At 60.0% G+C, this 41,103-nt stretch carries 34 protein-coding genes and 2 pseudogenes; 22 read left to right on the top strand and 14 right to left on the bottom strand.

The window, feature by feature from the left end:
• The coding region (locus ACGYK2_RS16695) for a hypothetical protein (RefSeq protein WP_394374380.1) at positions 1-216 on the top strand (216 nt) is incomplete at its 5' end.
• A 153-nt stretch (positions 217-369) separates the two neighbouring features.
• On the opposite strand, the gene ACGYK2_RS16690 is transcribed toward ACGYK2_RS16695, so the two are convergent.
• Complete coding sequence (locus tag ACGYK2_RS16690) at positions 370-1,356, bottom strand: nucleoside recognition domain-containing protein (protein ID WP_394374379.1); 987 nt, start codon at positions 1,354-1,356, stop codon at positions 370-372.
• A gap of 118 nt (positions 1,357-1,474) precedes the next feature.
• Between ACGYK2_RS16690 and ACGYK2_RS16685 the strand changes: the two genes are divergently transcribed.
• The 4 genes and pseudogenes from ACGYK2_RS16685 to ACGYK2_RS16670 all read left to right on the top strand — a co-directional run.
• On the top strand, positions 1,475-1,927 hold the full coding sequence (locus tag ACGYK2_RS16685) for an Lrp/AsnC family transcriptional regulator (protein ID WP_394374378.1): 453 nt from the start codon (positions 1,475-1,477) through the stop codon (positions 1,925-1,927).
• 133 nt (positions 1,928-2,060) lie between these two features.
• Positions 2,061-3,107, top strand: a complete 1,047-nt coding sequence (locus ACGYK2_RS16680; protein WP_394374377.1) for a YeiH family protein — start codon at positions 2,061-2,063, stop codon at positions 3,105-3,107.
• Positions 3,104-3,976: a LysR substrate-binding domain-containing protein gene (locus ACGYK2_RS16675; RefSeq protein ID WP_394374376.1), complete on the top strand. Its 873-nt coding sequence runs from the start codon at positions 3,104-3,106 to the stop codon at positions 3,974-3,976. The genes ACGYK2_RS16680 and ACGYK2_RS16675 overlap by 4 nt, the downstream gene beginning before the upstream one ends.
• A gap of 445 nt (positions 3,977-4,421) precedes the next feature.
• Positions 4,422-5,447 (top strand): annotated as a pseudogene (locus ACGYK2_RS16670) (flavin monoamine oxidase family protein); the annotation flags it as partial.
• Positions 5,448-5,531: 84 nt separating this feature from the next.
• Here ACGYK2_RS16670 and ACGYK2_RS16665 read toward each other — a convergent pair.
• Both ACGYK2_RS16665 and ACGYK2_RS16660 read right to left on the bottom strand, forming a co-directional pair.
• Positions 5,532-6,494 (bottom strand): annotated as a pseudogene (locus tag ACGYK2_RS16665) (IS21 family transposase); the annotation flags it as partial.
• 282 nt (positions 6,495-6,776) lie between these two features.
• On the bottom strand, positions 6,777-7,697 hold the full coding sequence (locus ACGYK2_RS16660; RefSeq protein ID WP_394374375.1) for a LysR family transcriptional regulator: 921 nt from the start codon (positions 7,695-7,697) through the stop codon (positions 6,777-6,779).
• A gap of 121 nt (positions 7,698-7,818) precedes the next feature.
• Between ACGYK2_RS16660 and ACGYK2_RS16655 the strand changes: the two genes are divergently transcribed.
• From ACGYK2_RS16655 to argE, 4 genes are all read left to right on the top strand, one after another.
• Positions 7,819-8,790, top strand: coding sequence for a Bug family tripartite tricarboxylate transporter substrate binding protein (locus ACGYK2_RS16655; RefSeq protein WP_394374374.1), 972 nt, complete (start codon positions 7,819-7,821; stop codon positions 8,788-8,790).
• Positions 8,791-8,892: 102 nt separating this feature from the next.
• Complete coding sequence (locus ACGYK2_RS16650; protein WP_394374373.1) at positions 8,893-9,387, top strand: tripartite tricarboxylate transporter TctB family protein; 495 nt, start codon at positions 8,893-8,895, stop codon at positions 9,385-9,387.
• A gap of 12 nt (positions 9,388-9,399) precedes the next feature.
• Positions 9,400-10,887 carry a tripartite tricarboxylate transporter permease gene (locus tag ACGYK2_RS16645; protein WP_394374372.1) on the top strand — a complete coding sequence of 496 codons (1,488 nt, stop codon included), beginning with the start codon at positions 9,400-9,402 and terminating at the stop codon, positions 10,885-10,887.
• Positions 10,884-12,080: an acetylornithine deacetylase gene (argE, locus tag ACGYK2_RS16640; protein ID WP_394374371.1), complete on the top strand. Its 1,197-nt coding sequence runs from the start codon at positions 10,884-10,886 to the stop codon at positions 12,078-12,080. Before ACGYK2_RS16645 ends, argE begins: the two co-directional genes overlap by 4 nt.
• Positions 12,081-12,155: 75 nt before the next feature.
• On the opposite strand, the gene ACGYK2_RS16635 is transcribed toward argE, so the two are convergent.
• From ACGYK2_RS16635 to ACGYK2_RS16620, 4 genes are read right to left on the bottom strand one after another with little or no spacing between them, the layout of a single operon-like run.
• Complete coding sequence (locus tag ACGYK2_RS16635; protein WP_394374370.1) at positions 12,156-12,971, bottom strand: hypothetical protein; 816 nt, start codon at positions 12,969-12,971, stop codon at positions 12,156-12,158.
• A complete protein-coding gene (locus ACGYK2_RS16630) occupies positions 12,964-14,529 on the bottom strand; it encodes an acyl-CoA synthetase (RefSeq protein WP_394374369.1) in 1,566 nt (521 codons plus the stop codon). The genes ACGYK2_RS16635 and ACGYK2_RS16630 overlap by 8 nt, the downstream gene beginning before the upstream one ends.
• Positions 14,529-15,698, bottom strand: a complete 1,170-nt coding sequence (locus ACGYK2_RS16625; protein WP_394374381.1) for an acetyl-CoA acetyltransferase — start codon at positions 15,696-15,698, stop codon at positions 14,529-14,531. The genes ACGYK2_RS16630 and ACGYK2_RS16625 overlap by 1 nt, the downstream gene beginning before the upstream one ends.
• Positions 15,698-16,516, bottom strand: a complete 819-nt coding sequence (locus ACGYK2_RS16620; protein ID WP_271694067.1) for an IclR family transcriptional regulator — start codon at positions 16,514-16,516, stop codon at positions 15,698-15,700. The genes ACGYK2_RS16625 and ACGYK2_RS16620 overlap by 1 nt, the downstream gene beginning before the upstream one ends.
• Positions 16,517-16,651: 135 nt before the next feature.
• Between ACGYK2_RS16620 and ACGYK2_RS16615 the strand changes: the two genes are divergently transcribed.
• From ACGYK2_RS16615 to ACGYK2_RS16600, 4 genes are read left to right on the top strand one after another with little or no spacing between them, the layout of a single operon-like run.
• A complete protein-coding gene (locus ACGYK2_RS16615) occupies positions 16,652-17,656 on the top strand; it encodes a DctP family TRAP transporter solute-binding subunit (protein ID WP_394374368.1) in 1,005 nt (334 codons plus the stop codon).
• Positions 17,657-17,709: 53 nt separating this feature from the next.
• Entirely contained in the window at positions 17,710-18,189 is a 480-nt protein-coding gene (locus ACGYK2_RS16610) for a TRAP transporter small permease (RefSeq protein WP_394374367.1), read from the top strand.
• A gap of 4 nt (positions 18,190-18,193) precedes the next feature.
• Positions 18,194-19,510: a TRAP transporter large permease gene (locus ACGYK2_RS16605; protein WP_394374366.1), complete on the top strand. Its 1,317-nt coding sequence runs from the start codon at positions 18,194-18,196 to the stop codon at positions 19,508-19,510.
• The gene (locus tag ACGYK2_RS16600) at positions 19,507-20,259 is read left to right on the top strand and encodes an SDR family NAD(P)-dependent oxidoreductase (protein WP_394374365.1); all 753 of its coding nucleotides are present in this window, start codon (positions 19,507-19,509) and stop codon (positions 20,257-20,259) included. The genes ACGYK2_RS16605 and ACGYK2_RS16600 overlap by 4 nt, the downstream gene beginning before the upstream one ends.
• Positions 20,260-20,297: 38 nt before the next feature.
• Here ACGYK2_RS16600 and ACGYK2_RS16595 read toward each other — a convergent pair whose 3' ends face one another.
• Both ACGYK2_RS16595 and ACGYK2_RS16590 read right to left on the bottom strand, forming a co-directional pair.
• Positions 20,298-21,470: a glycosyltransferase family 4 protein gene (locus tag ACGYK2_RS16595; protein WP_394374364.1), complete on the bottom strand. Its 1,173-nt coding sequence runs from the start codon at positions 21,468-21,470 to the stop codon at positions 20,298-20,300.
• On the bottom strand, positions 21,467-22,648 hold the full coding sequence (locus ACGYK2_RS16590; protein ID WP_394374363.1) for a glycosyltransferase: 1,182 nt from the start codon (positions 22,646-22,648) through the stop codon (positions 21,467-21,469). The genes ACGYK2_RS16595 and ACGYK2_RS16590 overlap by 4 nt, the downstream gene beginning before the upstream one ends.
• A gap of 237 nt (positions 22,649-22,885) precedes the next feature.
• Here ACGYK2_RS16590 and ACGYK2_RS16585 point away from each other — a divergent pair, with 237 nt between their 5' ends.
• The 5 genes from ACGYK2_RS16585 (at position 22,886) to ACGYK2_RS16565 (ending at position 28,415) form a co-directional block, all read left to right on the top strand.
• The gene (locus ACGYK2_RS16585; protein ID WP_394374362.1) at positions 22,886-23,584 is read left to right on the top strand and encodes a sulfotransferase family 2 domain-containing protein; all 699 of its coding nucleotides are present in this window, start codon (positions 22,886-22,888) and stop codon (positions 23,582-23,584) included.
• 110 nt (positions 23,585-23,694) lie between these two features.
• Complete coding sequence (locus ACGYK2_RS16580) at positions 23,695-24,927, top strand: O-antigen polymerase (protein WP_394374361.1); 1,233 nt, start codon at positions 23,695-23,697, stop codon at positions 24,925-24,927.
• Positions 24,914-25,927: an acyltransferase family protein gene (locus ACGYK2_RS16575; RefSeq protein WP_394374360.1), complete on the top strand. Its 1,014-nt coding sequence runs from the start codon at positions 24,914-24,916 to the stop codon at positions 25,925-25,927. The genes ACGYK2_RS16580 and ACGYK2_RS16575 overlap by 14 nt, the downstream gene beginning before the upstream one ends.
• Positions 25,924-27,246, top strand: a complete 1,323-nt coding sequence (locus ACGYK2_RS16570) for an oligosaccharide flippase family protein (protein ID WP_394374359.1) — start codon at positions 25,924-25,926, stop codon at positions 27,244-27,246. The genes ACGYK2_RS16575 and ACGYK2_RS16570 overlap by 4 nt, the downstream gene beginning before the upstream one ends.
• Complete coding sequence (locus ACGYK2_RS16565; RefSeq protein ID WP_394374358.1) at positions 27,243-28,415, top strand: hypothetical protein; 1,173 nt, start codon at positions 27,243-27,245, stop codon at positions 28,413-28,415. The genes ACGYK2_RS16570 and ACGYK2_RS16565 overlap by 4 nt, the downstream gene beginning before the upstream one ends.
• Here ACGYK2_RS16565 and ACGYK2_RS16560 read toward each other — a convergent pair.
• From ACGYK2_RS16560 to ACGYK2_RS16545, 4 genes are all read right to left on the bottom strand, one after another.
• Positions 28,313-29,653, bottom strand: coding sequence for a hypothetical protein (locus ACGYK2_RS16560; RefSeq protein ID WP_394374357.1), 1,341 nt, complete (start codon positions 29,651-29,653; stop codon positions 28,313-28,315). The two genes, ACGYK2_RS16565 and ACGYK2_RS16560, sit on opposite strands and share 103 nt — an antisense overlap.
• Positions 29,653-29,922, bottom strand: a complete 270-nt coding sequence (locus ACGYK2_RS16555; RefSeq protein ID WP_394374356.1) for a hypothetical protein — start codon at positions 29,920-29,922, stop codon at positions 29,653-29,655. The genes ACGYK2_RS16560 and ACGYK2_RS16555 overlap by 1 nt, the downstream gene beginning before the upstream one ends.
• 166 nt (positions 29,923-30,088) lie before the next feature.
• The gene (locus ACGYK2_RS16550) at positions 30,089-31,171 is read right to left on the bottom strand and encodes a ParB/RepB/Spo0J family partition protein (RefSeq protein WP_394374355.1); all 1,083 of its coding nucleotides are present in this window, start codon (positions 31,169-31,171) and stop codon (positions 30,089-30,091) included.
• Positions 31,149-32,552 (bottom strand): AAA family ATPase, encoded by a 1,404-nt coding sequence (locus ACGYK2_RS16545; protein WP_394374354.1) that lies wholly within the window; start codon positions 32,550-32,552, stop codon positions 31,149-31,151. Before ACGYK2_RS16545 ends, ACGYK2_RS16550 begins: the two co-directional genes overlap by 23 nt.
• A 577-nt stretch (positions 32,553-33,129) precedes the next feature.
• Here ACGYK2_RS16545 and ACGYK2_RS16540 point away from each other — a divergent pair.
• The 3 genes from ACGYK2_RS16540 (at position 33,130) to ACGYK2_RS16530 (ending at position 37,363) form a co-directional block, all read left to right on the top strand.
• Complete coding sequence (locus ACGYK2_RS16540) at positions 33,130-34,407, top strand: replication initiation protein (RefSeq protein ID WP_394374353.1); 1,278 nt, start codon at positions 33,130-33,132, stop codon at positions 34,405-34,407.
• A 140-nt stretch (positions 34,408-34,547) separates the two neighbouring features.
• Complete coding sequence (locus ACGYK2_RS16535) at positions 34,548-35,228, top strand: sugar transferase (protein ID WP_394374352.1); 681 nt, start codon at positions 34,548-34,550, stop codon at positions 35,226-35,228.
• A gap of 44 nt (positions 35,229-35,272) precedes the next feature.
• On the top strand, positions 35,273-37,363 hold the full coding sequence (locus tag ACGYK2_RS16530; protein WP_394374351.1) for a GNVR domain-containing protein: 2,091 nt from the start codon (positions 35,273-35,275) through the stop codon (positions 37,361-37,363).
• 592 nt (positions 37,364-37,955) lie between these two features.
• On the opposite strand, the gene ACGYK2_RS16525 is transcribed toward ACGYK2_RS16530, so the two are convergent.
• Positions 37,956-38,084, bottom strand: coding sequence for a transposase (locus ACGYK2_RS16525; RefSeq protein ID WP_394374350.1), 129 nt, complete (start codon positions 38,082-38,084; stop codon positions 37,956-37,958).
• 335 nt (positions 38,085-38,419) lie between these two features.
• On the opposite strand from ACGYK2_RS16525, the gene ACGYK2_RS16520 reads away from it, so the two are divergent.
• Positions 38,420-41,103: hypothetical protein (locus ACGYK2_RS16520; protein WP_394374349.1), on the top strand; the 2,684-nt coding region annotated here is incomplete at its 3' end.

Here is a 41,103-nt window from a genome sequence, read left to right as displayed (position 1 = left end):
CATAAACCACGACGCATAACTGAGGGTGGGTCAAATCTCGGTGAAAATACCGGGTCAGTTCTCAGTGACAATCAACAGCTATTTGGCTTGGGCACCGTTCTTGTCGCATATGGTGTCACGAATGACCGCCCCTTTACTCGGCTTTGGATTCCCAAAGAAACCGAGCAGGACCGCCTATGCGATCGGGGGGCTGGCGTGCTGCTGCCAACACAATAATCGGTTGGGCTGAAGCAAAGGAGACGTTCGCGATTGGCGCGGGAAGCCATTGCACCTCCCAATCCAACAACACCTACAAAAAGCCCACGCGTACATTTGAGGGAGAGCCAGGGGCCCAGTTGCCGGCTCGCCCCTCAGACAGGGCGGCCATCACTACGCTCGTTGCTGGACAGCTGAATGCCGGCCTGACGTTTTGAATGCCCACTTCGAAAACGCCTCGTCTGAGATGACACGAAGGAGCACGGCAATTGCAGCTGTCGCCACAACCGCAAAAATGACCCGCCCCCCGAGTACGGCACTAAGGTCCGCACCAATGGCAACCATAATCAGGGTATCCTCGATGACACTATGTGCAAACCCCATGAACACACATGAGATGAAAATCTGGCGGGGCGAGACCGAGCCCGACCGTGCTTCCCGAATGAGGAGGCCTCCGCCATAAGAAATTCCCAAGAAGAGGCCGACCGCCGTCAAATGCCCTGCCTCACCGCGTATTCCGGCCAACTGCATCAAAGGCGCGAGTCCTTTCATAACGAGCTCAAGGATGCCTGTGACCTTCAGTATCTCAAGACCCCAAGTTAACGCGAGGAGGATGAAGAGCATGGTAACCATCGCCTCAAGAAGACCTATGAAAAAACCGACCCAATCCGGAGCCACGTTCATCGGAATCCAGGCAGGGTTCACCGGCTCAGAAAGCCAGCCGGTGGCAACCAGAAAATTGTGCAACAAGAAGGCATAAAGCAGCCCGCCGAAGATGCGCAGAGCCGTGGTTGTTAGCATTCGAGGCCCGGCCTGCTGAATGATCTTCTGCTCAATCGGCAGAGCGTGCGCAAAAAGAAGCAAAGCCGAGAATACTGTCACATCCGCCACACTCAAGCTGTCCATCGGGACAAGAACAAAGAGCAGAGGGACCGCCCCCCAGATGCCGACCAGCATCCCGCTCAGCCATGCCAAACCAAGCTCGGGGGGCAGCCCGACAAGGCTCATCAAAGGCGCGAATGTAGGGGCGATCGCCTCAATCACCCCCATGCGTGACAGCAGTTCCGTGATGATTGTGATCGGAACCATAACTCTGAGGAGCACCCAGTATATTTCCAGTGCTTCTAAAGTCTTAAGGTAAGCGGCGCGGAAGATCGGCATCAAAAAAATTCCTATAACATGATCCTGGCCCTTCTACTGCATCCCATATCGCATGTGTGGTCAAATATTGCATTCTTGTGCAATATTATTGCAAAATGAACCGACGAAAAGCTGACACATGGATCAACTCGACAGAAAGATTTTGAACCTTTTGCAGCGTGATGCGTCACGGTCAAACGTCAGCGTGGCAGAAGAGGTCGGATTGTCTCCCTCTAGCTGCCTTCGACGGGTTCGACGGCAGCACAAGACCGGAATCATCGACCGCATTGTCGCGATCCTGAACCCTGCGAAAACGGGACGACCACTAAAGGCGCTGGTCACTGTCGAACTCAAACTTCATGGCGAACAGCACATGCGCCGCTTTCTAGACCTCGCGGTGGCAGAGGACGCCGTATCCCAAGCTTATGCCGTTACGGGCGAGACCGACGTCGTTCTGATACTAAACCTGCGCGACATGGAAGAATTCGACGCGCTTTGCGATAGGTTGTTCCGGGATCAGAGCAATGTTGCTAGGTTTTTCAGGATGATGGTGATCCGCACTGCGAAAGAAGAAACCGCTGTTCGGATTTGACTGCGCCCACCTATTGTTGTCACCGCGGCCTGACCATTCGACAAAATCGATTGTTTCTACTCAGACAAACAATTTTTATTATATTTGCGGCCCACCTAACGATACCCCTGCAACGATCACGAGGGGACTTTACATGGCATATTTCAGCATCCACGAAGGTGGCGTTGGGCTGAGGCGGCAACAAACGACGAAAGCGCACAGTGTGTTCCCTGGCCTTTTCCTTGCCGGGTTGATTGCGGCGCTTGCATTCGGCCTGCGCCACTTACCCGGGGTCCATCAGATTAGCCCACTCATCTTGGCCATTCTAATCGGCATGGCGTTTCACAACCTGTTCGGGACGCCCGCGATTGCGAAGGCTGGTGTCGCCTTCAGTCTCAAACGTATCTTACGCACCGGTATCGTATTGCTTGGGCTACAACTGACGGTTCAACAGGTCATCGCCGTGGGCGGCCTCGGCATGGCGGTTATCGTTGCCACGCTGTTGGCCACATTCGCCTTTACTACTTGGTTAGGACGGGTGTTGAAGGTGGATGCAAGGCTAACGCAGTTGATCGCTTATGGCAGCTCAATCTGCGGTGCTTCTGCCGTGATTGCAACAAATACCGTGACCCGTGCCCGTGATGAGGATGTGGCCTATGCCGTAGCCTGTGTGACGATCTTCGGCTCGCTCTCCATGATACTGATGCCTGTGATTGCCGGCCTGTTTAACATGGGGCCGCAGCCCTACGGCTTGTGGACCGGCGCGTCGATTCATGAAGTGGCGCAGGTCGTCGCCGCCGCCTATGCGCGCGGACAGGAAGCTGGCGAATTCGGCACCATTGCTAAGCTAACACGTGTCATGATGCTGGCGCCCGTTGTGCTGGGCCTTGGTTTTCTTGCTGCCCGCAAACGGCTCAGCGCTGGTGGCGCGGCGAACCGCGTAGCGACACCGCTGCCATGGTTCGTATTCGGTTTCGTTGCCATGGTCGGGCTGGCCAGCACCGGCTGGGTGCCCGAGGCCACAGCGCCCTACACAACTGGAATCACGCAATTTCTGCTCGCCATGGCTCTCGCGGCAATGGGGCTAGAGACGGACATGCGCAAACTGGCAGCCGCAGGTATCAGGCCCGCGCTACTAGGGGCTGGCGCTTGGGTTTTCATTTCCGTTTTCAGCCTCGGTCTGGTTCTTCTCTTGGCATGACGCTTGAACAACTTCGAATCTTTATCGCTGTCGCTGAACGTGAGCATGTCACCCAGGCGGCGGCCTATCTTAACCTGACCCAAAGCGCGACCAGTGCTGCAGTGGCAGCGCTGGAGGAGCGCCACGCTGTTCGTCTGTTTGACCGGGTTGGGAGGCGAGTTATTCTGACGGACGCAGGCAAGCTGTTTCTGAGCGAAGCCCGCGCCGTTGTGGCGCGCGCTGAACAGGCAAACCGTTTGCTGGATGATCTCGCCGGAATGAAGCGTGGCACGCTGCGCTTGGGCGCCAGCCAGACAATCGCAAACTACTGGTTGCCACCTTTGATGCAGCGCTTTCGAGAGCAACACCCGGGCATTGCACTTGAGCTCGCCGTTGGTAACTCCACACTTGTGGCCCAGATGGTCCATGACGCCACCATTGACCTCGGCTTCGTCGAGGGTGAGATCACAGATGCGGCACTTATCAGCCAAATTTTGCAGGGGGATCAACTGGCGCTCGTCGTGGCCCCGGGGCATGCTTGGCAGCATTGCCCGCCTTCTGATGCCGAAGACCTGAAGACAAGTCCGTGGGTGATGCGAGAGGTAGGCTCCGGTACCCGCTCGGCTTGCGAGAAGGTCCTCATGGATCAAGGCCTAAGCACTGACGATTTAGAAGTCGCGTTTGAGCTGCCATCGAACGAAGCGCTTTGCGTGGCAGCAGAAGTTGGAGCTGGAGCTGCGATCTTGTCGACCCTCGTGGTCGCCCCGGCGGTCAAGGCAAACCGGCTGGTTTCGGTGAATTTCAAGTTACCGCAGCGCCCGTTCTATGTCTTGCGCCATAAGGAACGACATCTTTCCCTGGCCGAGCAGAGATTTCTTGACCTTCTCTGAAATCGCACCGTTCCAGAAGTGGTCTCGCGCTTTTAGTTACCCACGACGCTGCACGCTCGAAATACTCTCGGAGAATCAGATAGAAGGATTTTTTACGGCATTCAGAAAAAGAAAACCTGATTTCTTGGAACCCTGCACCTTTGCGAACGGTTGGCTCTGTAGAATTACTTAATTCGTGAACTAGCGCGCTTGTGTCGCGGTGATCGGAGGTGCGCTTATCGTTTTTACGACGAGGGGGGCTCCATGAGTTAGATCACACGCCGCAATCTTCTAACGATGATCTGAACTGCCGCAGGCAGTGCGGCTATGTAACATGCTATGACTTCGATGGGTTTTTGCAGCACCCTCTGATTGTAGCGGACCAATCCAATTAGACGGAGATCCCCAAGGAGCGAAGGTGCTGATTCTCGGCGCCGGCCTGGCCGGGCTCACCGCCGCCTATGAAATGCGGGCAGCCGGCTATGAGGTCGAAGTGCTAGAGTTCCGTGAGAAGGCGGGCGGGCGGTGTTGGACCCTGCGCTCGGGTGACAGCTATACGGAACTTGGCGGCGCAACCCAGAACGTCGACTTCGCTGAAGGCAATTACATCAACCCTGACCCATGGCGCCTACCGCATAACCACCATGCCGTTTTAGACTACTGTAAGCGGCTCAAAGTCCCTCTCGAGCCATTTATCCAACTAAACTATAGTTCTTATCTTCATCGTTCGGATGCCTATGGCGGCAAGCCGCAGCGTCTGAAAGACATCAATACCGACTATCGTAGCCATATCTCGGAGTTGTTGGCCAAGGCCGTCGATCAGGGAAGACTTGATGAACTGGTCACCGCACAAGACCGAGAAGTCCTTCTGGAAAGCCTGCGAGCTTTCGGCGTGTTGAACGAAAAGAACGAATACGTGAGGAGCTTGGACACCAGCCATTATCGCGGCTTCGCAAAGCAGTCGGGCGGCGGTGTCGGGGCAGCGCCTGAAGCTTCGGACCTGCTTAACCCGCTGGAGGTGCTGCAGTCGCGGCTTTGGGAGCATCTCCCCACGCATGAGACAGTGGATCACCAAGCACCCATGTTTCAGCCGGTCGGCGGGATGGATGGTATCGCCAGAGGGTTCGAGCGCGAGGTTGAAGATCTTATTACCTATAGCGCCAAAGTCGTCTCGCTACAGCAGGACGAGAACGGGGTAACGGTGACATGGGAAGGCACGGCCGGTGGAGGCCAGCAGACCAGCAAAGCGGACTATTGTGTCTGTGCCATTCCTTTCTCCATCCTTGGGCAGATCGACCATAATCTCTCTGGTGATTTATCCAATGCGATCAGTTCGATGTACTACAATGGATCGACGAAGTGGGGCCTTGAGTTCAAACGCCGCTTCTGGGAAGAGGATGAAGATATCTACGGGGGTATCAGCTATACCGATCTCGCCATTGGTCAGATCAGTTACCCTTCGACTGGCTATTTCTCCGATGGACCGGCCGTGTTGCTGGGCGGTTATACATGGCGCGGAGAGAATTCCTACAAGTTCAATGCAATGCAGCCGGGTCAGTTCTCAGTGACAATCAACATTCAGGGCTTCGGCACAAGCGGCATCTATGGCATCCAGCCCGTCAATTGGGATCATGCTCAGGATCTGAACCATCTGGCGGTCGCCGTTCGGCACCTTGCCAAGCTTGCGCTGCTCGCTTGAACACCAAGTTGTCCGATCCCGGAGCTCCGGATGCGGGTTGGACTTAGCCCTGGCAACGCACCGGTCTTCAAGCCAGGCGTTGAGTTCGGCATAGCTCTTGAACTTCGGTCGCGGCACGAAGAACCGCCGCCGGACAACGCCGACCTGGTTTTCGACCTGCCCCTTCTCCCAGCCCGAGGCGGGGGTGCAAGCGACGGGATCGACCAAGTAATGCCCGCACATCTGCTGGAACCGGCGATTGTAGGCGCGGTCGCGACCGACAAAGATCGTATCTACCGCCGTCTTCGCGTCCATTGTCCTCGGACCAATGGCGTTCCAACGGCTCACCTCGCACGGGTAGGCTCGCACGAACAGCATTCGGCTATGGCAAAGGCGGACGTGCGCCACCTTCACTGTTGTCGTCGCGCCATCAATCACGACGACCTCATGGCTCCAGTCAAACTGATAGGCCTCACCAGGATCGAAAGTCAGCGGCACATAGGCAGCGGCCGATGCCTCCTGTTCCTCTTTGGACCATGAGGCAGCGTAGCGCCGGACAGCATCGTAGCCGCCGTCATATCTGAGGGCTCTGAGTTCTTCGAAGATCCTGATCCGGGTCAGCCTCTCACGTTTGGGCTTGCGCACGTTCACAGCCAGCATCTCGTCGAGCTTGTCTTTCCAAGGGCCGATCTTCGGCTGCGGCTGCACCCTCCGCTCATAGGTGAGTTCCGTCACGCCAGATCGGATCACCTTACGCACCGTGTTCCGCGATACCCGCAACTCCCGGCAAATCTGTTTAATCGGCTTCTTGTCCTGAAAATACGCCCGCCGGATCTTCGCAATCGTTTCCACAACCAACATCCAACACTCTGCTCCCCGATAACCACGGGAGCATTATCCACATCAGTGTAAGGGGGTCATTTTTGGACGCCGATCACCCCTCTACGGGGTCAAAATTGCATGCTTGTTCACAGCTACACAGTACTGGATCGGAAAAGTCTAGTCCTCTTCGAACGGAAAGTGGTTTTAACGACCACTTGGGGGCGGCACTAACGCGTGGCAGGTCCAGTGTAATCTATATGACGCTTCTGCGCCGCCCAAGGCATCGCGAGGCCGATAGTATCCGGGCCATCAATGCCAAATCTACAGCGTTTCGCTTACCACCCCGGACCGTTTCAGGCTCTCGATCTCATCCGCGACCACCGCCGCAAAGGCCTGCCCCACCGTACTTAGGGGCCGCCCGTGGGGCACGAATTGGGCGATGTCCCATGTGATCGAAGGGATTAGCCGGTGGACCGAGACCCGTTCCAAATCAAGCAGTTGATGCGCTACAGGGTCGATGATCGCGATCCCTTCCCCGCGCTCTACAAGGCGGACAATGCCGTGGATGGTCCGAAGCTCGGCGGCGATTGTGCGGTTGACCTGAATGGACTCCATCAGCAGATCGATCCGCCGCCGCAGCGGGCTGCCTTGGGACAGGTCAATGAACATCTCCTTGCGTAACCTCGGCAGGGGGATTTCCTCAATCTCCTCAAGCGGATGCCCTTTCGGCAGGATGCATGTCGCCTCGCAATGGGCCAAGGACAGGGCTTCCCCGCCGAAAGCCTCGGCATTGAGCGTGATGCCGAAGGCCAAATCGCAGCGGTTCTCGCTGATCATTTGAAGCATTTCGGCCATGCCGACATCGGCGATTTGCACCGTCGCTTGGGGATGCTCTTTGCGAAACTGGGCAAGCGCGTCCAACAGGAAGGTGTCGCAAAAGACGGGCTGCGCTGCGATGACAAGATGCCCGACCTGACCGCTGGCAATCGCCTTGGCTTCCTGCTCAAGATTTCGCAGCCCCGAGAGATAGTGCACCACGTTCTGGTGAAAGCTGAATGCTTCGGCTGTCGGCGCAAGGCGATTTCGCTTGCGTTGGAAGAGTTCAAAACCGGCTTTCTCTTCGAGAGACGACAGCAATCGGCTCACCATCGGCTGGCTCAATTCCAAATGTTCCGCCGCAAGCTTCATGCCGCCCAACCGCATATAGGCGTCAAAGGCCTGTAGTTCTCGTGTCTTGAACATGCTGCCTCCCCTCAGTATGCAATTTATGCAACTATGGCGCGTCTCTTGTCAAATTCAGCATACTGTGGATGGTGGCCGCCATCCAACAGCTCCGGCTTGCCGGACAACATCTGAGGTACTCATGAAAAACATAATCGGAACGATTGCACTTTCGCTCATGGCAGTCGGTGGACCGGCGCTTGCCCAATCTTATCCAGAAAAATCTGTCACGCTGGTGGTGCCCTATGGCCCGGGCGGCGCTTCGGATCTGGCGGGCCGGGCCCTGGCGGAAACGGCACAGCCCTTTCTGGAACAGCCGGTCACGGTTATGAACAAACCCGGCGCAGGCGGCATGAACGGCGCGCGTTTCGTATCCGAAGCCGATGCGGACGGCTATACGCTGCTGCTCGCGCGGGTCGGCATGGCCCTGTCGCCCGCCGTGACACCGGGCGCCGCGGTGCCGTGGGATGCCTATACATTCGTCAGCGCGCTCGAAGCGACCCCGATGATCTTGGCCGTGCGCGGCGACGCGCCCTATGACAACGTCGACGAGTTGATCGCAGCGGTCAAAGACAGCAATGGCGCGATGACCTATGCGGCCTCGGGCGCGACGGCGATCGATGGCTTCACCACCCAAGCCCTGCTGGCCGACAATGACCTCGACCCGCTGACCGCAGCGACCCTCGTGCCTTACAAAGGCGGCGGTGCGCTTGCGACAGCCCTGCTGGGCGGCCATGTCGATTTCGTCGCGATGGCGGCGGCATCCCTGATGCCCCATATTGAAAGCGGCGACATGAAGGCCCTGATGGTCTTTGCACCCAAGCGGATGGACAGCCTGCCCGAGGTCGCGACAGCGAGCGAATTGGGCTATGAAAAGGCGGGCCAGATCACCGGTTGGAGCGCGCTTTACGCTCCCAAAGACCTGCCTGAAGACGTGATCGCCAAATGGCAGGACGTGCTGGGCCAAGTCGCCACGGACGAGAAATGGCTCGAACTGGCCGACCGTCGCGGCTCGATCTCCACCATCGGCACGGTGGAGATGCCCGACTACGCGAAAAGCCAGTACGAGCTGTTCAACGGTCTTGCCAAAGACTTCGGCTATCTGCCCCAGTAAGCTATAGCAAGCGGGCGCAGCCGCGCCCGCCTGCCCCTCCCCCAGCCGGCCCCTGCGGCCTGCCCGATCTCACTAGAGGTCCCTGTTTTCATGAGGATTGCCATGACGAAGCCCGTTTTGCGGGGGGTGCTGGTCGTCGCGTTTTTCGCACTCTGCGCCTTCTATCTTATCCCTGTCTATGTGCCTCGCCCGGCCTTCATCCCCGGTTTCGCCCCGCCGCCTGACATGTGGCCGCGCACTGTGTCGCTGATCGGCATCCTGCTCGGCCTCCTTGTGCTGGCCCTTGCGTTCCGCGGCGGTGCACCGGCTGAGGAAACTGTCCAGACCGATGGAAGCTCTCCCAAGCGGATGGCGCTGCGTTTCGCGGGTGTGGTGATCGCGTTCGGCCTGTTTCTGCTGGCACTTCCTTACGTCGGCTTCCTGATCGCGATCATCCTGCTGACCTTCACCATGGTCCTGATGACCGGCGAACGGAGCTACCGGGTCTGGATCGCGCTGATCTCGGTCGGCGCGCCGGTGCTGCTTCTTTTGTTCTTCAATTCCGCCTTGGGCACGCAATTCCCTAAAGGCGCATTGCTCAAGACACTCGGCTTCTGATCGGAGATACTGATGCTAAACGACGTTCTCTCTGCACTCTCGGCAGTTGCCACCTTGCAGAACTTTCTGATCATGACCGCCGGTATCTGGGGCGGCGTGATCGTCGGGGCCATTCCCGGCATGACGGGCACCATGGCGGTGACTTTGGCCCTGCCTTTTACGTTTTACATGGCCCCGGTGCCGTCGATCCTGCTCCTCGTCGCGCTCTACAAAGGCTCGACCTACGGCGGCTCGGTTTCCGCGATCCTGATCAAGACCCCCGGCACCGCTTCGGCGGCCTGCACGGCGCTGGATGGCTACCCCCTGGCCCAACAAGGCAAAGGCGGCAAAGCGCTGAACATGGCGCTCTATTCTTCGGTGATCGGCGACTTTTTGTCGAATATCTCTCTGATCTTCTTTGCCGCCCCCCTCGCCCTGCTGGCACTTCACATCGGCCCGCCTGAATTCTTCATGCTGATGGTCTTTGCGCTGACCACCGTCGCGGGAGTCTCCGGCAACTCCCTCCTGCTGGGTATGGTTTCAGCCGCGCTTGGCTTGCTGCTGGCGACCGTGGGCGAAGACCTCTATGGCTCCTTCCGCTTTGCCTTCGTGCCGGATATGCAGGCTGGCCTTTCGATTGCGCCGGTCCTGATCGGCCTCTTTGCACTGCCCGAACTGATCAAGCTGGTGGTCCTCCGCGCCGCGAACAAAGATGAGGCCGCCCCCTTGGGTGCCCAGCATGTGACCCGCGATGAGTTCATGGGATCGCTGCGCAGCATTTTCAAAGGCTCCGTCATCGGATCCATCCTCGGCGCGATCCCCGGCATCGGCCCCTCCTCCGCAGCCTTCTTCTCTTATGGCGAAGCGCAGCGCAGTTCCAAAAACGGCGCGAACTTCGGCAAGGGCGAGCTCGAGGGCATCGCTGCCTCGGAATCCGCCAATAACGGGGCCTGCGGTGCCACCATGATCCCGCTGCTTGCCTTGGGCGTGCCCGGCGATGTGATCACGGGCGTCATGCTGGGGGCCTTCATGATCCAAGGTCTGACCCCCGGCCCGCTGCTGTTCCAGACGAACATGCATGAGATCTACATGCTCTTCATCGGTATGCTGGTCTCTTCGGTGCTGTTGTTCTTTGCGGGTAAGGTAACCATGCGGATGTTCACCAAAGTGGCGCTGATCCCGCAGACCCTGCTGACCCCCTTGGTGCTGCTGCTCTGCATCTTCGGGATCTACTCCATCGCCTCCAGCACCTTTGACGTGGCCGTGTTGCTTGTGATGGGGCTGGTGGGCTTTGGGATGTTCTTGCTGAACATCCCCGCGGCCCCCTTCCTGATCGCCTTCATCCTCGGCCCGATGATCGAAGAAAACCTGCGCCGCGCACTGGCAATCTCGCGGGGCGATCCTGCGGTGCTGCTGTCCTCGCCCATCACATGGGCCTTCGCGGTGCTGATCATTCTCGTGCTTGGCCTGACGGTCCGCCGCGAGTTCCTAAAATCCAAAGAAAGACGCGTTCAGCAATGATTGACCTCAGCGAAACACCATTTTCGTTTGACGACCTGACCGGTGACGCCGCCAAACATCTGGCGCGGCTGATCTCCTTCGATACGGTCTCCTGCAACTCCAACCGCGCGCTTATCGACCATATGGCCGCGTACTTCGGCGATCTGGGCGCGCGGATCATCATCCTACCGGACGAGACCGGCGCCAAGGCCAATCTGATCGCGGCCTTCGGCCCCGAGGATAAGGCGGGCATCGTCTGGTCCGGGCATACGGATGTCGTCCCCGCGGATGAGCCGGAATGGGAAACCGACCCGTTTCAGGCCGAGATCAAGGGCGGCAAACTCTTCGGGCGCGGCGCTTGCGACATGAAGGGTTTCGCGGCCTGCGTCATGGCCGTCACCCCGAAATTGGCGCAGGCGGCACTGACGCGCCCGGTCTACCTGTGCTTTTCCTATGACGAGGAGGTCGGCTGTCTGGGCGCCCCCTCGATCGCGGAGCATCTCGCGCAGCTACCCGTGCCGCCTGAGTTTGCGATCATCGGCGAGCCGTCGATGATGAAGCTGATCACCGGGCAAAAAGGCAAGATCGCCATGCGCGCCCATGCCACGGGCACCGCGGGCCATTCGTCTTTCGCGCCCGAGCATGTCAATGCGATCGAGTTTGCCTCTAAAGCCGTGGCGCGGATCTCCGAACGCGGCAAACGCTATGAGCAAGACGGCCCCTTTGATCACGACTTCACCGTGCCACATGCCACGATGTTGGTGACAATGATGCAGGGCGGTGTCGCAACGAATGTCACCCCGGACAATTGCACACTGACTTTCGAGCTCCGCTCGATCAGCGGCATGGAGCCTGAGCGGGATATGCAGCTGCTCTTGGATGAGATCTCGCGTGAGGTCACCTCACCCATGGAAGAGAAGATCCCCGGCACCGGTATCCGTTTTGAGACGATCTTTTCCTATCCCGCCATGGGTGACGCGCGCGAAACAGAAGGGTTTCAACGCTATGCCGACCTTCTTCCCGCATGGGGCGGCAAGGTGTCTTATGGTTCCGAAGGCGGTGTCTTCGAGCAGATCGGCGGGATCCCATCGGTGATCGTCGGGCCGGGATCGATCGAACAGGCGCATAAGCCCAATGAGTTCGTCGATCTCGACCAGCTTGAGAAATGCGTTCAGTTCCTCGGCAGCATCATCGATTTCCTCGCGCCGGAATGACCGCTTCGCGCGATTAAGTTTCCCCTGCATGCCGCGACAACCACGCGGCATGCATTTTAGTTTCGGCGAAAGTGTTCATTCCCCCTGCGAAAGCAAAAGCACCTCGAATGTCACACAGACATGGTTGGCCCGCGCCGCCAGTTCTCCCCTCACCGGCGGCCCCTCAAGGCCCACGGAAATTGCGCTGCGTCCATCTCCTCCTATCAAAAGCACTTCGGTCGCAATATCCGTAAGCGCCGGCTGCCCCCGCAATTGCGTGCCGACGAAACTCCCTAGACCTTTCACCGCGCTCACTGACAAGCCGGAAACCGCCGCGCATTTCTCGATGCCGTCTTCGATCACCTCGTTGGGCCGGATCGTGGCAAGCACGGCGTTCGGGCTGTCCACCGGCCCCGTAGCGACGGGCCGGAACAGGGTGAACTCTGTCTCAGCATCCGGCGCGGTTTCGAGGATGGCCCCTTCGAGCAGCCAAACATCAACGGTATGATCTGCCGACAGAACCGTTTTCTCCGCCAAAAGATGCCCCGCGTGACAGGCCCCGTCCTCCGCGCGCCACATCCCGTGAATATGCGCGAATGCCGCGCCATCCCGCCGCCCCAGATGCGCACCGGCCCGTTCGATCACAGCATCACGTAACTCCGTCTCCGCGCTGTACCACGCCACATGCCGATCATCCGGCGAGGGCGCAGGGCGCACGAAGGTGAGCTTTTCGACAGGCAGATCACTCAGGTCGAACCACGCGCCCGCGCCCTCAGCCGCCTCCGCCATCGCCTGCAAAAGCGTCGCCCCTGCAGCCAAGGTCACCCGGCGATGCGTCGCCCGACAGGGCACCGCATTCACACGCGCCGCCGCTGCCGTTCCGGGATGTTGCGCCAATGGCGCCTTAGACATCCGCAAGCTCCCCCCGTTCGGCCAGCTCGGCCCGGATCAACTTCTTGGTGATCTTGCCGTAGCCCGACTTTGGCATCTCATCCCAAAAGACGACGGTCTTCGGCATTTTGTAGCGCGGCACCTTGTCTCCCAGCCAACTGAGCAACGCATCGGCCTCAGGCGCGGCCCCTTGGGCGACGCAGACGGCGATCCCGACCTCGCCCCATGTCGGATCCGGCATTCCCAACACGGCGCATTCGCTGATGGCCGGGTGTTGCAGGATCTTTTCCTCGATCTCGCGCGGGTAGATGTTCGACCCGCCTGAGATATACATATCCGACGCCCGGTCGGTGAGATAAAGAAACCCTTCGGCATCCATATGCCCAAGGTCGCCGGTCAGGAACCAGCCGTCGCGGAAGGCTTTGGCATTGGCCACGGGGTTGTTGTGGTAACCCGCAAATACCGCCGGGCCGATCACAGCAACCTCACCAGTCTCGCCCGGTGCGACCTCTTTCCCCTCGGCATCCTGCACCTGAACCTGCATCCCCGTCCGCGCAAAACCGCAGGTGCCGATCCGCATCACGGCATCATCGGCAGAGTGCTGCGCGGGCGGCAACACGGTGATATTGCCCGTCACCTCGCCCAAGCCGAAATACTGGACCAGAACAGGGCCCAGAACCTCGATCGCGCGGATTTGGTCGGCGCGGTACATCGGTGCCCCGGCATAGATCATGTAGCGCAGACTGGAGTGGTCGTGCTCATGGACCGAAGGATGTTCAACGAGCATTTTCACGATCGTCGGCACGGTAAAGGCATTCGTCACGCGCCATTTGGCGACCAAACGCCAAACCTCGGCGGGGTCGAACTTTGCGCCACCGGGCAGGATGGTTTTCACCCCATGGGCCACCTGCGTTAACTGATGGATGCCCGCCCCGTGCGACAGCGGGGCGACGACGATGGAGGCATCATCCGGCCCCGTCCCCGGCATCAGGTCGCACAGATGGTTGGTGATGACAAAGGCCAATTGGCCATGGGTCAACACCGCCGCCTTCGGCTTGCCGGTCGTGCCGGAGGTAAAGAATAACCACGCGGGATCGTCGCGGTCCACCTCGGCCACGGTGACCGGCACCTCCGCGAACGCGGCCACAAGCGCGTCGTAACCGCCCTCCCCCTCACCGCCAATCATGACGGTGAAATCGACATCTTTGCAGGCCGCGATATGCCCGGCGAATTCGGCCCCGGCCAAGAGCCCCTTGGCGCCCGAAGACATGGCGAGCCATGCGACCTCCTCCGGCGTTTGGCGGAAATTGGCAGGCACCCAAACGCAGCCGAGTTTCCAGCAGGCAAAGGCCGCTTCGAACATCTGGTTGCAGTTCGCGGATTGTACCAGCAACCGGTCGCCCTTGCGCATGCCATAACGGTCGCGCAGAGCGGCGGCAAAGGCGGTGGCGCGCGCTTCCAACTCGGACCAAGCCCAAGTATCTTCGCCCCAGATCAGCCCGATCTCCTCAGGGTGACGTCGCGCAGAGTCGGCCAGAAACTGCGAGAGGTTCATAACGCGGGTAGAGACGGGCTGCATCACGCCACCCGCTCAAGGATCGAGGCATAGGAGGCCACCGCCGCCCCGCCCATGTTAAACACCCCCGCAAGCTCGGCATCGGGGATCTGCATGCCGCCCGCCTCCCCCATCAACTGCATCGCTGCCATGACATGCATCGACACGCCAGTGGCCCCGATCGGATGGCCCTTCGACTTCAACCCGCCCGAGGGGTTCACCGGCAGCCGCCCGTCCTTGGCGGTCCACCCCTCGCGAATGGCGCGGCTGCCTTGGCCCGGCTCGGTCAAACCCATCGCCTCGTATTCAAGCAGCTCCGCCACGGTGAAACAATCGTGGGTTTCCACGAGGCTCAGATCGTCCAGCGTCAGGCCACTTGCCGCGAAGGCCTGTTCCCACGCCCGGCGCGCGCCGTCAAAACGGGTGATGTCCCGCCGCGACAGCGCCAGCGGTTCGTTGGTATGGCTGCGGGCGCGGAAACGGATGGCGCGCTGCAACTGGGCCGCCACCTCGGGTGCTGCCACGACCATCGCCGCCGCCCCGTCAGAGACCAACGAGCAATCCGTGCGCCGCAGGGGGCCAGCCACGAGGGGGTTCTTCTCGGACACCGTATTGCAAAAGGCCACGTCGAAATCCCGCTGCATATGGGCAAGCGGGTTTTGCATTCCGTTGTGGTGGTTCTTCGCGGCGATCATCGCCAGCGCTTCGGATTGATCGCCATAGCGCTGGAAATAGCTGCCCGCGATCTGCCCAAAAAGCCCGGCAAAGCCGCCGCCGACGCCCGCTTCCTCCGCCCGGTATGAGGCGCCGAGCAGGATGTCCCCCACCTCCGCGCCCGGGGTGGCGGTCATCTTCTCGGCCCCGACCACCAAGGCGATCTTGCCCCGCCCACTGGCGATGAAATCCATCGCCCCGTGCAAGGCGGCGGAGCCGGTCGCGCAGGCATTCTCGTAGCGCGTTGCGGGGACGCGGGCCAAAGCCTCATTCCCCATGCCGACGAGCGCGCCCTGAAAATCCTGATCCGAGAAACCGTTATTGAAGACACCAACAAAGATGCCATCCACGTCTTCGGCATCGACGCCCGCATGGGTCAAGGCCGGGCCGGTGACCTCGGCCATCAGTGCTTCGGTATCGGGCGCTTCGCTTTTGCCAAAGGCGCTATGGGTCCAGCCCACGATATAGGGGTCCGTCATCATTCATCCTCCTCCAGTACCGGCTGCGGCATCCTGCGCGCCAACCGGATTTCAATTTCCCGCGCCTCGCGCTTCAACAATTCCGCCAGTTCGCCATCGCGCGGCGGCAGCATTCGGCTTTCAATCGCGGCGATCGACATGGCGCCCGCCACGGATCCGTCGGGGCGGCAAAGGGCCACGCCGATGCCCCAACTGCCCGGCACGATCCGCCCGGGGTTCAGGGCAAAACCCCGCTCCCGTGTTCGCGCCACATCACTGCGCAGAAGGTCGGCGTCATAATCCGGGTAGTCGCTGGCCATCCGTTCGGCATTGTCTTTGAGCACCATCTCCACTTCCGCATCCGGCAGCGCGCTCAGCATCGCGAGGGAGCCCGCGCCGATGCCCAATGGGTGCTGCGCGCCGGTCTCAAGCGCATGGGTTCGGATCGGAAAAGCCCCGTCTTCGCGGTGCAGGCAAACCGCGGCCGAGCCGCGCCGCATGTTGACGAAGGCCGTGTCCCCGCTCACCTGCGCAAGCCGCACAGCCGCATCCGCCGCAATCTCCAACAGCCCATGGCGCGGGGTCGCGAGCGTGCCGAGGACATAGCTTTCCTCCCCCAGAAAATAGAGCCGCGAGGCGCTGTCCTGCTCCACCAGACCGCGCCTTATCAGCGCAAGCATCAGTCGCCGCACCGTGGGCTTGCCCAGACCTGAGGCCTCGATCAACTCCGACAAAGACGCGCCCCGCCCGGCTGCCCGCCCGGTGATCTGCAAAAGCGCTAGGGCACGGTCCACCGCTTGACTGCCGCTGGCGGGGGTCGCCTGATCTCCGCCGTTCATAATATGGACCTCTTACATCGGAATTCCGGGGTTTCGCCACAAAGAACTGCGCATTCTTCCATCGATTGCAAGAAATATCTTGCCCGATCCGACGAACTCTGTTCCACATTATGGCTCAATGAGGGAGGAACTATTATGAAAATGATTTCAAAGGCGGGTTTGGCCGCAATTTTCGCAACCGCCGTCTTTTCCGGCACGGTCAGCGCCGACACCCTGCGCCTGTCGCATAACACCGGCGACACCACGACTTGGCACAAGGGAGCCGAAAAATTCGGTGAGCTTCTGTCCGAAAAAACCGACGGCGCCTATGACGTGCGCGTCTTTCCCAATGCGCAGCTTTCCGGCGGCGACCAGATGAAACAGGCCGAGATGGTGGGCCGCGGGGCGCTGGATCTCGTCGTCACCTCAGCGATCAACGTGACCCCCTTGGTGCCCGAGATGGCCGTCTTCTCGTTGCCCTATCTCTATGCCAACTACGATCAGGTAGACGCGACCACCCAAGGGGAACCGGCGAAACTGCTCGAAGACATTCTGCGCGAGAAGGGCATCGAAGTACTGGCCTGGGGCGAAAACGGCTTTCGCGAGGTCACCAACAATGTCCGCCCGATCAAGACCCCCGAAGATATGAAGGGGCTGAACATGCGCGTCGCCGGGCCGATGTATATCGACGTGATGAACGCGCTCGGCGCCAACCCGCAACAGATGCAATGGGGTGAGACGATGACCGCGCTTCAGCAGGGTGTGGTCGATGGTCAGGAAAACCCCATTGGGGCCGTGATCATTCCACAGCAGGTCTTTGAGGTGCAAAAACACCTGACCGCTTGGCACTACTCCTATGACCCGATCTTCCTTGGCGTCTCGACCGAAGTCTGGGGCGATCTGGACGAGGCGACCCAAGAGCAGATGCGCGCAGCGGCGACCGAAGCCATGGAATACCAGCGCGAGATCACCCGCCAAGGCACCGCCGAGGGCGTCGCATTCCTGCGTGACAAGGGGATGGAGGTGTACGAGCCCTCCGAAGAGGAACTGGCCGCTTTCCGCGAAGCGACCAAACCCGCCTTCGACACTTGGGCCGCCAAAGTGGGCACCGACATCGTCGGTAGCTTCCAAGACGCCATCGCGGCGACACCCGCGAACTAAAGCCCCGGCGCGGCCCTGCACCGGGGCCGCGCCGATCCGGGAGGGTCAGAGCCATGCGATTTCTGCTGAACGAGTTTGAGAAGATTGTCTGCGCCGTGCTGTTTCTTGGCATGACGTTGATCGGTTTCATCAATGTGGTGGTCCGCTATGCCACGCATTATTCCTTCGCCGCTTCGGAAGAGCTGCTGACCAACGGCTTTCTGCTGCTGACCGTCTTTGGCGCTGCGATTGCCGCGCGGCGGGGGCAGCATTTGGCGGTCACGATCGTTCAAGATTTCCTGCCCCGCCCTGCAGCCCGGGCCGTGTTCCTGCTGTCGGTGATCCTCTCGGTCCTGCTTTTGGCGGCTTCGGCTTGGTTCTCTTGGGCCACCCTAATGAACCAGATCGGCAGCGGCATCCGCAGCTATGCGCTCGGCGTGCCTGCGTGGTGGTATCAAATCGGCCTGCCCTTCGGCTTTGCCCTGATCATCATCCGTTACCTGCAACATGCCGCAGAAATGTGGCGCGCGACGCGCCAAGAACCGCGAGCATAATCCAGTGTTTGATATCTTTAGCATGGGTGCCGGCACCCAGATGATCGTCGCTTTCTTCCTGCTGATGGCCCTGCGCGTGCCCGTGGCCTTCGCGCTCGGCCTCTCGGCCATGTATGCCATGTGGCAAATCGGCTTTGGCTTTGACCTTGCGGGCGATTTGATCGCCACCGGCATCGCGAAATACGCCCTGCTCGCCATCCCCTTCTTCATTCTTGCGGGGACATTAATGGGCACCCTCGGCATCGCCGAGCGGATGATCCGCTTCTTCCGCATCCTGATCGGCAACCTGCCCGGCGGCATGGGTGTCGTCGGCACCGTGGTCTGCCTCTTCTGGGGCGCGGTGTCGGGCTCGGGCCCCGCTTCCGTCGCGGCCATCGGCCCGATGATCATCAAAGGCATGCAAGAAGACGGCTACCCTCGTGCTGCCGCCGCCGCTTTGGTCTGCACGGGCGCGGCCTTCTCCATCGTCATCCCGCCCTCCATCGGCCTCGTGATCTATGGCGTCATTGCCGAGACATCGATCTCCGCACTGTTCATCGCGGCGATCATCCCCGGTCTCTTCATGGGTGTGCTGATGCTGATCATCCTGCCCTTCATTAAATCAGCTAACCGGGCGGAGTTGGACAAGCTCTCCCCTGCGCCGCCAAGGAAAGGCTATTGGCGCGATCTTGGGCAGAGCTTCCGCGAGTCCTTTTGGGGCCTGATGACCCCGGTCGTCATCCTCGGCGGCATCTACTCCGGCATCTTCACCCCGACCGAAGCCGCCCTCGTGGCCACCGTCTATGCCATCGCTGTGGGCGCCTTTGCCTATCGCACCCTCTCCATCCGCGCCCTTTACGACGCCTTGACCGAGGCTGCTTCCTCTTCCGCCGTCGTCATGTTGGTTGTCGCCTATGCCAGCCTGTTCGGGTGGGTCGTGACGGTCGAAGACCTCGTTGGCCAATACTCTAACCAATTGCTCGGCCTGTCGGACAATGGCGGGGTGATCTTGATGGTGATCATGCTGATCCTCCTAATCGCGGGCATGTTCATGGACCCGGTCACCGTGATGTTCATCTCCCTGCCGATCTTCCTGCCCGTAGTGCGCGAGCTTGGCTGGGATCCGGTCTGGTTTGGCGTGCTGGTGATGGTGAACCTAGCCATCGGCCTCATCACGCCGCCCGTCGGGATTAACCTCTACGTCGCCGCGAACATCACCCGCCAACCTTTGGAGCATATCGCCCGCGCCGCCCTACCGTTCCTCGCGATCAGCGTCATCGGCCTTGCCATCGTGGCGGCGGTCCCTGCCCTCTCCCTCTTCCTCCCCGAGGTGCTGAAATGAACGATACCGTCGCCCTGATCACCGGTGCCGCCCGCGGCATCGGCCTTGCCACAGCCGCGCTTTTCCACGCCGAAGGCCGCCGCGTCGTCATGCTCGACCGCGATGCGGAAGAACTGGCGGAAGCCGCGGCCACACTCCCCGGCGCACTTGCCATCACTTGCGACGTTTCGATGCCGCAGCAAGTCGCGCAGGCTGTCGCGGAGGTAGAGCAAACCTTCGGGCGCCTCGACATTCTGGTCAACAACGCGGGCGTCGCCGATTTCGGCCCCTTGGCCGAGACTGATTTTGCCCGCTGGCGCCGCGTGATGGAAACCAACCTCGACGGCGTGTTTCTGATGTCCCAAGCCTGCCTTCCGCTCCTCTCCGCCCGGGGTGGGGCCATCGTGAACATCGCCTCGATCTCCGGCCTGCGGGCCTCGACGCTGCGGATCGCCTATGGCACCTCTAAAGCAGCAGTGATCCATCTGACCAAACAGCAAGCGGCGGAGCTTGGCGAAGTCGGGATCCGTGCGAACTGTGTCTGCCCCGGACCGGTGGACACGAAACTGGCGCTGGCCGTCCACTCGCCGGAGATTCGCGCGGCCTATCACGATGCGATCCCCCTCAACCGCTACGGCTCCGAACGCGAAATCGCGGACGTCATTTGTTTTCTCGCAAGCGACCGCGCGAGCTATGTGACCGGGCAGGTCGTTGCATCCGACGGCGGGTTCGACGCTACGGGCGTCGGCCTGCCTGCGTTGAGAAGTTAACAGGCGCCACATTGGCGCTCTATAGAAAGACGGTTTTCTCATGTCCCCTCGGCGGCGGTATTAAAGTTAACAGTTTGTAGATCGCGCGCGGCAAAGCCGTTCACAGCGTCTCTCCTAGGTCTGCAATGCGCCTCCCGTACATCCACCACCACCTGCGCCAGCGCCATGGCACTTCTATGCCAATCATACAGGTCCGCCCGGCGCCGCCCCCGCCGAGCCATTTCATGGCGGCGCAGCGCGCCAGTCTGCGAAAACGCCCTAAGCGCTCGCGCGATATCCCCTTCATCACAGGGGTCGAACCATAGCGGCGCATCGCCGAGGATCTCCGGCATCGCCCCGCGTCGCGCGCAGATCACCGGCACGCCCAACCGCATCGCCTCAAGCGGTGGAATGCCGAAGCCCTCGTGCAAAGCCGCAAAGACAAATGCCGAGGCTCCCTCATAGAGCCCGCGCAGATCGCAGTCCGGCACCCGGCCGAGGGCGATGACCCGGTCTCCCGCTGCTTCCTGCGACGCGATTCCGGGTACAGCACCACCGACGAGGACTAATGGCGGGACCTCATCACCGCATTCCGCATGCGCGTTGATCAACGCGCGTAGGTTCTTGTTGGGACTACGATTGCCAACGCATAACAAATAGTTCCCCGTGGTCAGCCCATAGCGTGCAGCGGCGTCAGGCGCAGAGGGCAGCCGCAACATATGATCCGCACTGTTATGCAAGATACGAAAGCGAGCTTCGGAAACACTCAAGCGTTCTGCCAGCGCTTTAGCTGAATAACGGCTTACGGTCAACAAAGCCGCGGCGCGGCGGGCAAGACGGGGGCGCAGCGCGCGATGCCAAAGCCGGTAGCGCGCGCTATAGGCTTCGGGAATATCCCATAGGTTGGCATCATGCAGACACATGACTTGCGCACGGTGCCCGAGCGGCCCGCTGTTGCCCAGACTGATCAGCACGCCATCACGACTTGCCCGCCACAGTGGTCCCTGCTCCCAAAGATGGCCGTATCCACCCGGCAGATAGCGCGGCCTGAGCCTTTGCCAGCCCGGTGCTTCGACCCGGTGTGGCGCTAGCACTTCTATGGGGCCGAGCAGGTCCCTCAAGGCAGCGGATCGGCAAAGCTCTCTATCGAGCGCTCCCAGCACCTCACGCGCGAAACGTTGAACGCCCGATATGGGCTGCGCTAAAAAGCGGCCATTGACGTAAACCGTCACGCCAAACCCATTTCGTGATCCGCCGCCATGGCACCGCGGCGACGCGCGGGAAGACCATAGAGGGCAGTCGTCCGCCGCCCGAGAGCGTCAAGTGCCCAAGCGCTGACATCCGTGGCGATCGCCTCCTTCCGCATTCGATTGAGACGCCGCTCGTCGCCCAGCAGAACCTTCATCAACCGCACCACTTCGTCCAAATCGTTGCCTTCGGCGACCATTCCATTGCGCCCATGATCGATAATCTCCTCAATGCCCGGCAGGTCCTGCACAACCATCGGGCAGCCCGCCGCCATAGACTGGACGGCCACCCGCGGTAGACCCTCCCGGGCCGAGGTCAGCACCGACAGATCGGCAAGGGCGAGCAAGGCTTCCGGATCCCGGCGATGGCCACAAAAGACGACCTTGTTCTGCAGGCCCAGCCCCTCTACCGCCGCGCGGATGGATGCTTCCTCCGGCCCTGCACCGGCCAGTAGCAGTTTCAGGTTCGGCAACGTATCAGCCACACGCGCGAGAGCGCGCAGAAAAGGAAGGTGCCGTTTGCGCGGCTCGAAAGCGGCCATCATCAGCACCACGCGGGGCCGTGCCTTGCCATGTGTAACCCCCAGAAGCTCGCGCCAATCGGCAGGCAGCGCCGGGTTGCGGAAGCGTTCGATGTCCATCCCTGAACGCACACAATGCACCCGCCCACGCCGCGCGATCCCCGCCGCCACATAGGCTCGGCCAACCGCTTCGGATACGCCGATGAACACATCTGTCTGCCGCGCAGCCAAGCGCTCCGCGGCAAGGTAAAGCGCGCGTTTCACTGGGGGCACACCATCGAAAGGTACGATGTGAACCCCATGTGCCACCACCGCATCCGGCACCGCCCGCGCAGCGAGGCGACCGAGAATACCGGCCTTGCTTTGATGGGTATGGATTACATCAGGCGCCAGCCGGCGGTAAATTTGGCGCAATCGGATCAGCGCGCGCATATCCTGCGCCGGATGGACTGGATGCACCATTTCGGGCAAGGGGATACGGGTAAGGCCATCCGGCAAGTGATCCTCCCAATAGGGATCGGGCGCGGCGCCGTGGATCAGTGACACCCGGTATCCCTGCGCGATCTGCCAGCGACAGGTTTCAAGCGTATTCTCCTCGGAACCGGCCCTGAGAAGACGGGTAAGCAGGTGAACAATATGCATCAGCGTCCCTCGAAAGTCGGGCTCCCACCCTTTTCGAACACGGCCATTTTCAAGCGACAGATCTTACCAAATGCTTAACCAGAGCGATTTTTTCCAAGAACCGCCTACAAGCGGTCAGATATATCCTCCGTCACTTTCGAATTGCCGTAGCGCGCGGCGACGCAAGCTTTAGTTAAGCGCTCATTAACCAAACGCTGCAATCTTCGGGAAGTTCTGACTCGAATCGACGGAGCCCCCATGCCCCGGATCATCTATATCCACGTCCCCAAGTGCGGCGGTTCCAGCTTTGGCGCGGCGCTTCGGCTGCGGTACTGCCTGTCGCAGACGGTGATCGACCTTGATCCCGGCGATCCAACGACACCCGCCGGGCCGAGAATGGGGGCCGATTATGAACGCCGCCGGGCTCAGTTGCACCGGCTGGTCGCGCGCGGCACCCGTATGATTTCCGGCCATGTGCAATACGATCCCATGCTCCACGACGGAGCCGCGAAAAACTATGCTTTCGTTACCCTGCTGCGGGATCCCGTGGCGCGCTTCGTATCGCATTACAATTACCTACAGCGGCGCCATCCGAGCCCGTCACGCCCGACCAGTCTGGCGGATTTCCTCGATACGCCCGACGCCATGCGACTGGCCTCGCAATACCTCTTCTATTTCGCCGGGCAAAGCTTGCAGCCGGGGCAAAATCCCGCCCCCCTCATCGCCCGCGCCATCACGGCCCTCGAGCGTTTCGACGTTGTGGGGGACCTAAGTCAACCACATGTTTTTGCAAAACGATTACAACGCTATACCGGCCAATGCGTCCCCCTTTGGCGACGCAATGTTGCTCCGGTCCCCACGGAAATTCCCAGAGACCTCCGCCCCCGGATAGAGGCGCTCTGCGCTGCCGACATCACGGTGTATCGCGCAGCCCGAGATACACGAATCGCCGCATGAGATGGACGCTCTCCCCCCTCTCGCTGCTCCTTATCTGCTGGGGTCTCTCCGGCACCGGGGCCGCCCTGACGCTGGCCCATCTCGACCGCCTCGATCTCGTGCAAACCTTCATGCGCCGCGAAGACCTCAGCCTTTCTGCTTTCACCTCCACCGGGGCGGCCTGGCTGCTGCTGGCCCTTTTGGCTTATGCCGTGGGGGATATGGCTGCGCGTATCTCACGCAGACGCCCGCGGATCGACAAAGCGCAGATAAACCTAACCCACGCGGCCTATCTGACCTTTGCCGTGAACCTAATTCTGCTGGGGGTGACCGCACTATGGATCGCGACAGCGGCCGCCAAAGCGGGCGGGCTGATCCACCTTGCCGCAGCGGCATACATCGACAGCCTAACCACCCGCGACCTGTTGTTAGAGAACAAACTTTTCACCGGGATGCGTCTTTTCTATGCCGCCCTTCCCGGCACCGCTTGTCTGGCCACTGCGTTTTTATGTCTCGGCGCCCTGCCCCGTCACATCCGCGGTCTGCTCGTTTCTATCCTAATCGGCAACACTTTGGCGCTTTTCATCCTGCCTATTGTCATGAGCCAACGGCTGCTGCTCCTACAACTACTGCTGTCGTGCTACCTCGTCGCCTGCCTCATGCGGCGGCGGCTGGTCGGATGGGGCTGGAGCCTGTTTGCAGTCGCGCTTTTCCTCGCCCTCTGGATGGCTCGGGAATCGATCACCAATCCGATGTTTGACCGTTCAACCCTCGACATCGGCACGCAAAAATTGGCCTTTTACCTCGTCAATGACATGTGGAACGGCTTTGCTCCGCTCGCTGTCGAGATCCCGCATACATGGGGTGGTTTGAGCCTTCAGGGCATGATGTTCCTCACCGCGACCGACGGTTATTTCGCCCATATCCTCGCGCCCCGCTTGGAAGCATTGCAAGAGGTATTGGGCGGCGGGGAATTTCCGCTTCTTACCGCCGCCTATGTCGATTTCGGGCCCATTTTCGGCGCGTTCTTTCTTGGGCTGATGGGCTTTGGGATTCGGTGGATTTTCAGCAAAGCGCAGCATTCAATCGCCTTCGCCGTAGCCTATGCGCAGATCGGCGCATCGTTGCTGTTCTCCAGCCACTCCGCCTATCTAATGCATCACAACCTATTGTTTTCGGTCGTCCTGACGTTGAGCGTTTTGAAACTGTGCAACCAGCAACCCGGCTTTCAGTCACAGCCAAACCTGCCGTTGTTCCGGTCTCGCCGCAAACAGCGATCTAACAGTTTGATAGGCCGCATAGGGCTATCGTCGGCCCCCAAACCCTTAGCCACAGCAAAGCATCCCCACCATGAACGCGCCTAGGCTCCCCGGGCTCCAAGCCCTACGCGGGCTCGCCGCCGTGATGGTCCTTATGGGCCATGTCTTGGCCGAGGCAGAGCACTATTTCGCCCTCCCCCTGGCCGGAGACGCCATTCCTTGGACTCGTGGCGTCGACATCTTCTTCGTCATTTCCGGTTTCGTCATCACCCTCTCCGCGCAACGCTATATTGGCCAGCCGCTCGCCTTCTTCTGGCGGCGTTTCCTGCGCGTCGCCCCGCTGTACTATTTCTTCACAACCCTTATGGTCATGGCGCTGCTATTGTTTCCCGCCGCCGTCAAAGACACACCGCTCGACCCCGCGCAGATTGCCAGTTCCTACGCCTTCTTTCCCTACGCCCGCCCCGACGAACGTATCGCACCGGTTCTGTCCCTCGGTTGGACCCTCAATTGCGAAGTCTTCTTTTATGCCCTCATGGCCCTCTGCCTCGCGCTGCCCCGCCCCCTATTGGCGGTTTCAAGCCTATTGATCGGCCTCGCGGCGCTCGGGCTCTCGGCCCGCTTCTCATCGGCGCCACTTATCTTCTGGACAAGTCCCCTTATCCTCGAATTTCTTTTCGGCATCGCCCTCGCCCGGCTATGGGCAAGCGGTTGGGCCTACCCCCATCCCATCCTCTGTGCCGCGGCACTGACTTTCGGCCTTGCCCTCCTCATCGCCCTCGCGCCACTTCACCTCCCCCGCTTTCTCGCCGCGGGCGTCCCCGCCACGCTGATCGTCGCGGCAGGGACGCTTTTTTGCCCGGCCCGCCCGGTTCCAGGCCAACTGCTTGGGGACGCGTCCTATGCCCTCTACCTGTCGCACCGTTTCGCCTTGCGTGCGGCGACCCTTCTGTTGTTGCCACTCCTGCCCGCGACAACCTTCGGCGCTTGGGTCTACGTCGCCGCGACATGCCTGCTTGCGTTGTCCGTCGGCTTCCTGACCCATCTGCTTTTGGAGCGCCCTTTCCAGCGCGGCATGACACGCCTCAAAGGAGCGCCTGCATGAGCCCTCATTTCTGGTCTTTCGCCCTGCAGTGGTCACGCGTCGGCATCAACGCCACGCTTTTCCTCATCGCCGCGCGGTTTCTGTCTTTGGCCGAGCTTGGTGCCTTCGCCACCGCCTTCGCTCCCATCCGGCTAACCCAAGGTCTGCACAAGGCCGGCATCGGGGAAAGCGTGATCATCCACGCCCCCCGCCAACGCCGCCGGGACGCGCTTTTCGCGATATCACTGGCCAGCGGCTGCGCCCTATCGTTGGGTTTCGTTTGCATCGGCATCGCGCTGGACTCCCTACTGCTCATCGCTCTCAGCGCAATCCCGTTTCTCCATGGCCTCAGCGCCGTCTCCGAAGGCATCCTGCGCCGCGACCTGCACCTCCGCGCCCTCGCCTTGCGCAGCATGGCCAGCCAGTCCATTGCCGCAGCCATGGCCGTCTGGATGCTCTCAACCGGCAGCGGCCCTTGGGCCTTGATTGCCTTCGTCCTCACCCATGCCGGGATGAACACGATTCTCGCCTGCCACTTTGCCGGATGGCGCCCCCAAAGCCTTCCGAAATGGCGGTATCAGAGACGGTTAACCGAATTGATCGTCGAGATCTCGGCCCGAGACTTCCTTAACGCGGCCCTTTTCCCGCTTATGCAACTTGCCACCGCGCTCGTCTTCGGCCTTCCGGCAGCCGGTGCCTTCCAGATCGCCACCCGTATGGTGAGCCTGATCGAAGCCCTCACCCTCTCGCCCCTGCGTTTTCTCGCCCTGCCCCAGCTTCGGCAGCTATCGGTGTCGGAACGCGCAGCCGTGCTGCCATCGCAGTTGCGGCTCAGCGGAAAGCTCGGCCTTTGGGTCTGGGGGGTCACCCTCCTCGCGGCACCGCAGGCGCTGGCGCTGCTTATTGGCCCGGTCCCGGCGGGATCCGCCGCACCGATCCTCACCGCTCTTGCCGGCTATGGCCTCCTTTCGGCATTGTTGATGCCAATCAACCAAGGCCTCATTGCCGCCGGCCATACCCGACTGATGCTGCAACGCGCGGCGTTTTTGCTGCCTCTCTGCTGCACCTTCGCCGCCTTTTCGCCCACCCCCACGGCACTGGCCGCGTCCATTAGCCTCGCCGCATTCCTGACCACTCTGTGGCATCTAACCCGCGCCCTGCCGCGCCTCGGTCTTACAGTCTCTGCCCTGATGCCCTTCGTCCCGTCGCTCTGCGGGGCGGCGACCGTGACGGCCATTCTCACACTGCTGCCGCCCCTGCCCCTCCCGGCGCAGCTCGGCCTCGGCAGCGCCCTCTTCGGCGCGCTCCTTCTCATCCCGAACAGGCAGATCGCCACATGAAACGCGCCGTTCTCCTGACGGGTCATTTCCCCTTCCAGAAACGCCGCCCGAGCATGCTTTGGGTCTCGCACCACCTGCGCGCGGCAGGCTGGCATATGACCCATGCCACCATCGGTTATAGCTGGCTCTCAAAGCTCTTCGGCGACGTGCGCCTGACCGCCCTCGACTGCCCGCCGCACTACGGGACCCGCCACCACGGACCGAACCTCACATCGATCTACAGCCTACCGCCGATCCACCCGATCAAAACCAAGAGCGAGCGGCTCAACCGCTGGCTCGAACCCAGCTACCCGCTCTTTATCAATCACTGGCGCCGTCGCCTGCGCGGGTCGCTCGCCCGAGCTGACCTTGTCATATGCGAAAGCGGCCCGCCGGTCCTGCTCGGCCCACTTTTGGCCGAACTCGCCCCGCAGGCCGCGCGCATTTATCGTGTTTCAGATGATATTCGGCTACTAAACGCGCCGGATGCGCTGCTGCGGGCAGAACGGAACCACCACCCCTTCACCCGCATCAGCACCGCCAGCCCCCATATCGCCGCCCGTTTTGCGGATCACCCCAACGTCACGCTGGACCCAATCGGCACCCCCCATGCGGAGTTACAGGTCAGCACTGCTGACCCTTACCGCACCCACCGCAAAGGACCCATCGCCGTCTGCGCAGGGACGACCCTTCTCGACACCCCTGCCCTTACTCAGTTGGCCGACGCGCGCCCCCACTGGCACATCCATGTCCTTGGTCGCTTACGCGAAACGCCACCTACGCGGCCCAACATCACTTGGCACGGCGAACAGAGTTTCGACACCACGCTCGCCCATATCGCCCATGCCGATATCGGTCTCGCCCCCTACCGCGATGAACCGGAGGTCGCCTATCAAACGACCAACTCTAATCGCATCCTGCTCTACCGGCACCATGGGCTGCCCACCCTCGGGCCCGACCGGCTCTGCCACCCGAGCATTCCTTCGATCATCGGCTACAACAGCCCGCATGCCTTCGAACGCTGCGAAACTTGGGAGCGCAGGCCCGAAGCCGTGCCAGACTGGAAGGAACTGGCCGAACGGCTTTCTCAAAATGGCGTAACAGAGCCACCCGAGCTGACCTCCACGCCCCCCGCCAGAGCTGAAAAGCCCCGGGTGAAAACAGTGCCTGCATTGGCCTGTAAGGCATAGTTCTCCGCCTGCCCCGCAGCGTCGCCCGAACAGTCTTGCAACCACATCAGCGCATCATTCGAACATTTGAACGCGACGGATGAGCCATCCACGTCCCGCGCCACGGCATCGCAACCGGCGGCCCAAGTCTCGGTCGACTGGATTACATGCACTTCGGTGCCATTGCGCGACAGACCAAAATCGCCGCCCAATAGGATCGCCCGCACCCCGTCATGCGTGGTGAACCCATTGCAGGATGTCGCCGTGCTGAACCCATTGCGCCAGCCGGAACAGCCCTGCAACAAAACATGCATCCCCGGCGTGCCATCCTCATGGAAAGACCAGCCGTCCTTCGCCCCGCCCGAGGCATCGCAATCGAAGAAGGCGGCCAAGCCATTCGTGCGCCGCACCCGCGCGGCATCCTGCAAGGCCGTGGGATTCGACGGCGCGGAATAGCAAAACGTGCAATTCACCCCCACGATATTGCGCGTGGCGACGGCATCGAAATGCAGTGCCCCGGTAATCCCGCCTTCGCAATGGACGTTCTCAAGGTAGAAATCTTTGTCATGCGTCAGAAACCGTGCCCCGTGAAAGGACCGGATCACCGCGATATCTCGCGCGCCCGGCGCGCTCCCGATATTCACATGCAGCAGGGCTCCGTCATGAACCCAAGTATTCACCGTCGCCGCGCAACTGGCCACATCCGCAGCTTCGCTCAATTCGGTATAGAGCCCCTCCGGCGTCAGCAGATCGCTGCGAAACACCCGCCGGACCGAGCTTTCATTCGCCGTGAACGTGCCGCCCGAGTCGCTCCATGCCACATTGAACGGCCCCGCGCGATAGCGCAGCGGCCCACCCCAACCGATCACGGCAACAGGCTGGCTCGGCTCGTCGTTGCCATTGCGGGTAAAGGCCGCCTCGGCGTAATCGCCCGGCTTGACCAGAACGCGATAGGCCGCGCCCGTCGCATTGCCCGCGGTGAAAGCCGCATGGATCGTCCGCTTGGCATTGGTGAAATCACCGTCCGCGCCAAGGCCACTATTGCCGTCATCACCGGCCACGCCATCGACATGGATCGCCGCACCGCTCCAGATCGCCGGGTCGACCAGATCGCGTGGTTCAACCGCCGCGCGATAGTCCCCGCCAATCTGTTCGATACCAACATCAAAGCGCACCCGATCCCAACTGAACCCCGCCGGAAAATCGATAGGTACCCAGCTACGGTATGCCGCGAATGGGTGCATTCCGACCCCCAGCATTAAACCAACCCCTTGATGCCTGTGGCCGTGGTTCCGGTCGCCAGCACCCTTCCGATGCGGATCGGGTAGAGCACGCCGGGCGAAAGGGCGGGCAGGGTGACCGCGTCCCCGCTTTTCAGCACCACCGCCAGATCGCCAGCAGAGGCGACCATCACCCCGCGCGTCATCTGAGGAAGGTCTGCCGCATCGCTCGGCGTCACGTCAAACCCGCCGCAGATGGGGCCGGTCAATCCGTTGTGGTGATCTTCGAAGATATCGAGAATGGGCATCGCGGCCTCCTTTGAGAACTGAGGATTTCAGCATCAGAGGGGCGGATGAACCATATCTTAAAGCAGCGTGCGCTCTGGGATAGGGAGGGGGTTTCGCGTGCGAAACCCAGTTGGTCTAGGGCGGAAGGTGAGGGAGGTTTCGCGCGCGAAACCTCCCTTCGCCGCATCAGACTTCTTCAAGCAAATATTTGATCCGGTCCATGACGAGCTCAATCATCTCCTCGTTCACATGCGCGCCCCGGATGCGAATGGCATAGCCATCTTCGGTGCGCACACGCTCCATCGTGACATCATTGGCCAAGCTTACCGGCCTAGACCGTTCCACGGCTTTTCGAGGCCGCCCCCCGCGTTTGGGGTCGGTGCCGACACCTTCGACTGCTTCGATCAACGGCTCCAACACTGCCCATTCCTCCTCCGCCGTGGCTAAGGCATGAGATTCGAGTGCCGTCCGCATCGCCTCGCTTTGGCCTGCACGGAGGCCGGTCGCAATACGCAGACATTGACGTTCGCTCAGTTCGGGTCCGAAACGGAGCATATCGCCAAGCTCCTCATGCACCAAAGCAAAGGATCGAATCTTCGACCGCTTCGCCTTGCTGGCCGAGGAAAACAGCGTCGCCACGGCCTCATCAACAGTGGCAAAAACCCCATCATGCACCGTGATCGCGGCTGCCCGCCCGCGCTCATACTGGCTGAGCCCGGTCCTGACCTCGTTTTCCTCAATCATCGCCACGATCGCATCGGCCAGCGTATCCGGTTTGCGCACGAACGCCGGGATCGTTTGATGGCGCTCACCGCCCGAAAGCGCGTTCAATTCGCGCATGGCAGCAAGGCGTCTGAAGCCAGAGATCAGAGCATATTTCCCGGCGGCTTCAGGATTGGACGGCTCAAAAACCTCGATCGGCAAGCGGAGCCCATGGTCCGCGATGGACCGCCGGAGTTCGGCAAGGTCCTCTTCATCCATCTTCAAACGATCACGGCTTAGCGCATCGGCGGTGATCTCATGCAGCGGCACTTCGGTTAGAACGAGGCCCTTTTCCCGGGCCAATCTCAGCGCTTTCGCATCCGCTTTGTCCCGGGCATTTTCTTCGCGCAGATGCTGGGGCAGGGGGTCTTTATGCCGGGCCGCATCCGCCGCGACGTCGGCGATTGGCGCCCGGGTGCCAATTCGGGAGGTTTCGCGTGCGAAACCCTCTTCGATCTCTTTAAGCGCCTCCGCCGAGGGGACTTCAAGCTGTCTGCGTTTCGCCATTCTCGGCCTCCTTCCGCTCTTGATCATCGCGCCACCATGCGCCCAACAAAATCTCTTTGAACTCGGCATAGGTCCGGTCAAAGGTCTCCCGACCGCGGGTATAGGTCTCCCGATTAAAATCCCGATAATCGGCCTCGTAAATCCCGTTCACACTTTCTCCGGCCTGCCCGACCATCGCCGTGAACTCCTGCCGGTAAGTGTTTGTCATATCACCAAAATACGCTTGAATCACGTTTGCTAGATCGGTCTGTTGGCTGGCGTCAAAGCGCGTGATGATTGCGCGCACGACGTCCCACTCAAACTTCATCTCCGGCAAGCCTTCGCGCCGCCGCGCCGCGTTCTCTCCCTCCTCAATGGAGGCAAAGGTGGAATAGAGCATGTCAAAGAAACGACCGGTGGAATCGAACTCCAAGAACGAGGCGCCCAAGGGCACCATGATGATATCTGCCGCGGCCAAAGCATTGATCGTCAGATAGCCAAGGGCAGGGGGCGTATCGAGCAGGATGATATCGTATTCATCCAACGCTCCCCCCGAATCCAGCGCCGACGAGAGCGCATCCCACAGGGCCCAATGCCGCAGGGCCATCCGCCAAACGGGGATTTGGAACTCCGCCCAATATAGATTGAGCTGGGCTCCGATGAGATCGATGTTAGGCCAATGGGTCTTTTGAACGACGTCTTTGAGCGAGATCGTCAGTGCCTCGGTAAGGGTTTCGTCCATCGGAATTTCGGGCTCTGCAGCCGCCGCACGAACCCGGTTTTCAGCCTGCACCTGCATCGCGTAATCGCGGGCGAGGAGAGGGAAGATGGTCTGCCACTCATCCTGAACCTGCCCCCCCATGATGGAGGTCATCGAGCCTTGGGAGTCGAGGTCGACGACAAGCACTTTATAGCCGTCTAACGCCGCAGACATGGCCAAATGCGCTGCGGTTGAGGTCTTGCCGACCCCTCCCTTAAAATTTGCCACCGCGACCACTTTCGCTGGTAGGCCTTCGGGGCGGTATGGGCGGTATTCTTTGGTGCTGACGCCTTCTTCGGCGAAGTGGTTTCGCAGCATAAGGATTTCTTCGAGGCTGAACCGCTTTGCGTTCCCGGCGCCCTCGCCTTGGGGAAGTTCGGGGTGTTTGTTCAGCACCCTTCGCAGATGGGCGGGGGCCACGGGGATGAGGTAGCGGCAAATCTCCCACGTCGAAAATTTTCGAAGCTTTTTCTGGCCGTCTGGGGCATACCCGCGTTTAGCGAGATCTGCCCTTCCGCGCCCAGCAAAAGCAGCGGCTTTGGCGAATCGGGCAGTGTCTACCGGATCGCTAAGCTTCGTTGCTGCGGTCTCAGGGTCGAGATTGAAATAGGGGGGCAGGGGGGTGCCCGACTTCTTGTCCATGTTGCGATGCCTCGGTCAGATCATCATTATTCGATGTTATCACCCTAATTGTCGCACATCTTTTCGGAAATGGGAATCAGTAAGGCGTGCAGTACATGTTGGGAGCGTCTTGGCGGTTTCGCACGCGAAACCGGTCTCTTCAAACCAAAATCGATATTAATAGAAGCTCACAAAGTTTGTTATTGTTTATTAGATTTAGAATCTTTAGGCCTAAGTAATCATTTTATATCAACGTGCTATGGCAAGATAGGTACCACTTTGCAGGTCTAATGGTACCTGCTTACAGGTTCGCCAGTACCCGTATGCGGTAGAACGGGGCCCGATTCGCGGGGGGAGGGGGACCGATCGTCGGGAGGCCCGTTTTGCAACGTTTTTCGGGCTTCTAAACCCTCGTTCTCTTCGATCGGACCACGCAATTAAGGCCAATATACGGTAAGGGACCCGTTTCCGGGATGCCTCTGCCCTGTAAACGGGTCCCCATTGATTGATTGAGATTGGGAACCTTTTGCGCAATAATGGGGTGAGGTCACCCAAGAACGCGAAGCGTCGGGGCGGTGGCGGCAGAGCAGAGGCCGAGATGAGCAGCATCCCCCATGAGAAATTGACCGGCGCGCTTCGCCGGCAGTCGGTGAAGAAGAACGTGGCGGCGATCCACGTCTCGGGTAAGTTGACGCTACTACAGCGGAAGCTGAGCAATGTTCTTCTCCTCAATGCCTATGACACGCTGGTGACGCGCAATAAACATCAGATCGATGCGCGGACCCTATGCATGATGGTGGGCTATAACTCCAACGACATGGATACGTTGAAACAGTCCCTCCGCAGTTTGGCCGAGACGACGGCGGAATGGGATATGTTGGACGCCAACGGGCGGCAGGAATGGGGCGTCTCAGCGCTTTTGTCCTATGCGAAACTGTCAGCGGGGGTTTGTGAATATGCCTATTCCCCAGCTTTGGCGGAAAAACTGCATGATCCGAAGGTTTTCGCGCTGATCAATCTGAACATCCAGCGGCGGTTCACCTCTGGTCATGCACTTGCGCTCTATGAAAACTGCTATCGGTTTCTGCGCACCGGATCGACGGGGTGGTGGCCGATTGATCTGTTTCGCCGGCTCATGGGGGTCGATGGCAGTGCCTATTACGAAAGCTTTAAGCACCTGAATGCCAAGATCATCAAGCCAGCCGTGGCGGAGGTGAACAAGACCTCGAACATCCTGATCACGCCCGAGCTGCACAAGATGGGGCGGCAGGTCAGTGAGATCCGGTTTCTCATCAAAGAGAACCCGCAGCTTGCCATGCTCGACATTGATGATGGGGAAGGGCTGCGGCAGGGGGCCGTCTATACCGCTCTCATGGATTTGGGCGTCTCAGACCGGTTGGCGCGGCAATGGATTTCCGAACATGGTGAGGACTATGTTTCAGAAAAGATTGCCTATTTGAAGGGCAGGGGGGGCGTCGACAGCCCGGTGGGATATCTGAGGGCTGCGCTTCAGAACGACTATAAGTCAGAGAAGCCTGCTGCCCCATCGCCTAAGGCCAAAGCCGCGGCGGTGGTGCGCAAAGCGCAAACGGCGCAGACCGATGCTGCGGAAGAAGAACGCGCGCAAGTGGTTGAAGAAGAACGCAAAGCGCGGGCCGCGATCATGGCGCGGGTGCAGGAAATCGTCGAATCCCGCTCTCCCACACAGCGCGATGCGGACCGGAAATTGTTCTTGGCTTGGCTGAGTGATGAACTTTTGAAATCCGAGTTCTCTCGGCTGGGTTGGAAGGCGGCGCTCTGTGCGTCGGAGATGCGGGCCTTCTGGGAAGATCTGATCCCGGATGCTTTCGCGGATGAGGCGCCCTTCGGCGTTTAAGACTTCCTTAACCTGCCTCCGTAATATTTTAGCCAAATTTTTTGCACGAAGGTGCCGTTTGGCTGGTTGTAGCCAACTTTCCCGGCAGCGCTTTTTGCAGCAACCGTCTCCGCTTTTGCGCGGGTTGGGAGGCAATCGTTTTGAAACATCAGGTCATCCATAGCCCGGTCGCGATGGGGGCGCGGTCTTTCCCATCGGGCCGGTCTGGAACTGGTTATGCGCGATGGGGGAAGCGCGCCTTCGACATCGCGCTTGCCGTGATCCTGCTGCCCGTTCTCCTGCCGGTGATCCTTGCCCTCGCGGGTGTGGTCGCGCTCGATGGTGGGGCGCCGTTCTTTGGGCACCGGCGAGTGGGAAAAGGAGGGCGCGGGTTTCACTGTTGGAAGATCCGCACCATGGTCGCCGATGCCCAAGAGCACCTTGCCCAATATCTCGATGAAAACCCCGTTGCCGCTGAAGAATGGGCGCTGAAACATAAGCTCGACCATGATCCTCGGATCACCAAACTGGGCCGCTTTCTGCGGCGCAGCAGTTTGGATGAGCTCCCTCAGATCTTCAATGTGCTGCGCGGAGAAATGAGTTTTGTCGGCCCTCGCCCCGTCGAGCGTGAGGAGCTGCGGCGCTACGGGCTGAGCGCTGGCATCTACAAGAGCCTGCGGCCCGGCATCACAGGGAAGTGGCAAGTTTCTGGCCGCAGCAACGTGGCTTATGATAAGCGCGTGGCTTTGGATGTGGCCTATGCCAAGAAGATGTCTTGGCTGGGCGATATTGTCATTCTTTTCAAAACCTTGACGACGGTCGCGGTACGGTCTGGGCGCTAGTCTTGCGGGCTGTTTTGCATGCTAATGGATGAAAGTTTCGCTCTATGCATATGTCGCGCGCCATTGGAGATAGGGTTCATCTGGTCTCGGTCCCCGCGGCTTCCGACGGAGCGGGCCCACTCGATTCCGAGGGGCTGCTCACGATCATCTGGCGGGGGAAATGGCTGGTTGCCGCGGGGGGTCTTACCGCGTTGTTGATAGGCGCTCTCTACGTCTATATTCTCGCCACACCGCTTTACCGTGCGACTGCAGTGCTTCGGTTGCTGCCCGAGCGGGAGCAGATCACCGACTTTCCGAATGCTGTGGGGCGGTTTTCTGGCGACAAGGCGGAATTGAATTCCGAAGTCGAAGTGTTGCGGGGCCGGGTGCTGCTGGCACAAGTGGTCGAACGGCTTGACCTTACCTCGGACCCGGAATTCAATGCTCAGCTGCAAGAAGGAGGGGCGGTTGGCTGGCTTCCGTTTTGGGGTGGTAGGCGCGCGCGGTATGCGGACCTTTCGCCCTCGGAAAAGGAACAGCGGGGTGAGCAGATCGCGGTCTCCAAACTGTTTGACGCGGTCACCGTTCGCAACATTCCTTTAAGCCGGGTTATACAGGTTTCTATCGATAGTGAGAGCGCGCGGAAGTCGGCATTGATCGCAAATAAAATTGTTGAGCATTATGTGCATAGCCAAGTTCAAGCCAAGGTAGATGCGACTAGAAGGGCGGCGCTGTGGCTGACGGAGCGGGCCACGGTGCTGCAGGCCAAGCTCCAAGCCGCTGAGGCTGCGGCCGCGCAGTTTAATGCAGCAACGGAATTGATTTCGGTTGAGTCCCTTCGGGGTATGGAGCGACAACTCAAAGAGTTGCGCAGCCGAATTGTGAAGGCGCAGGCTGCGCAGGCGGTACTTGAAAGACAGCGCGTCGCACTGGCGTCGGCAGCGACGGCCGCGGAAAAAGTTAATGCGTCTGAGGATGCTCAGTTGGCCAGCCTTTTGGACCGATTGCAGGATGAGTCGGACTTTGCGCGGGCATTCGATAAGAGGTTTCAAGTCGTGTTTCGACAAAACTATGAGAGTTTGCGCCGTTCCGAGCAGCTGCTTACGACGCTTCGCGCTTCGGAGGTTAAGTTAAGTGCCCAAGTTTCGCGCCAAACTGAAGACGTTATCACCCTGCAGCAGCTTACCCTTGAAGCGGAGGCGGCCCGGGTGCTTTACGAGAACTTTCTGTCGCGGTTGAATGAAGCCGCCGCCCTGCAGGGACACCATCGGGGCATCAGCCAAATTCTGTCTGAGGCCGTGATGCCGCTCAACCCGTCATCTCCGCGAAAGTCCTTGATCCTCGCCATGGCGGGGGTCTCTGGTTTAATCGCAAGCATCGGGTTTATTCTATGCCGCGAGTTGCGGCGGGACGGCTTTTGCACCGCCCGTGATCTGGAAACGGTGACCGGCCATCGTGTTTTGGGGCAGATACCCAAGATTCCGATGCGGGCGGGCAAGAATGTGGCGCAATATATCGATGGTGAGCCGACATCTGCCGCGGCGGAAGCGGTGCGCGATCTTCGTATTTCAGTTATGCGTTTGAATACAGAGAGTGTACTGCGGACACTTGTTCTCACTTCTGCTGTTGAGGGGGAGGGCGCAACGACGATAGCACTTGCGCTCGCCCAAAGCCTTAGCTGTATAGGGAAATCCGTTTTGTTAGTGGAGGGAGATACAGCCTATCGCAGCCTGAGTCGCCATTTCGCGGAGCCGCCAGATAAGGGGCTCGCTGAGGTGATGGAGGAAGAAATAACCTTTTCAGAGGGTATTAAGAACATCGACGGACGTGGGTTGGACGTCTTCCTCTGTGGAGGGAGCGGTAGTCAGACAGCAGACATGTTCACTTCAAACCGTTTCAGAATGTTCATTGAAACAGCGCGTCAAACCTATGACATAGTGATCATAAATACCCCTCCGGTCCTTGCCGCGCCTAACGCGCGCATCATCACCGAACTTGCTGATGCGAGTCTATTTGTTGTTCGTTGGAAATGGACTAGCCGGGGCCGTGTAGAGGAAGCAATGCGAGTGCTTCAAAGTTCTGGTCAGCGGATTACGGGGATGGTTCTGACCCAGAACCGGGTTCATGGCGCCGCCGGTAGGAACTGCTATCTTTAAAGTGCACTTTGCGAGCTTAAAGCCCATCGAAGCAGTTCTTCCGAGAAATCTGGCCTCGGCGGATTGAGTATCGTTCGTTGGCCGTCTTTCATCGACAGGAAGGAGGAGATGCATAGCGTTCACCGTCTTAATCGGGTTTTTCGCGGGGGAAAACTGGAAGATGACCATCTGCTCACGTACCCTGCTGTCAATCGCAGACAATCGTGGCCTCTTATTGGGACTCGGCGTAAATTAAGCTACTTTTTACATCTGTTGATCGGGCTAGATTTCTTCTTTTGTCAGTCAATAGACCACTGCTGTCGGTTTGCCGCCAAAGCCGGAATGAGTACGCTTGCGGTTGTAAAACCAGATCCATTTCCCGCCTTTGCCTCCGATCCGGTCTCCTAGGCGTGCAGATAGACGCGGCGGTAATTCAGGCTCCTCCAGAACCGTTCGACAGGTATATTATTAAGGAACCGGCCATTGCCGTTCATAGAGATGCGCACACCGGATAGACGCAGGCCGTCCGTGCAGATAGACGTTGCGAATTGGGTACCCTGATCGGTATTCATAATCTCGGGCGGACCGAACTTACGGTTAGCTACGTCCGCTTTCAGGTGTGGATCATCGTCGGATGAATCCCGAACCGGCTTGCCAGCTCGGCCACCGTATGCTCACCACTTCGCACCCCAAGCGCCACCTTCGCCTTGGACACCGGCGGATACTGCTTCCGTTTCGACATCTTTGATCTCCTTTTCGTTGAAGATCAGCAGACGATAAATCGTAACTTGTGTCAGCGTCCGATTTCCTGCGGGTAGCTCAGACCGACGAACAACTATGTCCTTCCAAGTGGTGCATCCGCACATGCCCGATGAAACGGGGGCCGATCCACATCGCCTCGCAGAAGGCATCGCCTATCATCAGCAATTGATGAAAACCTCCTAAACAAGAGCCTTTCCAGTTTAGTCGAAGACAGGCCAAATCGGCCGAAAGCTCCGCAAAGCTGCCACCTTTGTGCACCGCTCGTCGCGCGGTGCGTCGCCCATTCCTGCATGTGGGAACCAAGAGGGTGGGCACATGACGGAACTGATTTGGAACGGCCAGATTCTGGCAGAGGAAAACCCCTTTCGCCTCGACATCCGCGAGATGGCGACAATCGAGAGCGACAATGGTGTGATTTTCGTGACGGCGGGGGGCTACAATGGTGGGTTGATGTCGGTCTCGGTGGATGCCGGGGGCGATGCCCGTCTGTTGCATGAAACCTCGCATGGCCCCAACATGGGCGGGCTGCGCGGGTTCGGCTTGTCATTGATCGAGACACCGACGGGGCTGATTGCTGTGACTGGTAGCGGCAACGGCGATGCGCTTCAGGGCAGGTTGATCAATCCCGAAACCGGTCGTTTCAGTACCACGAACGTGACTGTTGACGGGGGGATCGACAGTGCCGTGACGGTCAGCCTTGGCGGGTTCCTTTATGCGGCTTCGGCGGATGGCGGGCTGGCATGGCATGCCCGCGCGGGCAACGCCGGATTCGCGGGAGGGGCCGCGCTTTCGGGGGAAGTGGCGGCCCGGCTGGATGGCGTCGTCGATTTGGCGTCTTTGCAGGGCACGGGGGGCGGCCCGGATCTGTTGCTGACCCTCTCACGAGGAAATGGCGAACTGAGCGCCTTCACCCTGAACGGCAGCAACGGCACTCCTCAGCTGGCCGGAACCTTGGGCGTGGAGAACGGGCTGGGCTTGCAGGGAGAGCCGATCGCGTTGGAAACGGTAAACCTGAATGGCACGCCTCATGCCATCGTCTTGTCCGTCTCGCCCACCGGCGGGGCGGCGGCGTTGAGCGTCATCGCCGTGGGCCGGGAGGGGCAATTGGTGGCCGTCGACCATATCCTCGACAGTCTTGATACCCGTTTCGGCCATGCCACGGATCTGGCGACCGCCGAGGTGGAGGGGCGGACCTATATATTGGTCGGCGGAGGAGATGGCGGGTTGAGCCTTTTCGCGCTTTCCTCCGGGGGGCGACTTTTGCATATGGATACAATTGAGGAGACCTTGGACAGTGGTTTAGGCTCTATTTCAGCATTGGAGATGGCTGCGGTTGGTGACAGTTTGGCAATCCTGACCGCTAGCCAAAGTGGCTATGGGCTGACCCAGCTGAGCTATGATCTTTCCGATCAAGGGATCACCGCATTGCAAGAAAACGGCAGCCTTTCGGGGCAGAGCGGTGACGATATTCTTGAGGGCGGAGCGGGTGCCAACCGACTGAGTGGCAGTGGCGGCGACGACACCCTGATCGACGGGGCGGGGAGCGACACGCTGATTGGTGGCGCCGGGCGCGATACTTTCATGCTGGTGGCCGATGACACGCTGGATGTGATTTCAGATTTCGCTCTTGGCGAGGATCGGATCGACCTTTCGCTGATTTCCATGGTCTATGGGGCCGAGCGGCTCGAGATCCAGCAGCGCACATGGGGCGCGTTGATCACATGGGGCGGCGAAGATCAATTGGAACTGCGCAGCGCGGATGGTCAGCCCCTGACCTATGATGAGGTGGCCTCAGCTTTCGACTGGACCGTGGACCGCCCGCCCATGGTGGTGGCTGAAATCACCCGCGGTGGCAGCGGCGCCGATACGCTCCGGGCTTCGGAAGAAGGCAGCATCGTCATCGGTCTCGGCGGAGCTGACCAGCTATGGGGCAATCTCGGCGATGACCGTCTGGAAGGCGGCGCGGGGCATGACAGCCTCTGGGGTGGCGGTGGAGCCGATTGGCTGCAAGGGGACAGCGGGCGCGACCTTTTGGAAGGCGCGGAAGGCCAGGACACATTGCAGGGCGGGGCGGATGACGACAGCCTCTATGGCGGCGACGCGCAAGATATCCTTTACGGCGAGGAGGGCGCCGACCTGCTTTTCGGAGGGGCGCAATCCGATACGCTGCATGGCGGCAGTGGCAATGACAGCGTCCACGGCGGCAATGGGCGCGACCTGATCTACCTCAATCAAGGCGATGATGTCTTTTACGATAACGATCAGGGCGGCGCCTTCGGTCGCGATACGGTCTACGCCGGGTTTGGCAGCGACACGATTGAAGGTGGCAATGGGGGGGATGTCTACTACGGCGAGGATGGTACGGATCTGATCTTTGGCCGCCTCGGCGATGATCTGATCTTTGCGGGTCGTCACTATGACACGGTTCATGCGGGGGAAGGCAGTGACACCGTGTTCGGGGGCGACGGGCGGGATTTGATCTTTCTCAATCAGGGCGACGATATCTTCAATGACAACGCTCAAGGGGGTGAGCATGGTCAGGACACGGTCTTTGCCGGGCTTGGCAACGACACGGTTCAAGGCGGGAATGGCAATGACATTTTCCACGGCGAAGGCGGTGATGACCTGATCTTGGGCCGTCTTGGGAATGACCTGATCTATGGCGGCGACCAGTATGATACGGTCTTTGCCGGTGAGGGCAGTGATACGGTTTATGGCGGCAATGGTCGTGACATTGTCCACCTCAACCAAGGCGATGATGTCTTTCACGACAACACGCAAGGCGGCGAGTTGGGCCGCGATACAGTTTTTGCCGGGTTGGGCAACGATACGATCCAAGGTGGGAATGGCGATGACATTTTCCACGGTCAAGCTGGTGACGATCTGATACATGGCCGTTTGGGTAATGACCTGATCTTTGGCGGCGACCAGTACGACACGGTCTTTGCCGGTGAGGGCAATGATACGGTTTATGGCGGAAATGGTCGTGACATTGTCCA

Origin of the sequence: Sulfitobacter sp. 1A10359, from assembly GCF_043558145.1 — a bacterium.
Lineage (GTDB): Bacteria > Pseudomonadota > Alphaproteobacteria > Rhodobacterales > Rhodobacteraceae > Sulfitobacter > Sulfitobacter faviae.
The sequence above is the reverse complement of the archived record's forward strand: the minus strand, read 5'-3'. Positions and strand labels throughout refer to the sequence as shown.

Coding starts and splice junctions, on each gene's coding strand:
- ACGYK2_RS16635 (WP_394374370.1), bottom strand. CDS start 12,971: ATGTCTAAGGCGCCATTGGCGCAACATCCCGGAACGGCAGCGGCGGCG.
- ACGYK2_RS16540 (WP_394374353.1), top strand. CDS start 33,130: ATGAGCAGCATCCCCCATGAGAAATTGACCGGCGCGCTTCGCCGGCAG.
- ACGYK2_RS16585 (WP_394374362.1), top strand. CDS start 22,886: ATGCCCCGGATCATCTATATCCACGTCCCCAAGTGCGGCGGTTCCAGC.
- ACGYK2_RS16570 (WP_394374359.1), top strand. CDS start 25,924: ATGAGCCCTCATTTCTGGTCTTTCGCCCTGCAGTGGTCACGCGTCGGC.
- ACGYK2_RS16690 (WP_394374379.1), bottom strand. CDS start 1,356: ATGCCGATCTTCCGCGCCGCTTACCTTAAGACTTTAGAAGCACTGGAA.
- ACGYK2_RS16560 (WP_394374357.1), bottom strand. CDS start 29,653: ATGCTGGGGGTCGGAATGCACCCATTCGCGGCATACCGTAGCTGGGTA.
- ACGYK2_RS16550 (WP_394374355.1), bottom strand. CDS start 31,171: ATGGCGAAACGCAGACAGCTTGAAGTCCCCTCGGCGGAGGCGCTTAAA.
- ACGYK2_RS16580 (WP_394374361.1), top strand. CDS start 23,695: ATGCGCCGCGAAGACCTCAGCCTTTCTGCTTTCACCTCCACCGGGGCG.
- ACGYK2_RS16650 (WP_394374373.1), top strand. CDS start 8,893: ATGACGAAGCCCGTTTTGCGGGGGGTGCTGGTCGTCGCGTTTTTCGCA.
- ACGYK2_RS16600 (WP_394374365.1), top strand. CDS start 19,507: ATGAACGATACCGTCGCCCTGATCACCGGTGCCGCCCGCGGCATCGGC.
- ACGYK2_RS16645 (WP_394374372.1), top strand. CDS start 9,400: ATGCTAAACGACGTTCTCTCTGCACTCTCGGCAGTTGCCACCTTGCAG.
- ACGYK2_RS16680 (WP_394374377.1), top strand. CDS start 2,061: ATGGCATATTTCAGCATCCACGAAGGTGGCGTTGGGCTGAGGCGGCAA.
- ACGYK2_RS16615 (WP_394374368.1), top strand. CDS start 16,652: ATGAAAATGATTTCAAAGGCGGGTTTGGCCGCAATTTTCGCAACCGCC.
- ACGYK2_RS16530 (WP_394374351.1), top strand. CDS start 35,273: ATGCATATGTCGCGCGCCATTGGAGATAGGGTTCATCTGGTCTCGGTC.
- ACGYK2_RS16675 (WP_394374376.1), top strand. CDS start 3,104: ATGACGCTTGAACAACTTCGAATCTTTATCGCTGTCGCTGAACGTGAG.
- ACGYK2_RS16525 (WP_394374350.1), bottom strand. CDS start 38,084: ATGTCGAAACGGAAGCAGTATCCGCCGGTGTCCAAGGCGAAGGTGGCG.
- ACGYK2_RS16620 (WP_271694067.1), bottom strand. CDS start 16,516: ATGAACGGCGGAGATCAGGCGACCCCCGCCAGCGGCAGTCAAGCGGTG.
- ACGYK2_RS16555 (WP_394374356.1), bottom strand. CDS start 29,922: ATGCCCATTCTCGATATCTTCGAAGATCACCACAACGGATTGACCGGC.
- ACGYK2_RS16590 (WP_394374363.1), bottom strand. CDS start 22,648: ATGCATATTGTTCACCTGCTTACCCGTCTTCTCAGGGCCGGTTCCGAG.
- ACGYK2_RS16625 (WP_394374381.1), bottom strand. CDS start 15,698: ATGACGGACCCCTATATCGTGGGCTGGACCCATAGCGCCTTTGGCAAA.
- argE (WP_394374371.1), top strand. CDS start 10,884: ATGATTGACCTCAGCGAAACACCATTTTCGTTTGACGACCTGACCGGT.
- ACGYK2_RS16655 (WP_394374374.1), top strand. CDS start 7,819: ATGAAAAACATAATCGGAACGATTGCACTTTCGCTCATGGCAGTCGGT.
- ACGYK2_RS16685 (WP_394374378.1), top strand. CDS start 1,475: ATGGATCAACTCGACAGAAAGATTTTGAACCTTTTGCAGCGTGATGCG.
- ACGYK2_RS16660 (WP_394374375.1), bottom strand. CDS start 7,697: ATGTTCAAGACACGAGAACTACAGGCCTTTGACGCCTATATGCGGTTG.
- ACGYK2_RS16610 (WP_394374367.1), top strand. CDS start 17,710: ATGCGATTTCTGCTGAACGAGTTTGAGAAGATTGTCTGCGCCGTGCTG.
- ACGYK2_RS16565 (WP_394374358.1), top strand. CDS start 27,243: ATGAAACGCGCCGTTCTCCTGACGGGTCATTTCCCCTTCCAGAAACGC.
- ACGYK2_RS16545 (WP_394374354.1), bottom strand. CDS start 32,552: ATGGACAAGAAGTCGGGCACCCCCCTGCCCCCCTATTTCAATCTCGAC.
- ACGYK2_RS16575 (WP_394374360.1), top strand. CDS start 24,914: ATGAACGCGCCTAGGCTCCCCGGGCTCCAAGCCCTACGCGGGCTCGCC.
- ACGYK2_RS16630 (WP_394374369.1), bottom strand. CDS start 14,529: ATGCAGCCCGTCTCTACCCGCGTTATGAACCTCTCGCAGTTTCTGGCC.